The organism is Marivita sp. S6314, from assembly GCF_023015985.1.
Lineage (GTDB): Bacteria > Pseudomonadota > Alphaproteobacteria > Rhodobacterales > Rhodobacteraceae > Marivita.
In genome coordinates this window covers 114,793-172,463 of the sequence record NZ_JALKAO010000006.1, presented here as the reverse complement: position 1 = coordinate 172,463, position 57,671 = coordinate 114,793, and the positions used below count along the sequence as shown (strand labels likewise).

Annotated in this window: 52 protein-coding genes (2 of these 52 only partly in view); 26 read left to right on the top strand and 26 right to left on the bottom strand. The window is 59.2% G+C overall.

The genetic code is table 11. The features are described from left to right. The 9 genes from MWU54_RS16115 to MWU54_RS16075 form a co-directional block, all read left to right on the top strand. Positions 1–516, top strand: partial view of an MFS transporter gene (locus tag MWU54_RS16115; protein ID WP_247085744.1) — the end only. 822 nt of this gene lie to the left of the window's left edge; 516 of the gene's 1,338 nt are visible here — the last part of the coding sequence; its start codon lies beyond the left edge, outside the window; it ends in the stop codon at positions 514–516. Between the two features lie 36 nt (positions 517–552). Continuing rightward, complete coding sequence (locus tag MWU54_RS16110) at positions 553–2,019, top strand: NAD(P)/FAD-dependent oxidoreductase (RefSeq protein WP_247085742.1); 1,467 nt, start codon at positions 553–555, stop codon at positions 2,017–2,019. Beyond that, positions 2,016–2,495 carry a hypothetical protein gene (locus tag MWU54_RS16105; RefSeq protein WP_247085740.1) on the top strand — a complete coding sequence of 160 codons (480 nt, stop codon included), beginning with the start codon at positions 2,016–2,018 and terminating at the stop codon, positions 2,493–2,495. Before MWU54_RS16110 ends, MWU54_RS16105 begins: the two co-directional genes overlap by 4 nt. Continuing rightward, complete coding sequence (locus MWU54_RS16100) at positions 2,492–3,079, top strand: peroxidase-related enzyme (RefSeq protein WP_247085738.1); 588 nt, start codon at positions 2,492–2,494, stop codon at positions 3,077–3,079. Before MWU54_RS16105 ends, MWU54_RS16100 begins: the two co-directional genes overlap by 4 nt. Beyond that, a complete protein-coding gene (locus tag MWU54_RS16095; protein ID WP_247085736.1) occupies positions 3,076–4,158 on the top strand; it encodes an NAD/NADP-dependent octopine/nopaline dehydrogenase family protein in 1,083 nt (360 codons plus the stop codon). The genes MWU54_RS16100 and MWU54_RS16095 overlap by 4 nt, the downstream gene beginning before the upstream one ends. Positions 4,159–4,222: 64 nt before the next feature. Further along, positions 4,223–5,332, top strand: a complete 1,110-nt coding sequence (locus MWU54_RS16090) for an extracellular solute-binding protein (RefSeq protein ID WP_247085734.1) — start codon at positions 4,223–4,225, stop codon at positions 5,330–5,332. Positions 5,333–5,410: 78 nt separating this feature from the next. Then, a complete protein-coding gene (locus tag MWU54_RS16085) occupies positions 5,411–6,397 on the top strand; it encodes an ABC transporter permease (protein WP_247085732.1) in 987 nt (328 codons plus the stop codon). Beyond that, on the top strand, positions 6,394–7,203 hold the full coding sequence (locus MWU54_RS16080; RefSeq protein ID WP_247085730.1) for an ABC transporter permease: 810 nt from the start codon (positions 6,394–6,396) through the stop codon (positions 7,201–7,203). Before MWU54_RS16085 ends, MWU54_RS16080 begins: the two co-directional genes overlap by 4 nt. Then, on the top strand, positions 7,200–8,282 hold the full coding sequence (locus tag MWU54_RS16075; RefSeq protein ID WP_247085728.1) for an ABC transporter ATP-binding protein: 1,083 nt from the start codon (positions 7,200–7,202) through the stop codon (positions 8,280–8,282). The genes MWU54_RS16080 and MWU54_RS16075 overlap by 4 nt, the downstream gene beginning before the upstream one ends. A gap of 23 nt (positions 8,283–8,305) precedes the next feature. Here MWU54_RS16075 and MWU54_RS18770 read toward each other — a convergent pair whose 3' ends face one another. After that, positions 8,306–8,896 (bottom strand): TetR/AcrR family transcriptional regulator, encoded by a 591-nt coding sequence (locus MWU54_RS18770; protein WP_281496152.1) that lies wholly within the window; start codon positions 8,894–8,896, stop codon positions 8,306–8,308. Positions 8,897–8,964: 68 nt separating this feature from the next. Here MWU54_RS18770 and MWU54_RS16065 point away from each other — a divergent pair, with 68 nt between their 5' ends. After that, positions 8,965–9,390 (top strand): VOC family protein, encoded by a 426-nt coding sequence (locus MWU54_RS16065; protein WP_247085726.1) that lies wholly within the window; start codon positions 8,965–8,967, stop codon positions 9,388–9,390. Between the two features lie 152 nt (positions 9,391–9,542). On the opposite strand, the gene MWU54_RS16060 is transcribed toward MWU54_RS16065, so the two are convergent. The 7 genes from MWU54_RS16060 to MWU54_RS16030 form a co-directional block, all read right to left on the bottom strand. Then, complete coding sequence (locus MWU54_RS16060) at positions 9,543–10,688, bottom strand: iron-containing alcohol dehydrogenase (RefSeq protein WP_247085724.1); 1,146 nt, start codon at positions 10,686–10,688, stop codon at positions 9,543–9,545. Between the two features lie 4 nt (positions 10,689–10,692). Next, entirely contained in the window at positions 10,693–12,069 is a 1,377-nt protein-coding gene (locus MWU54_RS16055) for an aldehyde dehydrogenase family protein (protein ID WP_247085722.1), read from the bottom strand. Positions 12,070–12,072: 3 nt separating this feature from the next. After that, positions 12,073–13,425, bottom strand: coding sequence for a glutamine synthetase family protein (locus MWU54_RS16050; protein ID WP_247085720.1), 1,353 nt, complete (start codon positions 13,423–13,425; stop codon positions 12,073–12,075). A 101-nt stretch (positions 13,426–13,526) separates the two neighbouring features. After that, on the bottom strand, positions 13,527–14,561 hold the full coding sequence (locus MWU54_RS16045; RefSeq protein ID WP_247085718.1) for a TRAP transporter substrate-binding protein: 1,035 nt from the start codon (positions 14,559–14,561) through the stop codon (positions 13,527–13,529). A gap of 54 nt (positions 14,562–14,615) precedes the next feature. Further along, positions 14,616–15,941 (bottom strand): TRAP transporter large permease subunit, encoded by a 1,326-nt coding sequence (locus tag MWU54_RS16040; RefSeq protein WP_247085716.1) that lies wholly within the window; start codon positions 15,939–15,941, stop codon positions 14,616–14,618. After that, positions 15,941–16,522 (bottom strand): TRAP transporter small permease subunit, encoded by a 582-nt coding sequence (locus MWU54_RS16035; protein ID WP_247085714.1) that lies wholly within the window; start codon positions 16,520–16,522, stop codon positions 15,941–15,943. Before MWU54_RS16035 ends, MWU54_RS16040 begins: the two co-directional genes overlap by 1 nt. After that, positions 16,519–17,289: an N-formylglutamate amidohydrolase gene (locus MWU54_RS16030; protein ID WP_247085712.1), complete on the bottom strand. Its 771-nt coding sequence runs from the start codon at positions 17,287–17,289 to the stop codon at positions 16,519–16,521. The genes MWU54_RS16035 and MWU54_RS16030 overlap by 4 nt, the downstream gene beginning before the upstream one ends. A gap of 104 nt (positions 17,290–17,393) precedes the next feature. Here MWU54_RS16030 and MWU54_RS16025 point away from each other — a divergent pair, with 104 nt between their 5' ends. Beyond that, a complete protein-coding gene (locus MWU54_RS16025) occupies positions 17,394–18,263 on the top strand; it encodes a MurR/RpiR family transcriptional regulator (RefSeq protein WP_247085710.1) in 870 nt (289 codons plus the stop codon). Here MWU54_RS16025 and MWU54_RS16020 read toward each other — a convergent pair. The 8 genes from MWU54_RS16020 to MWU54_RS15985 are packed head-to-tail and all read right to left on the bottom strand — an operon-like array spanning position 18,255 to position 27,661. After that, the gene (locus MWU54_RS16020) at positions 18,255–19,925 is read right to left on the bottom strand and encodes a Na/Pi cotransporter family protein (protein ID WP_247085708.1); all 1,671 of its coding nucleotides are present in this window, start codon (positions 19,923–19,925) and stop codon (positions 18,255–18,257) included. The genes MWU54_RS16025 and MWU54_RS16020 overlap by 9 nt on opposite strands. 16 nt (positions 19,926–19,941) lie before the next feature. After that, on the bottom strand, positions 19,942–20,769 hold the full coding sequence (locus tag MWU54_RS16015) for a DMT family transporter (RefSeq protein ID WP_247085706.1): 828 nt from the start codon (positions 20,767–20,769) through the stop codon (positions 19,942–19,944). After that, positions 20,766–22,115, bottom strand: coding sequence for an aspartate aminotransferase family protein (locus MWU54_RS16010; RefSeq protein ID WP_247085704.1), 1,350 nt, complete (start codon positions 22,113–22,115; stop codon positions 20,766–20,768). Before MWU54_RS16010 ends, MWU54_RS16015 begins: the two co-directional genes overlap by 4 nt. Continuing rightward, entirely contained in the window at positions 22,108–22,668 is a 561-nt protein-coding gene (locus MWU54_RS16005; RefSeq protein ID WP_247085702.1) for an HD domain-containing protein, read from the bottom strand. The genes MWU54_RS16010 and MWU54_RS16005 overlap by 8 nt, the downstream gene beginning before the upstream one ends. After that, on the bottom strand, positions 22,665–23,783 hold the full coding sequence (locus MWU54_RS16000; RefSeq protein ID WP_348647665.1) for a TauD/TfdA family dioxygenase: 1,119 nt from the start codon (positions 23,781–23,783) through the stop codon (positions 22,665–22,667). Before MWU54_RS16000 ends, MWU54_RS16005 begins: the two co-directional genes overlap by 4 nt. Beyond that, entirely contained in the window at positions 23,774–25,213 is a 1,440-nt protein-coding gene (gene phnY / locus MWU54_RS15995; protein WP_247085700.1) for a phosphonoacetaldehyde dehydrogenase, read from the bottom strand. Before phnY ends, MWU54_RS16000 begins: the two co-directional genes overlap by 10 nt. Continuing rightward, positions 25,210–26,469: a phosphonoacetate hydrolase gene (gene phnA, locus MWU54_RS15990; protein WP_247085698.1), complete on the bottom strand. Its 1,260-nt coding sequence runs from the start codon at positions 26,467–26,469 to the stop codon at positions 25,210–25,212. The genes phnY and phnA overlap by 4 nt, the downstream gene beginning before the upstream one ends. A gap of 10 nt (positions 26,470–26,479) precedes the next feature. Next, a complete protein-coding gene (locus tag MWU54_RS15985) occupies positions 26,480–27,661 on the bottom strand; it encodes a 2-aminoethylphosphonate--pyruvate transaminase (RefSeq protein WP_247085696.1) in 1,182 nt (393 codons plus the stop codon). 125 nt (positions 27,662–27,786) lie between these two features. Between MWU54_RS15985 and MWU54_RS15980 the strand changes: the two genes are divergently transcribed. From MWU54_RS15980 to MWU54_RS15950, 7 genes are all read left to right on the top strand, one after another. Then, positions 27,787–28,650, top strand: coding sequence for a LysR substrate-binding domain-containing protein (locus MWU54_RS15980; RefSeq protein WP_247085694.1), 864 nt, complete (start codon positions 27,787–27,789; stop codon positions 28,648–28,650). Positions 28,651–28,721: 71 nt separating this feature from the next. After that, entirely contained in the window at positions 28,722–30,248 is a 1,527-nt protein-coding gene (locus MWU54_RS15975; protein ID WP_247085692.1) for a sulfatase-like hydrolase/transferase, read from the top strand. A 232-nt stretch (positions 30,249–30,480) separates the two neighbouring features. Beyond that, positions 30,481–32,520, top strand: coding sequence for an ABC transporter substrate-binding protein (locus tag MWU54_RS15970; RefSeq protein ID WP_247085690.1), 2,040 nt, complete (start codon positions 30,481–30,483; stop codon positions 32,518–32,520). Positions 32,521–32,638: 118 nt separating this feature from the next. Next, complete coding sequence (locus MWU54_RS15965) at positions 32,639–33,643, top strand: ABC transporter permease (RefSeq protein WP_247085688.1); 1,005 nt, start codon at positions 32,639–32,641, stop codon at positions 33,641–33,643. A gap of 4 nt (positions 33,644–33,647) precedes the next feature. Continuing rightward, positions 33,648–34,847 carry an ABC transporter permease gene (locus MWU54_RS15960; RefSeq protein ID WP_247085686.1) on the top strand — a complete coding sequence of 400 codons (1,200 nt, stop codon included), beginning with the start codon at positions 33,648–33,650 and terminating at the stop codon, positions 34,845–34,847. Next, positions 34,844–35,839 carry an ABC transporter ATP-binding protein gene (locus MWU54_RS15955; RefSeq protein ID WP_247085684.1) on the top strand — a complete coding sequence of 332 codons (996 nt, stop codon included), beginning with the start codon at positions 34,844–34,846 and terminating at the stop codon, positions 35,837–35,839. Before MWU54_RS15960 ends, MWU54_RS15955 begins: the two co-directional genes overlap by 4 nt. Then, on the top strand, positions 35,836–36,837 hold the full coding sequence (locus tag MWU54_RS15950; RefSeq protein WP_247085682.1) for an oligopeptide/dipeptide ABC transporter ATP-binding protein: 1,002 nt from the start codon (positions 35,836–35,838) through the stop codon (positions 36,835–36,837). The genes MWU54_RS15955 and MWU54_RS15950 overlap by 4 nt, the downstream gene beginning before the upstream one ends. A gap of 18 nt (positions 36,838–36,855) precedes the next feature. Here the strand turns inward: MWU54_RS15950 and MWU54_RS15945 are convergent, their stop codons facing one another. Together MWU54_RS15945 and MWU54_RS15940 are read right to left on the bottom strand one after the other, a co-directional pair. Then, positions 36,856–38,844: an SGNH hydrolase domain-containing protein gene (locus tag MWU54_RS15945; protein ID WP_247085680.1), complete on the bottom strand. Its 1,989-nt coding sequence runs from the start codon at positions 38,842–38,844 to the stop codon at positions 36,856–36,858. Positions 38,845–39,068: 224 nt separating this feature from the next. Then, the gene (locus tag MWU54_RS15940; protein ID WP_247085678.1) at positions 39,069–40,463 is read right to left on the bottom strand and encodes a hypothetical protein; all 1,395 of its coding nucleotides are present in this window, start codon (positions 40,461–40,463) and stop codon (positions 39,069–39,071) included. 274 nt (positions 40,464–40,737) lie between these two features. On the opposite strand from MWU54_RS15940, the gene xsc reads away from it, so the two are divergent. Both xsc and MWU54_RS15930 read left to right on the top strand, forming a co-directional pair. Continuing rightward, positions 40,738–42,516 carry a sulfoacetaldehyde acetyltransferase gene (gene xsc, locus MWU54_RS15935; RefSeq protein ID WP_247085676.1) on the top strand — a complete coding sequence of 593 codons (1,779 nt, stop codon included), beginning with the start codon at positions 40,738–40,740 and terminating at the stop codon, positions 42,514–42,516. A 2-nt stretch (positions 42,517–42,518) separates the two neighbouring features. Then, a complete protein-coding gene (locus tag MWU54_RS15930; protein ID WP_247085674.1) occupies positions 42,519–43,679 on the top strand; it encodes an acetate/propionate family kinase in 1,161 nt (386 codons plus the stop codon). A gap of 1 nt (position 43,680) precedes the next feature. Here the strand turns inward: MWU54_RS15930 and MWU54_RS15925 are convergent, their stop codons facing one another. Next, positions 43,681–44,544: a phosphate acyltransferase gene (locus MWU54_RS15925; RefSeq protein ID WP_247085672.1), complete on the bottom strand. Its 864-nt coding sequence runs from the start codon at positions 44,542–44,544 to the stop codon at positions 43,681–43,683. 36 nt (positions 44,545–44,580) lie between these two features. On the opposite strand from MWU54_RS15925, the gene MWU54_RS15920 reads away from it, so the two are divergent. The 6 genes from MWU54_RS15920 to MWU54_RS15895 all read left to right on the top strand — a co-directional run bounded on the left by MWU54_RS15920 (position 44,581) and on the right by MWU54_RS15895 (position 51,427). Continuing rightward, positions 44,581–45,714: a citrate/2-methylcitrate synthase gene (locus MWU54_RS15920; RefSeq protein ID WP_247085670.1), complete on the top strand. Its 1,134-nt coding sequence runs from the start codon at positions 44,581–44,583 to the stop codon at positions 45,712–45,714. Between the two features lie 109 nt (positions 45,715–45,823). Then, a complete protein-coding gene (locus tag MWU54_RS15915; RefSeq protein WP_247085668.1) occupies positions 45,824–48,652 on the top strand; it encodes a molybdopterin oxidoreductase family protein in 2,829 nt (942 codons plus the stop codon). Positions 48,653–48,660: 8 nt separating this feature from the next. Then, positions 48,661–48,810 carry a hypothetical protein gene (locus MWU54_RS15910; RefSeq protein WP_247085666.1) on the top strand — a complete coding sequence of 50 codons (150 nt, stop codon included), beginning with the start codon at positions 48,661–48,663 and terminating at the stop codon, positions 48,808–48,810. Then, complete coding sequence (locus MWU54_RS15905; RefSeq protein ID WP_247085664.1) at positions 48,807–49,568, top strand: 4Fe-4S dicluster domain-containing protein; 762 nt, start codon at positions 48,807–48,809, stop codon at positions 49,566–49,568. The genes MWU54_RS15910 and MWU54_RS15905 overlap by 4 nt, the downstream gene beginning before the upstream one ends. Continuing rightward, positions 49,568–50,440 (top strand): DmsC/YnfH family molybdoenzyme membrane anchor subunit, encoded by an 873-nt coding sequence (locus MWU54_RS15900; protein ID WP_247085662.1) that lies wholly within the window; start codon positions 49,568–49,570, stop codon positions 50,438–50,440. The genes MWU54_RS15905 and MWU54_RS15900 overlap by 1 nt, the downstream gene beginning before the upstream one ends. Positions 50,441–50,452: 12 nt before the next feature. Then, positions 50,453–51,427 carry an ester cyclase gene (locus MWU54_RS15895; protein WP_247085811.1) on the top strand — a complete coding sequence of 325 codons (975 nt, stop codon included), beginning with the start codon at positions 50,453–50,455 and terminating at the stop codon, positions 51,425–51,427. Positions 51,428–51,447: 20 nt separating this feature from the next. Here the strand turns inward: MWU54_RS15895 and MWU54_RS15890 are convergent, their stop codons facing one another. From MWU54_RS15890 to MWU54_RS15860, 7 genes are all read right to left on the bottom strand, one after another. Next, the gene (locus tag MWU54_RS15890; protein WP_247085660.1) at positions 51,448–52,446 is read right to left on the bottom strand and encodes a LacI family DNA-binding transcriptional regulator; all 999 of its coding nucleotides are present in this window, start codon (positions 52,444–52,446) and stop codon (positions 51,448–51,450) included. Further along, on the bottom strand, positions 52,443–52,967 hold the full coding sequence (locus MWU54_RS15885) for an ester cyclase (protein WP_247085658.1): 525 nt from the start codon (positions 52,965–52,967) through the stop codon (positions 52,443–52,445). Before MWU54_RS15885 ends, MWU54_RS15890 begins: the two co-directional genes overlap by 4 nt. A 61-nt stretch (positions 52,968–53,028) precedes the next feature. Beyond that, a complete protein-coding gene (locus MWU54_RS15880) occupies positions 53,029–53,673 on the bottom strand; it encodes a DUF1523 family protein (protein WP_247085656.1) in 645 nt (214 codons plus the stop codon). 12 nt (positions 53,674–53,685) lie between these two features. Next, on the bottom strand, positions 53,686–53,952 hold the full coding sequence (locus MWU54_RS15875; protein ID WP_247085654.1) for a hypothetical protein: 267 nt from the start codon (positions 53,950–53,952) through the stop codon (positions 53,686–53,688). Between the two features lie 2 nt (positions 53,953–53,954). Continuing rightward, a complete protein-coding gene (locus MWU54_RS15870; RefSeq protein WP_247085652.1) occupies positions 53,955–55,289 on the bottom strand; it encodes a DUF6638 family protein in 1,335 nt (444 codons plus the stop codon). A 154-nt stretch (positions 55,290–55,443) separates the two neighbouring features. Then, the gene (locus tag MWU54_RS15865) at positions 55,444–56,052 is read right to left on the bottom strand and encodes a hypothetical protein (protein ID WP_247085650.1); all 609 of its coding nucleotides are present in this window, start codon (positions 56,050–56,052) and stop codon (positions 55,444–55,446) included. After that, a protein-coding gene (locus tag MWU54_RS15860; protein WP_247085648.1) for an ATP-binding protein crosses the window boundary here: on the bottom strand, positions 56,053–57,671 show its 3' portion. It continues 316 nt past the right edge of the window; the window shows 1,619 of its 1,935 coding nt (coding positions 317–1,935); its start codon lies off the right edge, out of view; the stop codon is at positions 56,053–56,055.

The following is a 57,671-nucleotide window of genomic DNA, read 5'->3' as shown; positions in this document are numbered from 1 at the left end:
GTCCGGCGGCTGAGTGAGCGCAACGTGATGGGTCTGGGCACCTTCCTGTTTGCCTCGGTCGGGATGTGTTTCTCGCTGCTGCCGACTGCGCCGCTGGGCGGTCTTGCTGTGGTCTGGATCGGGTTCGGCGCTGCCTCGTCCTGGGTTTTGACACCCGGCGGTCTGGTGATCACCCGGTCTGCGCGCAAAACGGATCGTGCGGCGGTGTTTGCGGCACAATTCTCGCTTAGCCATGCGGGATGGCTTGTGGCCTATCCCCTGGCCGGGTGGATGGCGACCTGGGTGTCGCTTGAAATGGCGCTGTTGGTGTTGTGCCTGATGTGTATCGCGGTTTCGCTGCTGGCGCTGCAGGTCTGGCCGAAGGAAGACCCGGTCGCGCGTGCCCATTCGCATCCGGAGTTGCCAGCGGATCATCCGCATTTGCGTGATCCACAGGCGACAGGCGAAAATCATCGCCATGCGCATCCTTTCTATATTGATGATCTGCATCCGCGATGGTCCAACGGACCTGCGTGATGCCGAACCGAAACTCTAGATGACGGGATCGATCTGATGCCTTTGCATGAATTACCGCAATTTGACGGACTGGGTCTGTCCGGCCTTGAGGCCCGGTTGAAAGCTGACCTCGATTGCCTTTTGTATCCGGGCAAGGACTGGGTGCCTCAACGAGAGGACGTCACGGATGTTGTCATCATCGGGGGCGGGATGTGCGGGATGCTGGCCTGGTTCGCGCTGCGCACCGGCGGGATGCATAACGTGCGCGTGCTGGACCGTTCCCCGAAAGGGCGTGAGGGCCCGTGGCTGACCTATGCGCGGATGGAAACGCTGCGGTCCCCCAAAACCCTGACGGGTCCTGCTTTCGGCCACGGCGCGCTGACGTTTCAGGCATGGTATCGCGCACAGTTCGGGGCCGAGGCGTGGGACAAGCTGGACAAGATCCCGCGTCCGATGTGGATGAACTATCTGCAATGGTACCGGGATGCGCTGGATATCCCGGTGGAAAACGGTATCTCCGTGGATCACGTGGAACCCGAAGGCGATCTGTTGCGGTTGACAGTATCCGGTGCAGACGCTGGCACGATCCTGTGCCGCAAACTGGTTTTTGCGACCGGGCGCGATGGCACGGGCGGGCCGAACATTCCCGGTTTCGTCAAGGATCTGCCACGGGCGCTTTGGGCGCACAGCGCGGACGAGATTGATTTTACGACCCTCAAGAACAAACGCGTCGCGGTGATCGGTGTGGGCGCGTCAGCCGTCGACAATGCCGCCGAGGCGTTGGAGCATGGCGCGGCCGAGGTTCGGCATCTGGTGCGCCGTGCCGAGATGCCGACGATCAACAAGATGATGGGTATCGGCAGTTTTGGGTTCACAGCCGGGTTTGCGGCCTTGCCCGACGAATGGCGCTGGCGGTTCATGCAGTATTCCTTTGCAACCCAGACACCGCCGCCGCATGGTTCAACGCTTCGGGTCAGCCGCCATGACAACGCATATTTCCATTTCGGTAAGGAAACCGTGCGGATCGAACAGCGCGGCAGTGGGGCGGAGATTTTCTTTGCCGATGGCACGTCTTATTTCGCCGATTTCGTCATCCTGGGAACCGGGTTCGTGATTGATCCCATGGCGCGAACCGAATTCGGCGATACGGCAGGCAATATCTTGTTGTGGCAGGACGTCTACAGCCCGCCAAAAGGCGAGGAAAACGCGGATCTGGGGCGGTTCCCCTACCTCAATCCGGATTTCACCTTCCGCGAGAAAAACCCGGGGACCGCACCTTGGTTAAGTAGTGTCTATTGCTTCAACTACGGCGCGTCAGCCAGCCTTGGAAAGGTCAGCGGCGATATTCCGGGCATCAGTGAGGGTGCCACATGGCTTGCCCGTGAAGTGGCGGCGAAGCTTTATGCAGAAGACGTGGAAACGCATTGGCGGGAGATGCAGGACTACGACAAGCCCGAGCTTTTGGGGCATGAGTGGGAGCCCACAGAGCTGGAGCAGGACAGCCAAAAGGGCAAAGTTGCATGAGTGTTTTTGAAACCTCCACATTGCGCGCCGCAGGTGTGCACGCCGCTGGCGCGGTTGGTGAGGCCGTTGAGACCCGTGCCAACATCTTCGAGATGACGCAAGCCGCCGAAGACGCGGTTTTGCGGCCCAAAGACGCGGGTGGCGTGCCGCATGCCCTGCGCGCTGCCCTGGCATCGCGCATTGCGGCGCAAGCTGGTGAAACGGCGTTGGCCAAGCAGTACGCAGATGCGGCCGGTGACGCTGTCGCCCTGTCGGACCCGGCGCAGGATGGCGGGGCCGAGCACCGCGATCTGGTGGCTTTTGTCGACAAGGCCGCAACGGCAACCAAGGACATCGCGGCAGAAGATATCGCCCGTTTGCAAGCGTCAGGGGTTGCGGATGCAGACATCGTGCGCTTGTGCGAACTGGTGGCCTTTGTCGCCTACCAAGTGCGCGTGGCTGCCGGATTGCGACTGATGCAAGGAGCGCAATCATGAGCCGCGTTGTGCACAAGTTTACCCGGCGTGTGCCGGAATGGCAGCCTCGGGTAACGCCTGTCAAACTGGACGAGGCCACGCCGGAACAACTGGACGCGCTGAAGGTCACGCCATCGAATACCAAGGTGTCGGCCTATGTCCTGACCCTGGCGCATGATGTGGAAAGCCTTGCGGTTCGGTCGCCCCTGTTCAACGCGATCATGTATGACGAAGGCGGGATGTCGCGGGCCGAGCGCGAACTGGGCGCGATTGCGGCGTCGATGGTCAATCGGTGCATCTATTGCGCTGCCGTGCATGCCGACCGTCATGCCAAACTGGAAGGCAGTACCGACGTCACGGACAAGCTTTTTGCGGATGGGGCGAATGCAGATCTGTCTGCGCGCGATGCCGCGATTTTCGCCTTTGCGCGCAAACTGTCCGAAGCGCCGCCTTCGGCGGGGGCCGATGACGTCACCGCGCTGCGGGAGGCTGGATTGGAGGACGCGGAGATCCTCGATCTGATCTTGTCGACATCGCTGTTCGGCTGGGCCAACCGTTTGATGCACGTCCTGGGAGATCCCGTCCGCCGCGAGGGTTCGGCATGAGCGCTATTGGGCGTGTCGGGATTGCCGGTGCGGGGTCCATCGCCCTGGGAACAGCGGCGCTGTTGACGGAAAACGGGCATGACCCGATGCTCTGGTCGCCATCCGGCAAAGGCACCAAGGGGCTTGAGGGCGGGATTTCGGCAGAAGGCGCGCTGGACAGGGGTTTTACCGCGCGTATCGCTGAGACCGCGCAGATGCTTGTCGCCGAAAATGACGTTATCGTGCTGGCGTTGCCCGGATATGGACATAAGGCGGTTCTAGACGCGCTTGCGCCCCATATCCGCGACGGGCAGCACGTGATCATGTCCTCGCACGCGTCGATGGGTGCGGTGTACCTGATGCAGATGTTGAACGCGCGCGGGGTCTCCGCGCCGATCACCGCCTGGGGCACCACCGTTGTCACCGGACGACGTCAGGAGGGTGCCGTGGTGCGTGTCAACACGATCCGCAGCCGGGTCGATCTTTGCACCGTGCCGGAAACTGCATCGGACGACGCGCTTGCTCTTTGCCAAACGCTGTTCGGCGACCGGTTTCAGCCGCGCGACGGATTGCTGGCGATTTCTTTGTCGAACCTGAACCCGCAGAACCACCTTGGCATCGCCTTGGGCAACATCACGCGGATGGAACGGGGCGAGGTCTGGAGCCAGGGGCAGAACGTGACACCGAAGGTCGGGCGGCTGCTGGAAAAGCTTGATCTGGAACGGTTGGCCATCGCAGAGGCGCTGGACCTGAAGGTCAAGACGATTTTCGAACACTTCCACCTGAGCTTTCATGTGCCTGTCGCGTCTATCTCAGAAATGAACCAGCAGATGCATGCGCAAGGGAATGGCGGCACCGGTCCGGCCACGGCCGACAGCCGCTACGTGACCGAGGATGTGCCTTACGGCTTGCAGCTGACGGCTGTGCTGGGCCGGTTGGTGGATCGTCCCGCCGTGCTGCATGAAGCCGGGATCGAGATATTCTCGGCGATGTATGATCGCGATTTTGCAAATGAAAACGAGTTGTTGTCCGCATTGGAATTGGACCGCTACAGCCTTGACGACTTGCAACAAGCCGCCCGTACCGGCCTGTTGCGCTAGACACTTGACCTAGCGTCGTGAACACTGAGGTACGGGGACAAAAAACCAACAAGGAGATGATACCATGACCAAGCTTTTGATGAACCGCCGCCGTTTTATCGGCACGACGGCGCTTGCCGGTGCTGCTGTTGCCAGCCCGGCCTACCTGCGCCGTGCCGCAGCGCAGGGCAGCGGTGAGGTGAACATCTGGACCTACAATGATTTTGTGCCAGAAGCTTTCAAGGAACAGTTCGAGGCCGAAACGGGTATCAAGGTGAACGTGCGTCTGGTCGATGACCAGGGCAAACAGTTCAACCTGCTTGCCGCCGAGCAGCCGAACCCGACCGTGGACATCATGACAGTGGCCGGCCACCGGTTCCTGCAATTCATCGACAGCGAACTGCTGGCCCCGCTTGATACGAGCCGTTTGTCCAACTGGGGCAATATCAACCCAACCTTCTCGGAAAGCGATTGGGCGACAATCAACGGTGAGAAATGGGGCGCGCCTATCCTGTCCGGGATGGAGGTTCTGTCCTACAACACGGAATTGGTGTCCGAAGAAGAAGCGCTGACATGGGACACGCTGTTCTCTGAGAAATACAAGGGCCAGACCGCGTATATCATTCAGGACATGATGTCGATTGTCATGCTCAAGCTTGGGTATGACGGCAACATGGTGGCCTATATGGACGATCCGGAAAAGGCGGCCGCCATCGTGGAAGAGGCCAAGCAATTCCTGATCGATCACAAGCCGCTGGTGCGCAAGTATTACGAGAGCGGTGCAGAATTCCAGCAGATGATGGTCAACCAGGACATCGCGCTGGGCCATAGCTGGAACGGACCGGCGGCGGCGCTGATCAATGACGGCTTCCCGCTTGCCATGACCATTCCGCGCGAAGGGTCTTACGGGTTCGTCTACACGTATAACATCGCCAACAACGCGCCGAACGTGGACAACGCCTACACGTTCCTTGATGCGATCCTTGCATCCCCAGAAATCGGTGCGTCGATGACCAAGGCGTCGGGCTTTATCTCGACCTACAAGGATGCGTCGAACTACCTGACGGATCTTGAAAAGAAATCGACGTCTTTCCCGGAAGAGCAGCTGGCGAACCTCCAGTTCTTCCGCGCCGAGGCGAACGAGATGAAGTACAGTCTGGTTGATCCAGCGGTCGAGGCTGTCAAGGCGGCCTAACCCCTGTGACCTGCGTGACCCGCCGTGACGTATGGCGGGTCGCCACACTTCCTTTTCGGCGAGAAAGGTACCCGTGAGATGACGTATGACGCATCCGTGCGCAAAGACAGCGATGGCCATGCGGTGGCCTCTGGCCCGCGCCCGTTCTGGGGGCGTGTGGCAAATTGGGGACCGTACCGCGCATTTGCTGTCTTCCTGACAGCGTCACCGCGCCGCCAGTTTTTCATTCTCGCCGCGTTTCCGATCCTGTGGCTGCTGACGCAACATCTGGGTCCGATGCTTCAGATGCTGCGTGTGTCGTTGATTGACGCGTATCCGGTCGCGCCCGGCACGCCGCAAGAATTCACGCTGGACAACTACATGCGGTTTTTCGGCGACAGCATTTTCTGGATGCCGTTTTTCCGCACCCTGACATTCGCTGCCGTGTTCACGTTCTGCACGCTGATCATCACCTATCCGGTGGCGTATTTTCTCGCGCGCCATGTCAGCCGCAAAAACCAGATGCTGTTTTTGTTGCTTCTTTTGATCCCGTTCTGGGTTGGCGAAATCGTGCGGACCTATGCGATCATGATCCTGTTGGGCAATACCGGGGCGGTGAACCTTGTGCTCAAATGGTTTGGGCTGATCGACCGGCCCATTCCCTTTATGTACACGAGCTTTTCCATGGGGGTCGGCATCGTCTACCTGACGGCGCTGTATATGCTGTTGCCGCTTTATTCCGCACTGGAAAAGCTGCCACAAAGCATGAACGAAGCCGCCGCCGATCTGGGGGCCGGGGCCTGGACCCGGTTCCGCCGCATCTCGCTGCCACTGACCATCGAAGGCATTTCGTCGGGCTGTACGCTGGTGTTCCTGATATCCACGGGTTTTTACGCGACACCCGTTCTTCTGGGGGGTCCATCGACCACGGTGTTTGCCGAAACCATTGCCGGGTTCTTCCATGTCGCCGGTGACGAATGGCCCACGGGTGCGGCCTTTGCCGTGATCATGTTTGCCGCCGCGCTGGTCATCACGGGCGTCTTTCAGAAGCTGATGTACATGCTCCGCAAGGGAGACACGAGATGAACAACCGGGTCGAGCTTAACCGGGGGAACCGGATCTTTCTGGCCTGTATCTACTGGGCTTTCGTTCTCTATGTCTTTGTGCCGCTGATCCTGATGATCATCATGGGGTTCAAGGACAGCAAGTTCATCGGATTTCCCATCCGGTCGTGGACTTTGGACTGGTACAAGGGTGTCTTTTCCGATGCAGAGGTGCTGTATACCTTTGGCTATTCGGTTGCGATTGCCATCCTGTCGACGCTGATTTCGGTCATCGTTGGCACATGGATTGCCGTGCTTCTGGAAGGGCGCAAGTTCTGGGGTCGGGCGGTTACTTTTGCGCTTATGGTTCTGCCCGCGCTTGTGCCGGGGATCATTTCAGCCATCGCATTCCGCATCTACGCCCGGTGGCTGGGCATCGAGCCCGGTATGGGCGCGATTGTCTGGGCGCATGCCGTGCACAATGTGCCGTTCGTGTGCCTTGTTGTCATGGCGCGTTTGTCGACCCTGCCCAAGAGCCAGATCGAAGCGGCGCGTGATCTCGGGGCCGACCCGCTGATTGCGTTTATGCGCATCACCCTGCCGTATCTGGTTCCGGCGATCCTTGGCTCCAGCATCTTTTGCCTGCTGCTGAGCTTTGACGATTTCGTACGGTCCTTCTTCCTGGGTGGCTATGAGCCAACACTGCCTGTGCTGATCTTCGCGATGCTGCGCTCTGGCATGTCGCCCGAGATCAACGCCATCGCCACCGTTGCCCTGGTCCTGACCGCCGCCGTTGGTATCTGGGCCGAACGATTTACCCGACGCACCAACAAGGAGAGTCAAGCATGACGTCCGCGCCACTTGTCCATATCGACGGCATTTCCAAACGTTTTGGCGATGCGGTTGCGCTGGAGAACCTGTCTCTTGATATCGCGCAGGGTGAGTTCGTGACCTTCCTTGGCCCATCGGGCTGTGGCAAATCCACGACCCTCAGAATCCTGGGTGGGTTCGAACGTCCGGACACCGGCCGCGTCATTCTGGATGGCGAGGACGTGACCAACCAACCACCCGAGAAGCGCCATGTGAACATGGTGTTCCAGGATTACGCCTTGTTCCCGCATATGACGGTGCAGCAGAACATTGCGTTTGCACTGGAGCTCAAAGGCATGGACAAGGCCGCGATCAAGCGGCGGCTCGACGAGATCATGTCGTTCCTCGAACTCGACGGGTTTGGTGACCGCTATCCCGGTCAATTGTCGGGTGGACAACGTCAGCGTGTTGCCCTCGCGAGGGCGCTTGCCCCGGACCCGGCGCTGTTGCTTTTGGACGAACCGCTTGGCGCCCTGGATGCCAAGCTGCGGGGACAGGTGCAGCGCGAACTGAAATCCATTCAGCAGCAAACTCACAAGACGTTCTTTTTCGTCACCCACGATCAGGAAGAAGCGTTGACCATGTCAGACCGCATCGTGGTGATGAACAAGGGACGCGTGGAACAGGATGGCACGCCCGAGGATCTTTATTTCCACCCCCAAAGCCGCTTTGTCGCTGAGTTTATCGGAGAGACCAATCTGCTTTCTGGCAAGATGCGCGGTGTCGACGGGGATGCCGTTGTCATGGATTGGTACGGTCGGACCCTCAAAGGTCATGCGCCGTCCGGGATCCCAACCGAAGGCGCGCCCATCACGGCATCGGTCCGATTGGAAAAGCTGGGCTTCCACACCGCGCGCCCGGACCTGCCGAACGCCGTGCAGGGCCGCGTGATCAGCAAGACATTCCTGGGCAGTCGGATGGCTGTCGATATGGTGGTCGAACAGTCCGAAGGTGCAAAGCTGCGGGCGTTTGTCGACGCGGATACCGGCCATGCCATTGGCGATGATTTGATCTGGGCGGCATGGGACAGCGACAGCATGGCGGTGCTGCGCGACTGATCAAGATCGGGGCGTCCGCCGCGTTACGTCAGCGACTCAAAAATGGCGTCGAGGACATCAAGATGATCTTGCGGGTCATCCCCCTCGGCCACGGCAAGCGCGGCCCGGTCGAACAGGGCGGATAGCTGCACCGTCAACGCGTCGAGCGGCAGGGTCTTGATCTGGCCCGCCTGCATGGCCCCGTGCAACCCTTGGCGCAGCGTGTCTCCGGATGTGTCCTGGTCGATCTGAGCCAACTCCAGTTGCCCAAGCACGGCGGGGCCATCCAACAGCATGATGCGGACGCGCCCCTTGTCTTGCATGGCTTTAAGATAGCCGCGACCGCCCTGCTTTAACGCGTCGATTGCCGTGCCGGGATGTGCCTTGGACGTGGCCGTGATTTCATTGGCGACGGCGATATATTCCTCGGTCACCACGGCGCGGAACAGCGCGATCTTGTCTTCGAAGTGATGATACAGCGCGCCGCGCGTGACACCGGCGGCCTTGACGATCTCGGGTGTTGAGGTTTCCGCGTAGCCTTTTTCCGAAAACAGCATTCGCGCGGCATTGATCAGCGCAAGACGCGTGGCTGCCGTGCGCGCTTTATTCGAGCGGGTTTGATTTTCCTGTTGCATACATACAGCCTGTATGTTTATAGATGAGTTACATACAGACTGTATGTTTGTTTGAAAGGAGACTCAATATGAAATGCACTCAGTATTACCCCGTGATCCAAACCAACGATGTCGCCGCAACCAAAGCGTTCTATGTTGATCATTTCCGATTCAACGTCAGTTTTGATGCCGATTGGTACTGCCATCTGCAATCCAGCGAAGACCCCAGCGTCAACATTGCCATTCTGCAGTGTGACCACGACACCATCCCGGAACAGGCCCGAGGTCGTGTTGGTGGCTTGATCCTGAATTTCGAGGTCGAGGATGTGGATGCAGAGTTCGAACGCGCGCAGGCGACGGGATTGCCAATTCTCAAACCATTGACAGACGAGGCTTTCGGCCAGCGGCACTACATCACCCGCGACCCAAACGGAGTTTTGATTGACGTGATCAAACCCATTCCGCCGGTGGGCGCATATGTGGATCAATACGCGGCCGAGGCGCTTCCGGCGTAGTTCAGGCCGACGTTTGCATCAGGCGCGTCGGTTGTAGTCGATCCTGCCCGTGGGCATTATCAGACGCATTACCAGTAACGCGATGCCCCGGACCAGTGATCCGGGGCCTCTCTTTTTCATCAGGCCTGCGATTGCCGCCCTACACGTCCGGGTCAGAGCACCGCTTCAAAAAGCTTGCGCGTGTTGGACGCGTTCATTTCCACCGGGTTGCCGCTAGTGCTTGGGTCTTTCAAAGCGTCGCGGACCAGTACATCAAGATCGGGGTCTTTGACGCCCAGGTCGGTGAGGGTTTTCGGGATCCCAAAGCTCTCATTGAACCCATCGACAAACTTTCGGAAGCCGTCGAAGCCTCCGTCGATGCCAAGATACCCCGCCGCAAGATCAAACCGATCGTGGATGGCATGCGCGTTGAACTTGAGGACCACGGGCATGCACACGGCGTTGGTGGTGCCATGGTGCGTATGGTGATGCGCGCCGATGGGGTGGGACATGGCGTGGATCGCGCCGAGGCCCTTTTGGAAGGCGGTTGCGCCCATGGCCGCTGCGCTCATCATATTGGCGCGGGCGTCGATGTTGGTGGGATCGTTGTAAGCGGTTGGCAGGTTGTCGATGACCAGCTTCATACCCTCCAAGGCGATGCCCTGGCTCATGGGGTGATAATGCGGGCTGCTGAACGCCTCGACACAATGGGCGAAGGCATCAAGGCCGGTGCCTGCGGTGATGAACTTGGGCATTCCTACCGTCAGCTCTGGGTCGCAGATGACAACGGCGGGGAGCATCTTGGGGTGGAAAATGATCTTCTTCTCATGCGTCTCGGAATTGGTGATCACGCTGGCGCGGCCCACTTCGGACCCGGTGCCAGCAGTGGTGGGCACGGCAACGATGGGGTGGATGCCGTCGGGGTCAGCGCGGGTCCACCAGTCGCCGATGTCTTCGAAATCCCAGAGCGGGCGGGATTGACCCGCCATGAAGGCGAGTGTCTTGGCCAGATCGAGTCCTGAGCCGCCGCCGAAGGCAATGACGCCATCGAACCCGCCTTCGCGGTAGACCTTCAAACCGTCTTCGACGTTCTTTTCATTCGGGTTCGGATCCACATCCGCAAAGATCGCGCGACCGAGGCCCGCCTGTTCAATCAGGTCGAGCGTTTTGGTGGTGATATCCATGTTGGCCAACCCGCGATCCGTGACCAGCAGAGGTTTGGTGATGTTCGCGGCAATGCAGGCCTCGGCGATTTCCGACATGCGCCCAGCGCCGAAGCGGATGGCAGTGGGGTAGGACCAGTTTGCGGTGAGGCTCATGGTATTATGCTTTCTTGAGGTGGTAGGATTTGGGCCGTGTCAGAGCCTGATATGCGAGTTTTGACAGGCCTTGCCCGCGTCCGGTGTCTTTGCAGCCGGTCCAGCACAGGGCGGGGTCAAGGTAGTCACAACGGTTCAGGAACACGGTGCCGGTTTCGATCTGGTCGGCGATCTCTTCGGCTTTTGTGGCGTCTTTAGACCAGATAGAGGCGGTCAGGCCGAATTGGCTGTCATTCATGAGTTGGATCGCCTCGGTATCGTCCTTGACCGGCATGATGCCGACGACGGGGCCAAAGCTTTCGTCGCGCATGACGCGCATGTCGTGAGTGACATTGGTGAGGATTTGTGGGGTGAGGTATGCGCCGCCATCGTCGGCTGGCATAGTGTCGATATGGGCTTTTGCGCCTTGCGCAACGGCCTCGTCGATCTGCGCGCGCACCTCTGCAGCGAAGCGTTTGTGGGCCATGGGGCCCATCGTTGTGTCGGGGTCGAGCGGGTTGCCGAGGGTTTGGGCGTTGACCCAAGCAACGGCTTTTTCGACGAATTGGTCGTAGAGGTTTTCGTGCACGTAAATGCGTTCGATCCCGCAGCAGCATTGGCCCGCGTTGAACATCGCACCGTCGAGCAGGGTATCGACGGCTGCGTCGAGATCGGCGTCGGCGCGGACATAGCCGGGGTCTTTGCCGCCCAGTTCGGTTGAGACGGGCATGAAGGTGCCAGCGGCGGCGCGTTCGATGGCCTGGCCGCCGCCAACGGAGCCGGTGAAATTAACGAAATCGACAGCTTTGCTGGATAGCAAGGCAGACGTTGTGTCATGGTCGAGGACAAGATTTTGAAACACGTCTTTTGGAATGCCCGCGTCGTGGAACGCCTCTGCCAGGTGTTCGCCTACCTTCAGCGTTTGGCCCGCGTGTTTCAGGATCACCGTGTTGCCCGCGATAAGCGCGGGGGCCACCGTGTTGATCGCAGTCATATAGGGGTAGTTCCACGGCGCGATGACCATGACGGTGCCCCATGGCACGCGCTTGATCAGGCGGCGGAATTGGTCGCTGTCTTCGATTTCCATCGGCGCGAGCGCGTCTTCGGCGACGTCCGCCATATAGGTCAGACGTTCGTTGAACCCGCCAAATTCGCCTCCATAGCGGATGGGTCGGCCCATCTGATGCGCGATTTCGGTTGTCATGCGGTCTTGTTGTGTGCCGATGATCTCGGCCGCTTTGCGCACCATCGCGATGCGGTCAGACACCGGGCGCGCGACCCATGCGGCTTGGGCCTCTTTCGCGCGCTGGGCGGCGGCAAGGGCGGCGTCCTGGGTCAGCACGTCGCGGGTGAGGTAGACTGACCCGTCGATGGGCGAGATGAGGTCAACTGTTTTGGTCATAGGTCAGGCTCTTTCAAATCCGCGCTGGATTTCCCAGTCGGTGACGGCGGCGTCAAACATCTCCTGTTCGACTTCGGCACAGCGCGTGTAGTGGTCAATCACGTCGTCGCCCATGGCTTCGCGCAACATGGTTGAGGTGCGCAGGGCTTCGGTTGCCGCGCGCAGGGTGTTGGGAATCTCGGGCACGCCTGTCATGTTGTAGACGTCACCAGACACAGGGTCTTCGAGCGACAGCTTTTCCTCCATCCCTTTAATGCCCGCAGCGAGTTGCGCGGCGCAGGCGAGGTAGGGGTTGATGTCCGAGCCGGGGATGCGGCATTCGATGCGCACGCCTTTGGTACCGTCGCCAACTAGACGATAGCCTGCGGTGCGGTTGTCGACGGACCATGCGATTTTGGTTGGCGCAAAGGTGCCCGCGAGGAAGCGTTTGTAGCTGTTGACGTAAGGCGCAAGGAACACTGTCATGTCAGGGGCGTATTTGATGAGGCCCGCGACGTAGGATTTCATCGTGTCCGACATGGTGAGCGGCGCGTTTGCGTCGTGGAAAATGTTGGTGTCGCCCTTGAACAGGGACTGATGCACATGCGCGGCGCTGCCCACTTTGTCGGCGCGCCATTTGGGCATGAAGGTCACGGCGTGGCCCTGCATATGGGCGATTTCCTTGACCGCGTGTTTCGCGATGGTGTGGTTGTCCGCGCAGGCGACAGCATCGGCGTAGCGGATGTTGAGCTCTTCCTGACCTGTTTCCGCCTCACCCTTGGAGTTCTCGACAGGCACACCGGCGGCAAAGAGATGATTGCGGATCGGGCGCATCACATGTTCTTCGCGGGTGGTCTGGAGGATGTTGTAATCTTCGTTATAGCCGCTGATCGGGGCAAGATCGCGGAAGCCGCCTTTGCGGATGGTATCGAAAGAGCTTTCGAACAGGAAGAATTCAAGTTCGGTCGCCATCATGGGCGTCAGGCCCATCTCGGTCAGGCGGTCCACCTGTTTCTTCAGCATCTGGCGGGGGGAATGCGGGACGGGTTCGTGCGTGTGGTGATCGATAATGTCGCACAACACCATCGCGGTGCCGTCGAGCCATGGCATGGGGCGCAGTGTGTCCATGTCGGGCTTCATCACGTAGTCGCCGTAGCCTGCTTCCCAACTCGTGGATTTGTAGCCGTCGGGGGTGGCCATTTCGAGGTCAGTGGCGAGGAGGTAATTGCAGCAGTGGGTTTCTTTCCACGCGGACTCTAGGAAGTTCGACACGTGGAACCGTTTGCCCATCAGGCGGCCCTGCATGTCAACCATGCAGACAAGGACGGTGTCGATCTCACCCGTCTCGGCGAGGGCTTGCAGGTCATCAAGGGTCATAGGGCCTCCTTGGGTGGTCAGTGGAGAACCCGTTGACGGGTTCTCGGTTTTGCGTTGACGCAAAATGGCCCCTTGAACAAGCCAAGGGACCAGATTTGCCGTTAGGTGTAGCGATACGGACGGCCCGCCTTTTCCATATCGGAATTGTACTGCTTGAAGATATCGACCACCTTCGCTTTTGTCGGGCTTTCGGCGGCGATCTCGTCCCAGAAAACGCGCGCGGCGGCCTCGACCGTGGCCCATTCGTCATCGGGGATCGATGTCAGTTCAAGCTTGGTGCCGTTGACGCGCAGGTTGGCTTCGCCACCCCAGTACCACCACTGGCGGTAGTAGTGCGACTGGTCACAACAGACACGGAACAGGGTTTGCAGGTCTTCCGGCAGCTCGTTCCAGCGCTCCATATTGGCAAAGAACGACCCGGCCCATGCGCCCGAGATGTTGTTGGTCAGGAAGTAGTTGGTCACGTCCGCCCAGCCGACGGTGTAGTCTTCGGTAATGCCGGACCACGCGATGCCGTCGAGTTCGCCGGTCTGCATTGCCACTTCGATATCTTCCCACGGCAGGGTCACCGGGATGACACCAAACTGGCTCATGAAGCGGCCAGCGGTTGGGAAGGTAAAGACGCGCTTGCCTTGCAGGTCTGCAAGGGAGCGGATCGGGTCTTTGGTGGCGAAATGGCACGGGTCCCATGCGCCCGCGCTGATGTGTTTGACGCCGACCTTGGAATATTCCTCGTCCCAGATCTCGTTCAGGCCGTACTGGTTGAAGAGCACCGGCACGTCGAGCGAGTAGCGGGAGCCGAACGGGAAGTAGCCGCCAAAGACGGTGACTTCGGTGGGAGACGCCATGGAGTCATCGTCCGACTGCACCGCGTCGATGGTGCCGCGCTGCATCGCCTGGAACAACTCGCCTGTCGGGACAAGCTGGTCGGCGTAGAACAACTCGATCTGCATGCGGTCGCCTGCGATCTTGTTGAACATCTCGATCGCGGGGTCGATCACGTGCTCGGCCAGTGCCGCGCCAGCATAGGTCTGCATGCGCCATGTGATGGTGGATTGGGCAATCGCGGGCGCGGCCAATGGGGCAGCGGCGGCTGCGACGCCGGCGGTTTTCAGGAACTTACGTCTTGTGGTCATTTTCAAATCCTCTCAGTTGGGTTGAAATGCCCCGTTTGACCGGGGTCTTCTGGGTTAATTTCCGTAGACGAGCCCGGGCAACCAAAGGGCGATTTCCGGGAAGATCATGACGATGGCAAGGGCGCAGACCATCACCAGCACGAACGGGATGATCGAGGTGTAGATGTCGCGCAGGCCGATCTCGGGTGGGGCCATGGCGCGCATCAGGAAGAGGTTATAGCCGAAGGGCGGGGTCATGTAGGCGATCTGGGTCGTGATCGTGTAGAGGATGCCGTACCAGATCAGGTTGAAGCCAAGTTCTCCGACGAGGGGCACGTATAGCGGTGCGACGATCACCAGCATGGCTGTGTCATCGAGGAATGTGCCCATGATGATGAAGCTGAGTTGCATCAGGATCAGGATCACCCACGGGTTCAGGCCAAGCTGTTCGGTGAACAGGCTTTCGATGGCCTTCACCGCGCCGAGGCCGTCGAAGACTGCGCCGAACGCGAGGGCGGCGAGGATGATCCACATAAACATGCAGGAGATGCCCAGCGTTTGTCGGACAGAGTTCTCGAACACCTCGCGTGTCATGCGGCCTTTGAGGATCGCGGCGAGCATGGCGGCCAACGCGCCGATAGCAGAGCTTTCGACGAGGGAGGTCCAGCCGTTCACGAAGGGCACCATCATCACGAAAAAGATGGCCAGCGGCAGGAGGCCTGCTGCGAGGAGACGGTATTTTTCGGCCTTGGGGATGTCCCGTTCCTCTTTGGGCAGGATCGGGCCGAGGGATGGGTTCAGTTTGCAGCGGATCGTGATGTAGATAATGAACATCGCGGCCATCATCAGGCCGGGGATTACGCCTGCAAGCCAGAGTTGGCCAACGGGTTGGCGGGCGATCATGGCGTAGAGGACCAGCACGACCGATGGCGGGACCAAGATGCCGAGGGAGGACCCGGCTTGTATGACCCCGGTGACCATCCGTTTGTCATATCCTCGCCGGAGCAGTTCGGGCAGGGCGATGGTGGCGCCAATGGCCATGCCTGCGACGGACAATCCGTTCATGGCAGAGATCAGAACCATGAGGCCGATGGTGCCCACGGCAAGGCCCCCGGAGAGGCCGCCCATCCAGACGTGGAACATTTTATACAAATCGTCCGCGATGCGGCTTTCGCTGAGGATGTAACCCATGAAAATGAACATCGGCAGGGTGAGCAGCGGATACCATTTCATCAGCTTCATCGCGGCGGAAAAGCCAAGGTCGTACCCACCCCGGTCGCCCCAGAGCAGGAACGCCGCGACCACGGCGACAAAACCAATCGCGCCAAACACACGCTGCCCGGTGAGCAGCATCAGCATCATGGTCGAGAACATGAGGATGGCGATCAGCTCGTACGGCATCAGACCTTGGCCCCCATGTCGTGCCCCTGCAGGCGCAGGATGTCTTTTGCCAGTTCGCAGAGGACTTGCAGCAGCATCAGGAAGATGCCGAGGACCATGATGGTCTTGATGGGCCAAAGATAGGGACGCCACGCGGTTGGGCTGCGTTCGAGGAAACCCATTTCGGCCTCCCCGGTGATAAGCCCGGCGAAAAAGCCGATGGGTTCAGACCCGAAATACCCCAGTGAATAGGCGGTCGAGGCAACACCGCCGTAAAAAAGGAACCCGAGATAGACCAACAGGAACACCACGGTCACAGCGTCGATCATCGCTTTGCGGCGGTCCGAAACCTCGCCGTAGATCAGGTCCATCCGTACGTTTGACCCCATCTGGATCGCATACGGCCCACCAAGGATATAGTAAGCCACCATTGCGAACTGCGCCATTTCAAGCGTCCAAAGTGACGGCAGAAAGAAGGTCTTGGAAATCGAAGACCACAGCAGAATGCCCATCATCACGAAAATGCCGTACATCACGATGCGTCCGATCACGCGGTTCAGCGGATCGATCAGTGCGACATAGCGTTTCAGAAGCCCAGTCATGTGGCCCTCTGCATTGCAAGCGCATGTGTCAGCATATCGGTCAGGATCTCGGCAAAGCGGGCGACGCCGTTTGGGTCGGAAATCAGATCGTTGCGCACTTCGATCATCACGTTTTGCAAACCTCGGGTGATCGCGTGTTCGCGCAGCGTATGTGTGACCCCGTCGGTGACGGAATAGGGTGCGTTCAGCTGCGTGTTAACGCCATTCGGGGCGGCGTCCAGCATGGCTTTGGCCAAACGATCATCGCTGTCATGCAGCAGGCCAAGCTGCACATCGCGTTTCTGACCGTGCCAGACCGGCGTGAAGGAGTGGATCGTGACCAAAGTTGGCGGCGATACGAACCCGTCAAGCGTGGTGTGCAGCGTCTGCCGGAACGGGTGGTAGACTTCGGCAATGCGCGCAACCCGGTCCGCTTCGCCAAGATGTGCGTTGCCCGGCACGTTGATCACTTCGGATTTCGCCGGAATGGCGTCTGGCGCGCTGGGCGGGCGATTGCAGTCATAGACCAATCGCGACACGCGGGAGGCGACCAAAGGGGCATCCAGCGCGTGTGACAATGCCATCGCCAGATCCCGGCCGCCAATATCCCACGCGGCATGGCTGAAGCGCTGGTCCGGAGACACGCCCAGATCCTTCAAGGAGGCCGGGATAAACGCGCTGGCATGTTCGCACACAAGGCACACAGGTGCCGCGCCGTCGGGATTGATAACCTCGGCGGCGGGGCCTTCGTCGATGCTCAGAATCGTATGAAGATCAGCGGTGCTCACGCTGGCATTAGGCGAGGTGGTCAAAGACCTGTCAAGCTATTTTGGTTGAAATATTTACTGCAATTTGGCAATCTGTAGAAATTGCTACAAACATGGGCAGACCGATGCCAAAGCCCCTTTCCGTCAAAGACCGTCTTCAGGATCAGGCCGCCGCGCTGACCCCGGCAGAGCGACAATTGACCGGCGTTTTGATGCGCGATTACCCGGTTGGGGGGCTGCAATCGATCACCAAGATTGCAGAGGCCGCAGGGGTGTCTACGCCAACCGTCATCCGCCTGGCACGCAAGCTTGGATTCGACGGATTCCCTGAACTGCAGGCCGCCATGCGAGAGGAAGCATCGGCCCAGTTCAAGACGCCCATCCGCAAACGTGACGGGTGGGATGACACCAAACCCGGATCAGCGGCCTTCAAAGCCTTTGCCGAAGCCGTCTTTGACAACCTGAGCCGGACCATCGACCGGCTTGAACCGGGCCGGCTTGATGCGTTGGCCGGTGTTCTGGCGGATACCGAACGGCGGGTCTATCTGACGGGTGGACGGATCACGCGGTCCAACGCGGATTACCTGTACAACCATCTTCAGATCATCCGGCCCGGTGTGACCCTGCTTGGGGCTTCACCGAATGTGTGGCCGCAGTATATTCTGGACATGGACCAACAGTCGGTCCTGATCGTTTTCGACATCCGACGGTATGAACGGGATCTGAAACGACTGTCCGAATTGGCCAAAGAGCGAGGGGCTGAACTTGTTCTGTTCACCGACCAATGGGGATCACCGATATCGCACCTTGCGGATCACGTGGTGAACGCGCTGATCGAGGTGCCATCAAGCTGGGATTCGACCCTTGCGATCAATCTGGTGATCGAGGCTTTGATCGCCGAAGTGCAGACCCGCGTTGCGGACAGCGCGCAGGACCGGATGGAAGCCTTGGAAGACATGTTCCAATCCACGCGGATCTTTCGCAAATCAACCTGACTTTGGATCGGTCGCAGTTTCGGCAAGACGGCTGTCCAGAAGCTGGCCCTCGCGGCGCAGAATCGGGTGGGCCACGGTCACAATCCACGAGTGTATTTCTTTCAGCGTGTAGGCTGTTTCGATATGCACATCACTGGACTCAAAGCTGTCCTCGTTCCCGGCGTTGAGGCGTTTCAGATGCGACTTGCGTGTCTTGCGTTCCAATCGGGCAATGTCGGTCTTCTGTTCCAGCAACAGCCGGGCACCGGACAGGTCATTGCTGACAAGAACGCTGGACGCGGTTGCAAGGTTCTGACTGACGCGGGCGTGCATGTCTGAAAGCTCCAGAAACCCGTCGCTGGAAAACTGAAGCCCGTTTTCCGATTTTTCCCGTGCAAGAGGCAGCAGGCGTTTGACCAGCAAATCGCCACACGCTTCCAGTGCAATCGCGTAATCGACAAGCGCGCGCAGTTCGCGTTTTTCTTCCTTTTGCATCGCGTGATGTGGAAGGTCGGCCGCAAAGACGCGGATTTCATTAAGCGCGGTGTTGAGGACCTTGTCTTCTTGGGTGATCGCCTGCGCGCGTGTGTCGTCGAAGGATTGGTAGAGTTCCATCGTCGGGGCAAACATCTCGGACAGCACATCGGCCATGCGGATCACTTCGCGGCGCAGGCAGGCCAGCGCGCGAACGGGGACATCGGTGGTGCCGGGATCAAGATGCGACTTATGAAGCGGTTTGATGTCGCGCGCCGTCGTCAGATCGGGAAGCAGCTTCAACAGCAGCGCCTCGACCGGCAAGGCGCAGAATATCAAACCAAGCACCAGTGTATTGAACGCGATATGGACGACAACAAGCGTGGCACCGTTGCCAAGCGAGTCAAACTGCGGTGGCACGCCGAACGCGTCGATTGCAATGGCCGCTGCGATGGCCGCACAGCCGCGCAGCATCAGGTTGGCCAAGGGAATGCGCCGGGTCGCCGGATCGGTATTGCGCGTCAGCCAGACAGGGATCACCGCAGAGCCAAGATTTGCGCCCAACACAATGGACACCCCAGCGGCAAGCGGCAGCGCGCCCATGCCCACCACAGCCACTGTCATCAGGATCGTGGCGACCGAGCTGTGCATGACAAAGGCCAAGGCCGCACCGGTGATAAACGCGGTCACAAAGTCGCGTTCGAAATAGGCGGCAAGCGCAGGCAGGACCGCACTGTCCCGAATTGGTTCAACCGCTTCGCGCAGGTATCTGAGCGCGATCAGGATCAATGCGATCCCCAGAATGATGCGTCCGGCCTGTTTCCAACTGCGGGTCTGGGATTTCAGAAACAGCAATCCGCCCAGAGTCAACAAAAGTGGCACAAGCGTTTCGACACGCAGGGACAACAGCATGATCAGCAAGGCTGACCCCAGGTCGCCACCCAGAACCATGGCCAATCCCGGCACAAAGCCCACACCACCTGTTCCGGCAAAACCCGCCACCAACAACGTGACCGCCGCAGAGCTTTGCAGGATCATCGCCATCACCAGCCCAGAGGCCATCATCGTCAGCGGTGATCTTGGCCGACTGACCGTGCGGTGCAGGCGTGGCCCCAAGGCCCGCTCAATGCCTGTGCGGACCATGCGGACGGCAAACAGGAGAAGCAGGACAGCACCGGCTAGATGAAGGAGGAAGATGAGAATTTGCATATAAACGGATCGGTTTTCAGTAGAGCGCGAGGATCATCACGCCCGTTGCGACAATAGCAGCGGCCAGAAGACGGCGGTGTGCGGGGCCTTCGCCCATGTAGATGACGCCGATCAGCGCGGCAAAGATCACCGACGTTTCGCGGACCGCCGAAACAATGCCAATCGGGGCAAGTGTCTTGGCAAAGAGTGCAAGACCATACGCCAAACCTGAAATTACACCACCCGTCAAACCAAGCATCTGGGTTTTTAGGGCCATCGCGCGGTAACGTTCAACCCGCGACGCCATAACAAAGACCGCGACGCAGATTTCGGCGGCAAAGAGCCAGACAACATATCCCACCGGTGTGCCAGACGCGCGAATGCCGATCCCATCGACGATCGAATAGGCGGCAATGATTGCCGATGTCAGGAGTGCTGCCCCGATGCCGCGTTTGTCTGCATTCCGCACCGTGGCCAACACCATGATACCTGCCGAGATGGCAAGGATGCCAGACCAGGCGATCCAGCCCAGTGTCTCGTCGGCCCAGATCATGGCACCCAACGCCACCATCACGGGCGCGGCACCGCGCGCAATCGGATAGACAAGCGACAGGTCGCCGAACCGGTAAGAGATATTCAGGAAATAGTAATAGGCCCAATGGATGACCGTTGACGCGGCGATGTACCAAAAGGCGACACCGTTCGGGATTGGCACGAAGGGCAGCAACAGGATCGCGGGCAGGCAATGGCCTAGCGCGATGAGACCAAGCGTGACTGTCCTGTCACCAGAGGCTTTGACCAGCGCGTTCCAAAGCGCGTGTAACAGCGCGGCCAACAGAACAATGCCGAGAACGGCAGGGCTCACGAATGGGCCTTGATGGCGTCAATGACGATAGAGAGGGCGGTGTTGAGATCTGTCTTGTCGATCGTCATCGGCGGCGACAGCGTCAGCACATTGCTTGCGCTGATCTTGAAGCTAAGCCCCTGTTCAAGGCAGGAATAATAGATACGCTCAGCGCGGTCGGGATCGGGGGTGCGGCTGTCCCGGTCGGTCACGATCTCGATCCCGAACATCAGGCCACGCCCGCGGATGTCTCCGACATGGGGGTGGGTGTGCAGGTCGCTTTGCAGACGGTCTTGTGCATGTGCGCCAAGATGTGCGGCCCGGTCGACCAACCCTTCCTCTTCGATGATATCCAGCGTGGTCAGCGCCGCTCGGGCTGTGATCGGGTTTTTTTCGTGCGTGTAATGCCCGATGGCGTAGTCACCGACGACATCCAGATCGTGCCGCGCAATGACCGCCGCAAGGGGCAGCATGCCGCCGCCAAGGGCTTTGCCCAACACCACGATGTCGGGCTGAATGGCATCATGATCATAGGCGAACATCTTGCCCGTCTTGCCAAGGCCCGTCGGGATTTCATCCATGATCAGCAGCGCGCCATGTTTGTGACAGGCCGCTTGCACGGCCTGCCAGTAGCCGGGCGGGGGCACGACCGGGACGGCCCGCATTGGTTCCGCAATCACCGCAGCCACATCGCCTTCGCGTTGCAAGGCAAACTCGACCATCTTGGCGCAGGCCAGACCGCAACTGTCGGGCCCCGGATGCCCGTAGGCGCAATGGTAGCAGTGAAAGGGCGCGACATGCTCTGCCCCGGGCAAAAGTGGCCCGGCGATGTGGCTGCGGAATGTGGCTTCGCCACCCACACTGGACGCACCAAAGCCGGCGCCGTGGAAGGCATCCCAGAAGCTGATGGTTTTGAATCTGCCGGTTGCGGCACGGGCAAGACGCAGGGCGACTTCGACCGCGTCGGAGCCGCCGGTTGTGAAAAGCACCTTGCTCAGGTCGCCGGGGGCCAGCGCGCCAAGCCGTTCGGCCAGCGTGACAGAGACGTCATTGGTGAACCGGCGGGGCGAGAAGGGCAGCGCGTCGATCTGGTCCTTGACCGCCTGAACAAGGCGTGGATGGCCGTAGCCGATGTGGTGGACGGAGTTGCCGTGGAAATCCATGAACCGACGGCCTGATGTGTCTTCGATCCAGATGCCTTCGGCCTTGGCGATGGTGCTCAGGCAGGGAGAGGACAGCGACTGGTGCAGAAACGCGTTTGCGTCCCGGGCAAGAAGATCACGCGTTTCGTTGTGCGTTTCGCGGGCTGACCATTCCGCCCGCGCGGCGCTGGTGTTGGCTTCGCCTTCTGTGTGGCGCTCAAGCATGGGCCACACGTTCCAGCAGCGGAATATAGTGACTGAAGGGTGGGGTTGTCATGTCGGGGTCTTTGCCGCCTTCGTCCCAAAGGCGCACGCGGACCGCTTCGCGAAAATGCGGCACTGCCTCGAATGCGGCGACTTCCTGATAATTCATCGGGCCGCCTTGAAGCTCAAGCGTGTGCACTGAAGCTTCGGACAGCTTGTCAAAGTAGCCGGGGTCGGTGGCGCAAAGATACCGTTTCGCGGCAACATGCAGGCGCACACAATCCACGATCACGGGCGGGAAGAAATGCTTCAGCACGTCTGCCCCGGCTTCATCATGGTGATTGTCCTCGGTATCGTCCGGCGAATAGGGGCCGAATTCCGAGGTGTAATGGCCGATGTCGTGGAGCAAGGCCGCCGCGATCAGTTCGTCGGGCGCGCCCGCGTCTTCGGCCAGTTTCGCGCCTTGCAGCATGTGCTGGGCCATTGTCACGGGTTCGCCCAAATAGCTTTCGGCCCCGCGCCGTTCAAAGATGTCGGCGATGAAGGCAACGATGTTTTCGCGGGTTGGCGTCATGACGCCTCCAATGTCGAAAGGGTGGACAACAGCCCGTCCTTGTCGGCGTAGCACCCTTGCAACCACCGCATTCCGCCCGACGAAAAGGCATTGCGGGCATGCAGGACGCGGGTGTTGTCGACGATGAAGGCCTCTCCGGGATCAAGGCGAAATGTGATCTGGCTGTCAGGCGCGTCTATGATCTCGCCAAGGCGGCGCAGCGCGGCGTACCAGACACCCATGTCGTCAAACGGGATGTCGGTGACGGCCGCCATGGAGCGGTTGTTGAAGCGGATCGCAATGACTTCGCCGTCAGGATTGCGTTCGATGACGGGGCGTTTTGAGGTCAGACGCACGCCCGAGGACCCGGCATATTCGAACCGGGCCGGATAGCGGGCAAGGGCTTCAAAGCCGTCGGGGTTTTCCTGACGCAGAGTTTCGGCGGCGGCGAAGCCATCAACCACACCGCTCTCGCCGCCTTCGACGGTATTTTCCAGACACGCCAGGATCTGCAAACCCGGCACCGGATCGCGGTACGGGTTGTCGGTGTGCGCTTGCAGGCCAAGATTGGTGTAAGCGAGGTTCGTCGGGTTGATCTCGGACCGGACCTCGAACCAGCGGCCATAGTTGGTTTCGCGGATATAGCCGAAGAGGTTGACCACCTTTTCAAGACTGCCAGAGGTGGTTGGCAGACCGTGAACCTTGGCCACCCCGTCGCGGCGCACGGCGGCGAGCCATTGGCGCAGAGCGTCCGGATTTGACTGCAAGTCGCCCAACCCGGCGCAACGGATTGTGTGATCACCGCGCCAAAGCGTGATGGCGTCGGACCATGGGGTTGCCACGTGAGCGCGATCATAGGCGTGGGTGCGCAGCCAGTCTTCCGGAAAGCGGGTCACATGGCCGTTGGAGAACGTGACGTTCAGCACATCACCATGCGACTTTGCGCCTGTCACGCGAATGCCGCTGGGTATCTCGGACAGTGCGATGAGGCGCTGGCCATTTCCGGCGTCACGCGTGGCCTCGTCTTGGGCGTTGTCCCGCAGCCAGATCGCGTGGAAGCGGGCCGACATGCCATCGGCCCACTTTGCGCGGATGGCGTCACCATCCGCGATGATATCGGCCGATTTTAAGGCCACGGCAGGGAATAGGTTTTGACGTTGGTGAAGAACTTCATCGCTTCGATCACGCCTTCCTTCACGCCGTTGCCGCTGTCCTTGATGCCGCCGAAGGGGGACATTTCGATGCGGTAGCCCGGCTGTTCCCAGATATTGCAGGTGCCGACGTTGAGACCGTTGATATAGGCAATCGCGCGGTTCAGGTCGTTGGTGCAGACGCCTGAGGAGAGGCCGAAATCGGTGCTGTTGGAGATGCGCATGACCTCGGTGTCGTCGTCCGGCACGCGCACGATGGGGATGATGGGGCCGAAGGTTTCTTCCATCACCAACTCTGAGTCGTGCGGGACATGATCCACCACGATGGGCGGAAGGAGTGCGCCTTGGCGTTCTGGATGGTAGAGGATGTTGGCACCTAGATCGGCGGCCATCAGAACGCGCTTTTCGAAGAGTTCGGCGGCTTGGGCGTGGATCACGCAGCCGAGTTCTGTGGCAGGGTCTTGTGGGTCGCCGAATTTGATCTTTTTGGCTTTCTCGACCACCAGTGGCACAAACTTGTCCGCGACGCTTTCCTGCACCAAGATACGCTTGATTGCCGTGCAGCGTTGGCCGGAATTGCCGGTGGCCCCGGCAACGGCGATGGTCGCGGCTTGGTCGAGGTCTGCATCGCTCAGGTCGTTGCAGATGATCAGGGGATCGTTACCGCCAAGTTCGAGCGCGGTGCGTTTGTAGCCTGCCTTGGACGCGATGAGTTTGCCCACAGGCACACCGCCGGTGAAGGTGATGATGTCGATGTTGTCGTTCGTCACCATTTCGTCGCCGATATCGGCGGGCATTCCGGTGACGACCTGGAACATCTCGGGTGGCAGGCCCGCCTCGTAAAGGATATCTGCCAACGTCAGCGCGGTGAGCGGCGTCAGTTCCGTCGGTTTGCACACCATGCAGTTGTTCGTCGCAATCGACGGGGCGATCTTGTGGCTGACCATGTTGAGCGGGTGGTTGAACGGGGTGATGGCGCTGATCGCCCGCACGGGTTCGCGCATGGTGAAGATCTTGCGCGCCTTGCCGTTGTGGGTGAGGTCACAGGAGAAAATCTCGCCATCGTCCTTGAGCGCCTCTGCGGCGGCGAATTGGTAAACGTCCTGCGCGCGCTTGGTCTCGTAGAGGCTGTGCTGGTGGCAGATGCCCAGTTCCAGCGTCAGCCATTTGGCAAGGTAGTCGCGGCGTTCGCCGATAATTTCCCCGGTGCGTTGCAGGATCTGGCTGCGTTCGTAGCGGGTGAGTTTGGATTGGTAGTTCGCCGCAATCTCGAAGGCTTTGCGCGCATGTTCGGCGGTGCCCATGGGGACGGTGCCAATCACCTCGTTCGTGTAGGGGTAGCGGACTTCGAGGCGGTCTTTGGTATCCACCTTTTCACCGCCGATGCGCATCTGGTCGTGACGGATTTCGGTCATGCGTCCACCTCTTCCAGGGCTGCTGCGGCGGTGGCGTAGAAGAACGCGTCGAAATTGCGGAGCGTGGGGGCGTTGGGCAGGTCGATCTTGCGGTTCACGATGAACGGGACCTCCTGTTCGGTCAGCCCGCCATGGCTGCGCAGGGGTTCCTTGAGGGCGGCAAGGTCGTGGCGGTGGGCGGAGGTGCCGATGGTCATGTTCTCGGTCGAAATCATCACGATGTCGCCGATGCGGTCCGGGGGCAGGTCGTATTTCTGGACGGCGGTGGCCTTGCGCACAACTTCGAGCATTTCCGGCAAAGCAGACAGGCGCGCGATGATGTCGGCGTGGTCTGCGCCGTCGGGCAGGTAGGCTGTCGCAAATGCACCCAATGCCCCGTGGTGCACGACGTACGGGTCGGTGATCGGCAGGATCACCCGCGCGGCAGCTTCGCCAAGCCAGTCGTCCAGCACGTCCTGCACATAGATCACGGCTGGGTCGCCATTGGCGTCGTGCTTGGGCTTCATACCGTGGTCGGCGGTGACGACGATGGCTGCGCCCATTGCGTCGAGTTCGGCGAGGTATGTGTCGAACATCGCGTAGAAGTCTTTTGCGCCCGCCTCATTGGGGGCGAATTTGTGCTGGATGTAGTCTGTTGTGGACAGGTACATCACGTCCGGCTTCCATTCCTTGAGCAGCTTCACGCCGGCGGCGAAGACGAATTCGCTGAGTTCCGAGGAATAGACCTCTGGCACCGGCAGGCCCATCCAGGCGCTGGCGTTGTCGATGCCGTGTTCGGCCTTGGTGGTGGTGTCGGATTTTTCGGTCGAGAACGCGATGGCGCGGTCCTCATTGAATTTGAGACCTGCCCCCAAGAGAGCACGCAGTTTGTCCTTGGCGGTCACAACGGCAACGCGCGCGCCTGCTTCGTAGTATTTGGAGAAGATCGTTGGCGCGCGCAGGAAGCGGACGTCGTTCATCATCACCTCCTCACCCGTTTCGGGATCATACAGGAAGTTGCCGCAGATGCCGTGGACGCTTGGCGGGCGGCCTGTGGCGATGCTCATGTTGTTGGGGTTGGTGAAACTTGGGATCACCGAATGGGCGAGACGGTCTGTCCCGGTTTCGCGGATGCGTTTGAGCGTGGGCATCAGGCCTTCAGCAATCGCAACCTCAAGGTATTCGGGTTCACAGCCATCCAGACAGATCGCAATCGCGCAGGTTTTCGGGATGGCGTAGGTGCGGTCGTTGGCGACCACGGGGTTTGTAATGGGCATGTCTGGTCCTTCAGGCAGCGAGTTTCTTGCGTTCTTCCAAAGCAGCGACCGGCGGGGCGGCGCTGCTTACATTCATGTCGGTCAATGCCTCGCGCGCGGCGTCCACCACGCGGCGCATGACATGTTCATCCATTTGGCCGATCACGCCAATTCGGAAACTGTCTACCACGGTGAGTTTGCCCGGATAGATGATAAAGCCGCGCGCTTTCATGGCGTCGTAGAAGCCTTGGAACGTGAAGTTCGGATCGGCGGGGCAGAAAAAGGTGACGATGATCGGGCTGAGCCAGCGGTCGGCGAGCAAGGTTTCGAAGCCCAGATCGCGCATGCCGCCAACCATCACGTCGCGGTTTTTGGTGTATCGCGCGCCTCGTGCGGCAACGCCGCCTTCCTGTGCGTGCAAATCGAGCGCTTTCATAAACGCCGCCACCGTATGCGTCGGTGGGGTAAAGCGCCACTGGCCGGTTTTTTCCATCGTCGCCCATTGCGCGTGCACGTCAAGCGACAGGGAATGGGAATTGCCCTTGGAGGCTTCAATCTCGTCCTTGCGTGCGATGACGAAACCGAACCCCGGCACGCCTTCGATGCATTTATTGGCAGAGGAGACAAACGCGGCACAATGGAGCGCGCCGGGATCAAGCGGAAGCGCGCCAAAGGCGGACATGCTGTCGATCAGAAGTTTCCGGCCTGCCGCGCGGGTCGCGTCGGCGATTTCTTCGACCGGGTTGAGAATGCCGCTGGAGGTTTCACAGTGAATGGCCAACACATGGGTGATCGCGGTGTCGTTCGCCAGAATTTCGGCAACTTCATCTCCACGCGGCGGAAGGTAATCGCCCTTGTCGAGCAATTGATATGCCCGCCCCAGGTAATCAAGCGTTTGTGCCGCGCGCAGACCGTATGCACCATTAGCAAGAACCAGAACTTTGCCGTCTCTTGGGACGAAACTGCCCAGCATCGCTTCGACCGCATAGCTGCCGGAGCCTTGTATCGGGACGCAATCATAGTCCGCTGCGCTGTCGCCGATCATCGCCAGAAGCTGTGACCGCAGATTGCGCGTCATCGCGCGGAAATCATCGTCCCAGCTGCCCCAGTCTTTGAGCATTGCCTGCTTGACCGAGTAAGCGGTTGTAAGGGGTCCCGGCGTGAGCAGATAGGGCTCACCAAGTTCGGGGGCGGGCAGAGGCGTGTTGGACATGGCAGATTTCCAATGCTGTTCTGACATCGGATATGAGGCCCATCCGGGCATATGTAAAATCTTTGTTTTCTATTGATTGATAGGTTACGGCTATATTGCATCCGTGTTCTGACCGAGGTTTTCGAATGCGCTACAGTCAACTTCGTGCGTTTCACCACGTGGCCCTGCACGGCGGGTTTTCCCGCGCGGCGCGCGCTTTGAACATCTCTCAGCCCTCTGTGTCGGACCAGGTGCGCCAGCTTGAACAGGCGCATGACGTGCTCTTGTTTTACCGCGATGCGCGGCAGGTGCGGATGACTGAAGCGGGGGAAGCCCTGTTCCGGCTGACCAGCGAGATGTTTGAGGTGGAAGAGCGGATCAGCGCGCTGTTCGATGAAAGCCGCGCCGCGCTGACCGGTACGTTGCGGATCATGGCGGATTCCGCGATGCACATTACCGATGCGGTGCGGCGGTTTCGCGAATCCAATCCTGCGGTCTTTGTGACGATCCGGACAGGCAACACCGAAGATCTGTTGCGCCGTTTAAGGAATTACGAGGCCGAGATCGGCGTTGTTGGCAACGCGATTTCAGCCCCTGACCTAGACAGCGTTGATCTGGGGCGCACACCGATCCTTGCTTTGGTGGCCAAGGATTTCCTGCCGGATGCGGTGACATCCCTGCGGTTTGCGGATCTTGGGAACCACCCCTTGATCTATCGCGAAGAAGGGTCGCGCACCCGTGCGCAAGTTGTCGAGGAGGCGGCACGCCTGAAGCTGTCGCTTGCACCGTCGATCGAGGTTGAGGGCCGCGAGGCCATGCGTGAACTGGTGGCGTCTGGCGCAGGTATCGGATTTATCAGTGAAGCCGAATTTGGCCATGACAGACGGTTGCGGGCCATTCCGTTTGAAGATGTCGATCTTGGCATGTCAGAATCCCTGGTCACCTTGTCGGCGCGGCGGGATGTTCCGATGATCCGGGGGTTTCTCAAAGCGGTGCAGAGCATCCTTTAGGGTTGCTGCCTATAGGTTTTGGTTATGGAATTATAATAACGCTGCATCTTTACATATGACCGGGACTTGTCATGATCCCCGTACGCTTGGGAAAGACTGTGACAGATACAAAGCTCAATACGCTCTTCATTGTGATCGACCAATTGCGGGCCGATTGTGTGTCTGGCGCACTTGCGCAGCATCTTGATCTGCCGAACATGCGCGCCTTTGCCAAGGATGCGGTGTCGTTTCAGAACCATTATTCGGTGACCGCGCCCTGTGGCCCGTCGCGCGTGTCGATCCTGACCGGGCAATACGCGTCGAACCACGGCGCAACCCGGAACGGGACGCCGCTCAAACATGACACACCCACGATAGCCACCGCCGCGCGGGATCATGGGTATGATCCAATGCTGTTCGGGTACACCGATACCTCGCACGACCCGCGATATCTGGAACCGGACGATCCGCGTCTGTTTTCCTACGAAGAGGTCGCCGCAGGCTTTCGCGAGGTTGTGCGGATGCGACTGGAGGGCGACTATTCAGAGTGGGAAACCTATCTGAAGGACAACGGATATGCGCCCGGCCCTTACCCGGATTTGTACCGCCCGACCGGTGACACACCCGATTCCCCGGCGCTTTATGCCGCCGAGCATAGCGATACCGCGTTCCTGACCAATCGGACGCTGGAAGAGCTGGCGCAGCACCCGCCGGGATGGTTTGCGCATCTGACATATATCCGTCCGCACCCGCCTTTCGTTGCGCCCGCGCCCTATAACGCGATGTATGCGGCGGATGCGATGCCCGCACCGAAAACTGCTGAGGATCCCGAATGGCACGGGTTCATGGGGCCCGCGCGCAGCGGTTCCTCTGTGTCGCGCGTGGTCGAAGGGTTCCCGGACCTGCCGGACACCGAAGATGCGGTCAAAATGATCCGGGCGCTGTATTTCGGGCTGGCGACCGAGGTGGATCACCACATCGGCCGGATTTTCGGCTGGCTCAAGGACAGCGGTCAGTACGATAACACGTTGATTGTCCTCACGTCGGATCACGGCGAACTTTTGGGCGACTACGGGATTTGGGGCAAGCGGACGTTCCACGATGCCGCGTTCCATGTGCCGCTGATTGTTCGTGATCCACGGGCCTCCGCACGTGGAGAGGTCGTTACCGCGCCAACGGAATCCATTGATATCTCTCCGACAATTCTGGACTGCCTTGGCGTACCTGTGCCGCATTCGATGGACGGGCAAAGCTTGCGCCCCTTCCTGAACGGGACATCGCCTGCGAACTGGCGACGCTATTCTGTGTCCGAGCTTGATTTTGCAGATCCGGTCCAGCCAACCCCTTGGCAAACCGCGCTGAACCTGTCGCTGGATGGTGCGAATCTGGCGGTGCTGCGCAAAGGGAACCTGCGCTATGTGCAGTTCGCCGAAGGGCTTGAGCCGATCCTTTTGGATGTTTCAAACGGCGAAGAGTCCCGAAATCTGGCGAAAAATTCGGATCAGACGCAGACAAGACTTGATTTGATGCAAGATATGCTTTGCCATCGGATGGTTAACACCGATGGCACATTTTCCCGGACCTTGATTACCGAGGCTGGTGTAAAGGTGGTTTCATGACCGGTGGCAGTGTCACAGACATGTCATGCGTGCCAGCGATACAAAACGCAGCGACCCCAGGACGGGTCGACAAGCAGAAGGAGACCTCTTGCGATTTCCGTTCGCAGCGCGCCGCACACTGCCTGTAGGCTGCGCCTTTGACGGACACGGAATTGACCGGCCCGAACACGGGATCGGGACATAAAAAGGGGGAACAACCCCCGTTTAACACTTGGAACCAATAGGAGAGACAATGAAACGTATCCTTCTTTCAGGCGTAGCCTTTATCGGCTTGCCGGCAGCGGCTTTTGCCAACTGCCCACCCGTGACGGTGGCAGATATGCAAGGCGTGGCCGCGGGTGAATTTCCGCAGCAATTCGAGCTTGCGGAATTTCAGGAAGCCGCCGGCTGCACGATGGAGTTTTCCGCAAACCCCGAAATTGAAGCGCTGAACGCGCAGATCAAAGGCAATGGCGACCTGCCGCCTTTGACGGATCGCATTCCGTCAGAGCCTCTGGTCGTTGTTCCATATGACGCTGTTGGCAAATACGGTGGTGAACTGAACGTTCTGTCGAACGCGACAGAGGCCGGGACATCCGACTTCCTGTCCGTGCGTCATGTCAGTTTTGTACGGTATTCCGACGATCTTCAGACCATCGTGCCAAACGTTGCGAAATCCTGGTCGTGGAATGATGATTTCACCCAGCTGACGCTCAAGCTGCGTGAAGGCCACAAGTGGTCCGATGGTGCGCCGTTCACATCTGCGGATGTGGCGTTCTATCACGACAACCTGATGCTCGACACGAACATCTTTGAGACGCCAAAGGACTACATCACCGTTGGCGGCGAAACGATGACGGTGGAAACGCCCGACGATACCACGGTCATCTTCAACCTGCCTGGACCGAAGCCGGGTCTGATCGCGCACTTTGCGACGCACTACTCGCAGCCATTCCAGCCCAAGCATTTCCTTGGCCAGTTCCACCCGGATATCGACCCAAATGCGGATGCCAATGCGCAGGCGCTGGGCTTTGAAAACGGCTATGATGCGATCAAGGCGTATTACGGAAACTCGGATTGGACGGACACGCCGACTCCGATGCTGTCCAAGCCAGACCTTGTCGATGGTCTGCCGAAGGCAACCTATCCAACGCTGGAAAGCCACATCTATATCAGCGACACCACGGAAGGTCGTCGTCTGGTGGCCAACCCGTACTTCTTCCAGGTTGACCCGACAGGTCAGCAGTTGCCGTATATTTCGACCCAGGACGAAGTGTATATCAACGACAACGAAGTGCGTCTGCTCAAGATCGTGAACGGCGAAGTAGACTACAAGTCCCAGTCGCTGCAGCTCGCCTCGGCACCGATCCTTCTCGAAGCACAGGAAAAGGGGGACTACACGGTCCACCTGAAGCCGGAAATCACCATCGGTGCATTCGGGTTCAACGTCACACATGAAGACGAAGCCAAGCGTGCTGTCTTTGGTGACCTGAGCTTCCGTGAAGCGATGTCTGTTGCGATCAACCGGGAAGAACTGAACGAGATTGCGTTCTTCGGTCAGGGCAACCCGCAGCAATATGTTGGCTTCTCGCCGCTGCCGGATTTCGTTGATCCGTCGCTGCACGACCATATGGCGCAATACGATCCGGATATGGCCAAGGCCAAGCTGGATGCGCTGGGGCTGGCCGACACGGATGGCGATGGCATGCGTGAACTGCCAAACGGCGAAAAGCTGGTTCTGAACCTGAACTTCTCGACCCAAGGCATCGCCGGTCAGACGGTTGAACTGGTGTCGCAATACTGGCGCGACGTCGGTATTGATTCCGTCGTGAAAGAAGTGACGCCGGACGAATACCGGTCCGCGCAATCTTCCAACAAGCTCGACGTGTCCATGTGGCGCAAGAGCCAGCCGTTGGCGATTGTTCTTGGCAACAACGAACTGTGGGTGCCGCCGTATGAAAACTACTTTGGCAACCGCAACGCGATGTTGTGGGCCGAGTGGGTCGATTCCGGTGGGTCCGCAGGTGTAGAGCCGCCAGCATGGGCGAAGGAAATGATGGAAGACATCAACACCCTTCAATCTGCCGCAGCCGGGTCTGACGTGTTTGTTGAAACAGGTGCCAAGATGGCGGAAGCGATGACGAAGAACCTTCTCTTCATCGGGACCGTGAACGCGCCGGCGCCGATGATCCATCGGAACAACCTGATCAACTTCACAGAGATGCAGACGCATTCCTATGAATACTACCGGACCTACCCGTACCGCGCCACGCAGTGGTGGCTGGACGAATAAGTCTGTCTGAACTGGAGGTGGGCATGTCTGACTTGCCCACCTCCCAAAAAAGAAAGACCGTTGTCTGGAAATAACCCGAACAAATCGGGCGCGCAGACAACCTTCAGGGGCAAAATCCATGCTGAACTTCGCACGTTTTGTGCTGACGCGTGCCGTACTGGCGATGATCACGTTGATCATTGTCTCCTTGGTTGTCTTCTCGCTGATGGAGCTTGTGCCGGGCGACTGTGCCGAGCGTTATCTCGCATTCAAGAACACCCAGGGGTCGGGCATCTCGGTTGCAGACATCGAAAACGAACGCATCCGCCTAGGGCTAGACCGGCCATTTCTTGAAAGATGGGGCAAATGGATTGTCGGTGCCTTTCAGGGCGAATTTGGCGACAGCTGTATTCTACGCGTGAACATTGCCCAGCTTCTTGGCGATAAGTTCTGGATTTCGCTGGGGCTATGCCTTGCGTCGCTCACACTGGCTTATGCCATTGCGCTGCCTGTTGGCATCATCGCTGCGGCGTCTGACAATGCCATCCTGAACAACACATTGCGGATCTTCAGCTACCTTGGGCTGGCGATGCCGAACTTCCTTTTGGCCCTGATGATCATGTTATTCTCGACGGTGTATTTCGGGGATACGATGACGGGTCTGTTCTCGGCCGAATATCGGGATGCGCCATGGAGTTTTGACAGGTTTCTTGACCTGATGAGCAATGCCTGGTTGCCCATCTTTATCCTGGGCTGGTCGGCAACCGCGTTCGCCCTGCAGACAGTGCGGGCCTTGATGTCGGATGAGATCGGCAAGCTTTATGTCACAGCGGCGGCCGCACGAGGTGTGCATGGGCGTAAGCTCTTGTGGAACTATCCGGCGCGGCATGCGCTGGGCCCGATTGTGAACAGTCTGGGGTTTGACCTGAACCGGATTTTCAACGAATTGCCGATTGTCGCGCTGATCCTTGTTCTGACCGACGCCGGCGCGTTGTTGATCGAGGCGCTTGCCCGGTCAAACGACCAGCAGCTGGCAGGCGCGATCATCTTCCTTCTCACGGCGTCTATCGTGACGCTCAATTTCCTGACGGACGTGTTGCTTGCGGTGCTTGATCCGCGTGTCCGCAAGAGCATTGTGAGGTAAGGCCATGAACAGCACTCCTGATCCGCTCAAGCCGAACCTGGCCGAAACCACCGGTCCGAACGTGGCCATTGTCGAAACCGAAAGCGCGGTCGAACGCCGGTCGAAAGAGGCGTATTTCACCGCGTCGCAAGGTCAGCTGATCTGGGCACGCTTCAAGAAACAGCGCGCCGCGATGGTGGCGGCTTGTATTCTGGCGGTCCTGATCCTCTCCGGGATTTTCGCGCCGTTCCTGTCGCCCTATGATCCGACGATTGCGGGCAAGAACGATGAGTATCTGAACGGCGCGCCGCAGATCCCGATGTTCTGCGATGTAAACGGCTGTTCGATGCGCCCGTTTGTGCACGCCGTGGAACGCGAACGGTCTTTGGCCACCAATTTCCGGTGGGTCACAACCGTGAACGAGGACCAACGGAACTACGTCTACTTTTTTGTCGAAGGTTGGGATTACAAACTGTTCGGGTTTATCCCGATGGACACCCATCTGTTCGGCACACAAGAGGGCTTTGTCCACGTCTTCGGCACCGATGCCAGTGGCAAGGATATCTTTTCGCGTACCTTCCATGCGATCTGGACCTCTTTGAAAGTCGGGACCATCGGCGTGTTCATCGCCTTTGTTCTGGCGCTCGTGATCGGGGGGATATCCGGGTATTACGGGGGGTGGATCGACAGTTTCTTACAGATGATCACAGATGCCGTCCGAACAGTGCCCGCCATCCCGCTGTTCATGGCGGTCGCGGCCTTTATGCCGCCCGAGATGACGGCGGAACAACGGTTCTTCTACATATCCCTGATACTGGGACTGATCGGCTGGCCCACCTTGGCACGACGGGTGCGCACGCACCTTCTCACGGAACGCAATCAGGAATACGTGCTGGCTGCACAACTCTGCGGAGCGTCCTCCGGCCACACAATCCGACGGCATCTGCTGCCCAGTTTCACCAGCTACATCATCGTCGATCTGGTGATTTCCTTCCCGTACATGGTGCTGTCTGAAACGGCGCTGTCTTTCATCGGCCTTGGTCTGAAAGACCCGGTGAACAGCCTTGGCGTGATGCTTCAGAATGTGACAAGCGCGGACGTGCTTTTGAACTACCAATGGTACTTCATCCCGGTGATCTTTTTCATCGCGCTGGTGATGGCCTTTGTATTTGTCGGCGACGGCTTGCGCGACGCTGCGGACCCTTACTCGGATAACAACAAATGACAGCGCTGATTGAAGTAGAAAACCTGACGCTCAAATTCCGCACGGACGAAGGGCTGATCACCGCTGTCGACAATGTCAGCTTTTCGCTCAACAAAGGCGAAGTGATGGGATTGGTCGGGGAATCCGGGTCAGGCAAATCCGTCACGGCAAAAGCGCTGATGCATCTTAACGCCAAGAACGCGGTCTATACGCCGGAAAGCAAGATCACCTTGCACACGGACACTGGATCGGTCGATGTTCTGTCGCTGAAGACTCCGAAAGACCTGAACATCGTCCGCGGTGGCGCAGTTTCTATGATCTTTCAGGAGCCGATGGCCAGTTTCGCGCCTGCGATCACCATTGGTAAGCAAATGGTGGAGCAGCTTCAGCTGCACGGCGACTATTCCAAGCAGCAGGCCAAGAACATTTCGGTCGAGATGTTGGACCGGGTGGGTATCTCGGATGCGGCCAAGCGGTTTGACCAGTATGCCTTTGAATTGTCCGGTGGCATGCGGCAGCGCGCGATGATTGCGATGGCGCTGTCGACGCAACCCCAATTGCTGATCGCGGATGAACCGACCACGGCATTGGATGTGACCATTCAGGCGCAGGTGATCGACCTGATGAAAGATCTTGTCGACGAATTTCACATGGGGATCGTGTTCATCACCCATGACCTGGGCGTTGTGGCCCAGACGGCGGATAAGGTGAATGTGATGTATCTGGGCCGGTTGATCGAGGAAGGCCCGGTGCGCGAGGTGATCCGGAACCCGAAACACCCCTACACGCAGGGCTTGCTTGCCGCCTTGCCCAAGCTGGACGATATCGACGCGCCCTTGACGCCTGTGCCGGGGGATATCCCGTCGCCGCTTGAGCGTCCCTCGGGCTGTGTCTTCCACACGCGCTGTGCGCAGGTTGTCGGGGATGTCTGCAAACGCGCGATCCCCGTCAATCACGCCATTGATGATTCTCACAGCGTGGCTTGCCACATCTACGACGAGGTGCCCGCATGAGCGACGTCCTGATCCGCGCCAAGAATCTGTCTGTCGGGTTCCAAATCGGCGGAGGTTTGTTCAATAAGCAGGTGTTGAAAGCCGTCGACAACGTGTCACTCGACATCGAAAAGGGATCGTTCTTCGGGCTGGTCGGGGAAAGCGGGTCCGGAAAGACCACGCTGGGCCGCGCGCTTCTCAAGGCCGCACCGATCACGGCGGGTGGCGCGCATTACAGTGATGGAGAGGTCGATTACGATCTTGAGAACATCACCAAGGAACAGCTCAAGGACTACCGCAAACGGGCGCAGCTGATCTTTCAGGACCCTTATGCAGCGCTGAGCCCGCGCATGACCGTGCGGGACATCATTGCCGAACCGTTGGAAGTGATGAAGCTGACCAAGTCACGCGAAGAAACCGACGCGCGTGTGCGTGAGATTGCGGCCAAGTGCCGGTTGAACCTCGAACACCTGCGCCGTTTCCCACACGCGTTTTCCGGTGGGCAACGGCAAAGGATCTCGATTGCGCGCGCTCTTGTGTCTGCGCCCAAGTTTATTGTGGCGGATGAAAGCGTAGCGGCTTTGGATGTGTCGATCCAGGCCGATGTCCTGAACCTGCTCAAACAGATTCAGGCAGAGATGGGTCTGACCTTTTTGTTCATTAGCCATGACCTGTCCGTTGTGGCCCATACTTGTGACCACGTTGCGGTGATGTATCTGGGCCGACTGGTGGAAACCGCGCCGACCCGCAAACTGTTTGAAGCGCCACGGCATCCTTACACCAAGGCCCTGTTTTCTGCGATTCCGTCACTTGATCCGGATGATCGCGGGTCCGCGCAAAAGCTCACCGGGGAAATTCCGTCACCGACCAATCAGCCGTCGGGATGCAAGTTCCATACACGCTGTCCGTTTGCGATTGATCACTGCAAACGGGTGGAGCCCACGTTGGAAACCGTTGGGTCCGGGCATGACGTGTCCTGCCATCGCTGGAAAGAGTTGATGGAAACCGAAGCCGCCTGACCGGGCGCTTGCCGTTTGTTAGCTTCCGTATCCGCGCCGCAGCGCGGTGTGGGTTCGCGCGCGCTTGAGGTCATCTTCGAGAATGCGGCTCATCGACAGTGCACCGGATGTCGTGAGCAATGTGGATGTCACATAATCACTGGACAGTCCGCCGCGCGCGGTGCAGCGCTGCGATGTGCAGAACGTAGACCATGTGTCGACATAGGTCAGCGCCCCGGTGGTCGACAGCCGACGGAACATGTCGTCGGCTTTTGCATGGCGCTTGATCGCGCGACCCTTGGACACGACATCGGCAAGCTGTGGCATGCCTTGGTACAACCAGTGCCCCGGGGTATTGGCGCGCGCGGCTGTTTCCGCATCGAACTGCGGGAAGGCCGGCACCTGCCGCAGCACGGACACGCGCACCTGGTTGTCGATCAAAGCCTTGACCGTTTGCTCTAACGCCGTCGCAACATAGTCGGGCTGATGCGCGGTGTTGAGCGGTGTTCCGTCAACGGGGCCAAGCCGGACCACGGGTTTCGGTCTGAATTCGGCGTTCCTGTCCCCAAGATAGTAAAGCCAATCCGCAACCAGCGTGACATGTCGGATGCTGTTCAGATGGGGAAGGGCTTGCAGGACTTGCGCGGATTGCTGATCACAGCTTCTGCCACTCAAGGTATCTGCCGACGCAAACCGCGTTTGCAGGCCGTCCAAAGGCACGCAATTGGGCTGCGCGACCAGTATCGTTGAAACCTTTGCGCGCCGCGCCGCTTCTGCAAAACCGGCTTTCATTGCCACCAATTGGTGATCCCCCCAAACCAGCGCTTTGGGTGGTCCCTTGGGGCCAAGTTCACATACATGCAGGCCAGCCAGGGGTCCGCTTGTCTGGATCGGACACCGGGTCGACAGGTCATTTGCGCCCAGCGCGTGGATATAGGCCGAGCTTTGCTCCGCGAAGCGCAGCTGCATACCTTGAGCACTGAAGCTGATGACCCCGTTCGCCAAGAGAATACCGGCTATCACGGCCGTCGGTGTAACGCGGCTGAGTTGCAGTTTGCCCTCAATCCGTTGCCACAGTGACCACGACATCAGGGCGAGCAGCAGACACGGCATCATCAAGGCCGTGAAATTCGGTTTGCTTGGGTCCATGACGTCAAGCGCGGCGGTCAATTGGGCCAGAGGAATGGCCCACAGGAACATGTGCAACGCCATCCCGAACCATCTGCGGCGGCGCTCGGTTTCACCCTTGCGCGATGCGAAAGGGCGGCTGCCGAGATACAGAAACGCGATTCCGACTGCAAAGAAGGCCCTTGCGAACAACGTGTCGCCCATGGCCGTGACGGCCAGAATACCGGTCAACAGGTTCACGATCCCAAGGATCAATGCGTATCTGAGAACGGGATACCTGTTTGACGCAAAGAACGGGATCGCGCCGAACAGAAAGGCCCAAAGGCCGCCGATGGGCAAGAGTTGAACGATTGGAGAATCCGAACTCGATACGGACAATGAGCCTGTGGCTAAGAGGCCTAAGATAAGCAGCAATCTGAACGTGTTCTTTCGACACATCCAGAACACCGCCGCAAGGATTGCGCAGCATTGCGCGATCAGGGCCGGGACCCAAAGGTGATCCAGCAATCCATCAAACCGCAGTTGAACGGCATGTGGCAGAAGGGCCAGTTCGAAATTCGTGCTAAAGGTCGCAGCAAACATAAGCGACTGCCCGAGGTGTAGGTATTCACTGGGCAGAAAAACCAGCCAGCCCGCCACGAAAAGCACGACAGAGCAACATAGCAACCCGACAAAGTAGGCTTGCAGAACGCAGATGACCTGCTCTTTGAAAACGTCGAAGCCACGGATCAGTTGATTGGCGCACCAGCCGCCGCACAGCACAAGCACGATGTCCGCCGCAAAGGCCATCGGCCCGCCGTCGCGTGTCCCAAGCGTGGACAACACAAAGGCCAGCCCTGCAAGAGCCAGCAGGAATTGCCGGACTTCAGCGCGCGAGGACGCCGTGTCTGGGATATGCAAAATCGCCCGGGAATCTGGGTTGGTCTGGGTTGTCACTAAAACACTGATCTACGTTACGGCCCCACACCGATGCCCCTAAGTACATAGAATTTGAACGATCACACAACAGGCAATGTGGAAACAGTGTGTTACGTAAGGTCAGGTGCAGAATATGCGTGAGGTCCGCCAATGTCTGAATCGCGGACAATCGGCGGCAAGAACGCAGACAGAGTCACACGCTTTTCCTAAAGAACCGGCTTCCATTCAAGCCGTTCTGCTGTTGGGTAAGAATGGCGCGTTTTCTTCAGCGTTTCTGCATATCCGGTCAGCGCACCCGCCATCAGCCATGTCAGGGGGGTCAGTGTCGCATTGGGCAACATGTCGAACACGTTGATGGCGAGCATCAGCGACATTGGAACGATCAGAAGGGAATAACTCTCGGGTGTGCGGTACCGCGTTTCGCGCCAGAGCATGAACACGGGCAACACCAAAAGACCGAACTCCGCAAGAAACCCAAGCCAGCCAAATTGCCCGATCAGGATCACCCACCGGCCATCCGTGACGGTTTCAATATCCCCGGTGGCCGGGTCCATGATTTGATTGCGGTCGTAATTGCCCCAGCCGAACAGGGGTTTTTCGCTTGCCCGCTCCAGCAACAGATTTTCGTTACCAAACCGGAACCCCAGCGATTGGGCGCGGGCCGGATCAATGCCTTCGGCATATTCCAGAAGTCGATCCTGCGGAACAAGGTCAAGACCTTTCAGCGCCGGGTAGGCAATCGCAAACGCCGCGATAAAGATTGCCAGCCGCATCTGCCAACGCGACCCAAAGAACACGACAACCGGAATCAGCACCGCTGCAAAAATCCACGCGCCCAGTGACTTGGCCAGCACCAGAATCCCCGTCAGAAAAAGCGCAGCGATGAGTAATTTCCACGGTTTTCCGGTCTTTTCTGTTCGCCACAGCGCGTAGGCGGCCAGTATTGCCATCAGCATAAAGAACGCGGCCCAGATGCCGTGATACAAGAAGACCATCGGGCGGAAGCCGCCAAACCGCATGGTTTGGATAAAGTCGTGCTGGTAGTATCCGTAAATCCAGAAATTCAACTGCGGTGAGAGCCGGATCTCGATCAGCATCGGGATCGCATACAGCAATCCGCCGATCACAAACGCATACATCAAATCGCGCTGATCATCGGCGGTCGACAGGAACCGCCGGGCCAGCAGGAACGGGATAATCAGCAGCACTTGCTGGATCACGATGGCCAACGCATCGCGAACACTCATCCCCTGGATTTGAAACTGCCCCCATTCCACCGGTTCCGTGTTCAAGACGGTTGTCGCGATCGGGCTGAAGACAAAGAGCAGAAACAGCACGTTCACCACCGGAGATCGCGGCAGGAAATTCTTGTCATGGCCGTACATCCAGATCCACATGACAAGCGCACTGAGCGCGGGAATCGTGTGTTTGGTCAACGGCGGAACAAGCGGGAAATCAAAGCCGGCCGGTGGTTCGGGCAGGAACAAATACCCAATCACCAGGGTCGCGATAACAGCGCGCCCCGGCGGAAGCTTTAAAAAGAGGACCACCGTCACGACCGGCCAGATTGCCAGCGCAAGGGTAGCCAGTGCATTGGGCATCGTTTTGCCTGCCTCTGGCCTCACGAAACGTATCGAATGGGGTATGCCCCATCATCGCCAGTATAGTGTAGCGTGAATTCGGCCCAAATAGCACCGGAATGCAGCAAAACCGTGGTTCTGCACCGGAATGCGTGGCCGTGTTCAGTGACTTAGCTCGCAGTTTTGGACTTAACTTGGGGGTCGAATTGGACCTACTGGCAATTTCGACTCATCGCTACTGTCCGCCTCAATCGCGCCGACCGCTTGGTCGGTGCTCTTGTTTGGGAGAGCCACCATGAAAATGACCACCGAAGAAGCGTTCGTCAAAGTCCTCCAGATGCATGGCATTGAACATGCGTTTGGCATCATCGGGTCGGCCTTTATGCCGATTTCCGACATCTTCCCCAAAGCGGGCATCACGTTCTGGGACTGCGCGCACGAAGGCTCTGGTGGGATGATGGCCGACGGCTACACCCGGGCGTCTGGCAAGATGTCGATGATGATCGCGCAGAACGGGCCGGGGATCACCAACTTCGTGACGGCTGTGAAAACCGCCTATTGGAACCACACGCCTTTGCTGCTGGTCACACCGCAGGCCGCAAACAAGACCATCGGCATGGGTGGCTTTCAGGAAGTTGAACAGATGAAGCTGTTCGAAGACATGGTCGCCTATCAGGAAGAAGTCCGCGACCCGACCCGTGTGGCCGAGGTTCTGAACCGCGTGATCCTGAACGCCAAGCGCGCGTCGGCCCCGGCGCAGATCAATATGCCGCGGGATTTCTGGACTCAGGTGATCGACATTGATCTGCCAGAAGTTGTCGAATTCGAACGTCCCTCGGGTGGCGAAAGCTCGATCCAGCAAGCGGCAGATCTTCTGTCATCTGCAAAGAACCCGGTCATTCTGAACGGTGCTGGCGTGGTTCTGGCTGACGCGATACCGGCCTCGATGGAACTGGCCGAACGTCTGACCGCGCCGGTTTGTGTGGGCTATCAGCACAACGACGCGTTCCCCGGTTCGCATCCTCTATTTGCAGGCCCGCTGGGTTACAACGGCTCCAAGGCCGGTATGGAGTTGATCAGCCAAGCAGATGTGGTGCTGTGCCTTGGCACACGCCTCAACCCGTTCTCGACTCTGCCGGGCTACGGGATCGACTACTGGCCCAAAGATGCGAAGATCATTCAGGTCGACATCAACCCCGACCGCATCGGCCTGACCAAGAAGGTCAGCGTTGGCATCGTGGGTGACGCCAAGAAGGTCGCCGAAGGTATCCTTGCGCGTCTGTCTGACACCGCTGGCGACGAAGGCCGCGAAGAGCGGAAAGCGACCATCGCCAAAACCAAATCCACTTGGGCGCAGCAACTGTCGTCGATGGACCACGAAGACGACGATCCGGGCACCACGTGGAACGAGCGCGCGCGCGCGTCCAAGCCCGACTGGATGAGCCCTCGCATGGCATGGCGCGCAATCCAGAGCGCGTTGCCGAAAGAGGCGATCATTTCGTCGGACATCGGCAACAACTGTGCCATCGGCAACGCCTATCCGTCGTTCGAAGAAGGCCGCAAATACCTTGCGCCGGGTCTGTTTGGGCCATGTGGATATGGTTTGCCATCTGTCGTTGGGGCCAAGATCGGGTGCCCGGACGTGCCGGTTGTCGGCTTTGCCGGTGATGGAGCGTTTGGCATAGCGGTCAACGAACTGACGGCCATTGGTCGCCCGGAATGGCCTGCGATCACCCAGATCGTGTTCCGCAACTACCAGTGGGGTGCGGAAAAGCGGAATTCGACCCTGTGGTACGAAGACAATTTTGTCGGCACAGAACTGGACGAGGGCGTCAGCTATGCGGCCATCGCGTCGGCCTGTGGGCTCAAGGGTGTCGTTGCGCGCACCATGGACGAACTGACCGACGCGCTGAACCAGGCGATCAAGGACCAGATGGAGAACGGCAAGACCACTCTGATCGAAGCGATGATCAATCAGGAACTGGGCGAACCGTTCCGCCGTGATGCGATGAAAAAGCCGGTGGAAGTGGCAGGCATCGACCCGGCAGATATGCGCCCGCAGAAGGTCGCTTAATCATGGGGGACCCCGCACAGGCAACCTCTGTTCTGGTGCTGAATGCGGGGTCGTCCTCGATCAAGTTTGCCGTATTTGACGAGACCGTGTCCGAAACGCTTTCGGGCATGGCAGAGGCCATCGGTGGCGCGTCCAAGTTGCGGGTTGGGGAGGATGAGCGGGACGTTCCGTTGATCGATCACCGTGCGGCGCTGGAGGCGATCTTGAAGGCTCTGGCTGATCGCGGAATCACACCTGACACATTGCGCGCAGTTGGTCACCGCGTCGTGCATGGCGGGCGCAAGCTGACAGCGCCAATGCGGATCACGGATGAGGTCCGCGCCGAGATTGCCAACTGCACGCCGCTTGCGCCTCTCCACAATCCACACAACCTTGCCCCGATGGAGGCGCTGGCGCGGCTTGCGCCGGACCTGCCTCAATTCGCAAGCTTTGACACGTCGTTCCACGCCACGAACCCGAGTGTTGCGACGCGCTATGCGATCCCCAAGATGATGGAGACAAAGGGTATTCGCCGTTACGGGTTTCATGGTCTCAGTTATGCGTCGTTGGTGCGCCGCTTGCCGGAAGTGTCTGGCGAAGCGCTACCCTCGCGGTTGCTGGCCTTCCACCTTGGAAACGGGGCGTCGCTCTGTGCCATCCATAATGGTCAATCGGTTGCGACGACAATGGGCTATTCGCCACTGGACGGCCTTACCATGGGAACCCGCTCTGGCGGGATCGACGCCAACGCGGTGCTGCGGCTTGTCGAAGAAAACGGGCTTGAGCGCACCAAGGCCATTCTCAACCATGAGAGCGGCTTGCTTGGGCTGTCTGGTGGCAAGTCGGACATGCGCAAGCTGATGCTCGACGCGTCTGCTGACAGTGCCTTTGCTGTGGAACACTTCTGCTATTGGACGCTGCGCCATGCCGGATCGCTGATTGCGGCGATGGAAGGTCTGGACGCCGTCGCCTTTACCGGTGGGATTGGCGAAAATGCAGTGGGCGTCCGCGCGCGTATCCTGCGGGGTCTGGAATGGGCGGGCGTGCGGATCAATCCGGACTTCAACCACCGCTCGGGCCCCCGATTGCACGCGGACAGTTCCAAAGTTGCGATCTGGGTCATCCCGGCGGAAGAAGAGCGGATGATTGCGCTCGACGCGCTTGCGCTTTTGGAGGCTGCGTGACTTACGTGCCTTTTGCCAAAGCAATGGTCACCAGCGTCGAGGCGACGATGTCGTCGACCGTTGCGCCGCGGCTCAGATCGCAGACGGGTTTGGCAAACCCTTGCAGGAACGGACCGACTGCCTGCGCCTTGCCCAATTCCTGGCACAGCTTGTACGCGATGTTGCCGGCGTCCAGCGACGGGAAGATCAGCACGTTGGCATCCCCCGCGCCCAAACCCTTCTTCTCGGCAATCGCCGCGTTCAATGCGGCGTCCGCCTGGATTGGTCCCAAGTACCCCGTCGCGTCTGCCACGTCGCGGACGATATCAACGCTGTTCCCCGCGCCGCTGGTCCCGGTTGAGAACGACAAGAGCGCGACACGGGCATCCTCCAGCAATTTGCGCCCTGTATCCGCCGATGCGCGCGCGATGGCTTCAAGCGCTGTCGCATCCGGCGCCACGTTCACTGCGCAATCGGCGAAGATGAATTCGCGCCCGTCCGGGAACACCATCAGGAAATACGACGATGGGACTGCAACGCCGTCTGCCAAGCCAATCGCGATGCTCGCTGCTTCAATGACTCGTCGGGTCGGGCTGTCCGCCCCTGCGACCATCGCATCCGCCTCACCTGCGGCAACCATTGCCGCCGCGCGGAACAGCGGCTTTTGCAACATCCGACGCGCCAGCGCTTCCTTTGTACCGCGCGTCGCAACAAGGGCCGCCACTTGCGCCTCAGTTACGACCTCACTCACCGGAACAGGTTGGCACAATCCATCAGACGCCAAACGCTCTGCCGCGCCCGCCACGCGGGGATCGTCCAGTTCCGGAAACACCACCCGGGCGTTTGCTGTGCGTGCGACGTCGCGCGCGGTGTCGAGAACGCTCATACATCCCTCCAAATCGTCGTCACACAGGAGCCCGCAATGACCGATGCCGTCAAGATCAACCGTGGCCTGAAAGGCATTTACTTTGAACGCTCAGGTGTCAGCGATATCGATGGATCAGCGGGAACGCTGCACTACCGCGGCTATTCCATTCACGATCTGGCAGCGCACGCCACGTTTGAAGAGGTGTGCCACCTTTTGATGCGGGGCGAATTGCCAAACGCTTCCGAGCTGGAGGCGTTCGACGCGGAAATGCGCAGCTATCGCGCGGTGCCGGATGCGGTGCTTGAGATCATTCGCACGTGCAAAGACGGACACCCGATGGATGTCCTGCGCACCTGTGTGTCAGCCTTGGCCGCGCTTGATTTAGACAGCCAGCAAGTCGGCGAAGAGGCGTTTCAGCGCAACGGGCTAAAGCTCACCGCACAGGTGCCGACGCTGATTGCCGCGCATGAGGCGATCCGCAACGGGCGTGATCCCATCGCGCCCGATGAAAGCCTCAGCCACGCGGCGAACTGGCTGTGGATGCTCAAGGGCGAAAAGCCGTCCGAGGCTGCTGCGCGCCTTGCCGATGTCGACTTTGTCTTGCACGCCGAACATGGCGCAAATGCCTCCAGCTTTGCAGCGCGGGTGACTGTCGGGACCGAAGCGAACCTGCATGGCGCGATTGTCACCGCGCTTAGCACGCTCGCTGGCCCTGCACATGGCGGTGCGGCCGAAGACGTCATGAAGATGGTCAAGGAAATCGGCACACCTGACAAAGCCGCAGAGTATGTCAAAACCAAGCGCAAAAACCGCGAGGCTGTGACCGGGTTTGGCCACCGGGTTTACCGCGCTGAAGACCCACGCGCGCGGCACATGCGGGAAGGCGTTCGCAAGCTGGGCGAAGAGATGGGCGCGCCGGAATGGTACGAAATTCTGCAAGCGGTTGTTGAGGCGATGAAACCCTACAGCCGCCACGGTCTGAACGTGAACGTCGATTTCTACTCGGGCGTTATCTACCAATTGCACGGTATCCCGATGGATCTGTACGTTCCGATCTTTGCGATTGGCCGGATGCCGGGCTGGGTGATCCAGTGTCTGGAACAGCAGCGCGGGAATATCCTGATCCGTCCATTGACACTTTATAACGGGCCGGAACCGCGCAATTGGCTGCCGATTGAAGAACGATAGAGATGGAATGTAAGCGCTTGCATTTTGCTGCTTTACCATTGCGGCAGAAACGTAAACACTGTCGCCAAATCTGACCAAGCGCGGCCTTGGCAGGATAGGGAGAAAACACATGGGTCACGTCCAGCCAGAGCTTAATCTGTCACCGAAAGTGTCAGACGAGGTGCGCAAGACGACCTGCTACATGTGCGCCTGCCGCTGCGGGATCAACGTGCATATGAAGGGCGGCAAGGTGGCCTATATCGAAGGCAACCGTGACCATCCTGTGAACCAGGGCGTCCTCTGCGCCAAGGGCAGCGCCGGGATCATGCAGCACAACGCGCCGTCGCGTCTGCGTGCGCCGTTGAAGCGGGTCGGGCCGCGTGGCTCGGGCGAGTTCGAGGAGATTTCGTGGGAAGAAGCGCTGGGCATCGCCAAAGGCTGGTTGGAGCCGTTGCGCGCAGAGGCCCCCGAAAAGCTGGCGTTCTTCACAGGGCGCGACCAGTCGCAATCCTTTACGTCTTTCTGGGCGCAGAATTTCGGGACACCGAACTATGCCGCACATGGGGGGTTCTGTTCGGTGAACATGGCCGCCGCTGGCATCTACACGATGGGCGGTGCGTTCTGGGAATTTGGTCAGCCGGACTGGGACCATACCAAGCTCTTCATGCTGTTTGGTGTGGCCGAAGACCATGACAGCAACCCGATCAAGATGGGCCTTGGCAAGATCAAGGCGCGCGGGGCCAAGGTGATTGGCGTCAACCCGATCCGCACCGGGTACAACGCGATTGCGGATGATTGGGTTGGGATCACACCCGGCACTGACGGTTTGTTCATTCTGGCGTTGGTGCATGAGTTGCTGAAAGCGGGGAAGATCGACCTTGATTACCTTGCGCGGTTCACCAACGCGCCAGTGCTGGTGAATGGCGATCCGAAGTCGCCGGAACATGGGCTGTTCCTGAAAGACGACGATGGCAAGCCACTGGTCATGGACCGGGTCACAGGCAAGCTGACCGCGTTCGACAAGCCGGGGGTCAAGCCTGATCTTGCCGCCAGCTACCGCCATGCCGGGATCACCCACAAGCCGGTGATGCACCTGTTGGCCGAGCGTTACCTTGACCCGCAATACGCGCCCGAAAACGTGGCCGACACATGCGGTGTGTCGGCAGAGCGTATCAAGCGCATCGCGGCCGAGATCGCGCGGGTGGCGTTTGAGGAAGCGATTGAAATTGATCAAGAATGGACCGATTTCCGGGGGGAGAAACACGCAAAAATGGTGGGGCGTCCTGTGTCCTTCCACGCAATGCGGGGCATCTCTGCGCATTCCAACGGCTTCCAGACTTGTCGCGCGTTGCATGTGCTGCAAATCCTGCTGGGCAGTGTCGAAACCCCCGGCGGGTTCCGGTTCAAGCCGCCGTATCCCAAACCCGCGACGGCGCATCCCAAACCGCATTGCAAGGTGACTCCGGGCAAGCCGCTGGACGGTCCGCATCTTGGGTTCGTGCACGGGCCTGATGATCTGTGCCTCAAGGACGACGGCACGCCTGCGCGCATCGACAAGGCGTTCACCTGGGAAAACCCGATGAGCGCGCATGGGCTGATGCATATGGTCATCTCGAACGCCTATGCGGGTGATCCTTACAAGATCGACACGCTGTTCATGTATATGGCCAACATGTCGTGGAATTCGTCGATGAACACGACGGGCGTTATGAAGATGCTCACCGATACGGATGAGAACGGTGACTACGTGATCCCGCGCATCATCTATTCCGATGCGTATTCCTCGGAAATGGTCGCCTACGCAGACCTGATCCTGCCCGATACGACTTATCTGGAACGTCACGATTGTATCTCATTGCTCGACCGCCCGATCTGCGAGGCGGATGCGGCGGCGGACGCGATCCGCTGGCCTGTTGTGGAGCCTGACCGCGATGTGCGCGGCTTCCAGTCGGTGTTGTGTGAGCTTGGTGCCAAGCTGAACCTGCCGGGGTTTGTGAACGAAGACGGCAGCCAGAAATATGCGGATTACGCTGACTACATTACCCACCACCAGCGCCGCCCCGGTATTGGCCCCTTGGCGGGCTTCCGTATGGGGGAAACCGGGCTGACCGAAGGGCGCGGTGACGTGAACGAAGGCCAGCTTGACAGCTATATCGCCAATGGCGGGTTCTGGTCATCGCATGTGCCGGACCAAGGGTTGTACTACAAACCGTGGAACAAGGCGTATCAGGATTGGGCGGTGGAAATCGGCCTCTACGATGCGCCCGCGCCGTATATCTTCCAGCTTTACGTCGAACCGATGCGCAAGTTCCAATTGGCTGCCGAAGGGCATGGCGACCGTCAGCCGCCGGATCACCTGCGCGACCGGATCAAGCACACGCTGGACCCGCTGCCGATCTGGTACGCTCCGTTCGAGGACGGGCGCGTTGATACCGAAGAATTCAACATCCACGCACTGACGCAGCGACCTATGGCGATGTATCATTCGTGGGGTACGCAGAACGCATGGTTGCGGCAAATCCACGGGCACAACCCGATGTATCTGCCAACCAAGCTGTGGGAACAGCATGGGTTCAAGACTGGCGAATGGGCCAAGGTCACATCTGCACATGGAGAGATCACCGTGCCAGTCGCCCATATGGCGGCGCTGAACGAAAACACGATCTGGACATGGAACGCGATTGGCAAGCGCAAGGGCGCGTGGGCGCTCGACAAAGACGCGCCCGAGGCGACCAAGGGCTTTCTGCTCAACCACCTGATCCACGAATTGCTGCCGCCCAAGGGCGACGGGTTACGCTGGGCCAATTCCGATCCGATCACCGGGCAGGCGGCGTGGTTCGATCTGCGGGTGAAGATCGAAAAGGTCGACGCCGTGGCAGAGGCACACCCTGTGCAACCGCCGATCAAATCCCCCGTGGGCCAAGGCCCGGATGAACTGCGCTGGAAGGTCGAGACATGAACGGGCCAATGAAAGCAACGCTCGGCCTGATCGTCGTGATCTTGCTGGGCATGGTGGGAAGCTTCATCTGGTTTGTGAAAACCTGGGACAAGGACGCCGAACCGGCCCTGAGCCATGTCCCGGCAATTGAGGTCTTGGAAGAGGAGCACCGCGCATGACGATGCTACCCGAGAAAACCGAACGCAAAATGGGCTTGGTCATCGACCTTGATACCTGCGTCGGGTGCCATGCCTGCGTGATTTCCTGCAAAGGCTGGAACACCGAGAATTACGGCGCGCCGTTGTCGGATCAGGACCCGTATGGCGCGAACCCGTCGGGTACATTCCTCAACCGCATCCATTCCTATGAGGTGCAGCCCGAAAGCGGCCCGGCGCAACTGATCCATTTCCCCAAATCCTGCCTGCATTGCGAAGACGCGCCCTGCGTCACGGTCTGTCCAACTGGCGCAAGCTACAAGCGGGTTGAGGACGGGATTGTTCTGGTCAATGAAAAAGACTGCATCGGCTGTGGTCTGTGTGCATGGGCCTGCCCTTACGGCGCGCGCGAGTTGGATCAGGCGGAAGGGGTGATGAAGAAATGCACCCTTTGTGTGGATCGCATCTACAACGACAACCTGCCCGAGGAAGACCGCGTGCCCGCCTGCGTGCGGACATGCCCATCGAACGCGCGGCATTTCGGCGATCTAGGGGATCCTGACAGTGAGGTCAGCCAGTTGGTGGCCGAACGCGGCGGGATGGATTTGATGCCGGAACAGGGCACCAAGCCGGTGAACAAATACCTGCCACCACGGCCCAAGGACAGACTCAACGAAAGCCCGCGCGAAGAGATTGATATCCTCGCGCCCCTGCTTGCCCCCGTCGCGGAAGAACCAAAAGGCTTCCTTGGCTGGCTCGACAAAACGCTGGAGAAGATCTGATGCACCCGGCCCCGTCTATCATTGCGTTCAGCACGTTTTCCGGCCTTGGTTTGGGCCTGCTCTTTTGGCTGGGCGTGGACACAACCGCGCCGACCGGATGGGTGGCGTTTGCATTCTTTGCCATTGGCTACATCTTCGCGGTTGGCGGACTGATTTCATCGACCTTCCACCTTGGCCGCCCCGAACGGGCGATTAAAGCGTTCACGCAGTGGCAGACAAGCTGGCTCAGCCGAGAGGCGTGGTGCGCGGTTGCGGCACTTGTCTCGATGGGAATTTACGCGTTCCTGTTGGTGTTCTTCGACACGCAAATCCACGTCCTTGGCTGGATCGGTGCGTTCTTTTGCCTGATGACGGTGTACACGACGTCGATGATCTATGCGCAGCTCAAAACTGTGCCGCGGTGGAACACGGTTCTTACTTCGGTTCTGTTCATCGCCCTGTCTATCGCAGGCGGCGCGCTTTTGTCGGGTCGCGTGACCATCGCGCTTGTGCTGCTGGTGATTGCAGGCGGGCTGCAGTTCGTCTGGTGGAAAACCGGTGATACGCGGTTCAAGGAAAGCGGGACGGACATGAACACCGCGACGGGCCTTGGCAATATCGGAGAGGTCCGCGCGTTCGAGCCGCCGCATACCGGGACGAATTATCTGCTGAATGAAATGGTCTATACCATTGGCCGCCGCCATGCAGAAAAACTGCGCCTGATCGCGCTGGCGTTGATGTTGGTGGTGCCGGTCTTGTTGTTGATGCTGCCGTTTCCACACGTCTTCGGAGTGCTCGCGTTGCTCAGCCATGTGGCGGGTGTGCTTGTTTCGCGGTGGCTTTTCTTTGCCGAGGCAGAGCATGTCGTCGGCCTCTATTACGGGATGCGCTGAATCATGTCATTCATGCCGGGGTTCGATCCGCGTTGGGCCAATGTGCCGGATTACATTCTGGGGATTACCAAGGATATCTGGGAAGATCGCGGGATCCACACGCTGCACGACTACTACGGACCTGACCTCGTCGTTCGCTCACCTGCATCCGTGATCAAGGGCAATGCGGGGATTATCGCGGCAACGCAGGCAACGCTGGCTGAATTTCCAAACCGCGAATTGCTTGGGGAAGACGTGATATGGTGTCCGACGGGCGAAGACAGCTTCCTGTCATCCCACCGGCTCTATTGCACGGCGACCCATGAAGGCGCAGGCATGTACGGTGCGCCCACCGGGCACAAACTTGCGTATCGCATTCTTGCTGATTGCTGGTGCCGCGAAAACGGTGTTCAGGACGAATGGCTGGTCCGCGACCAGGGCGCGATTGTGCGCCAGATGGGGCAGGATGTCGTAACCTGGACGCGCGACCTGATTGCGCGTGAAGGTGGTCCTGACGCCTGCGTCAAACCGATGACACCTGCCACCGATCTTCCGGGGCCCTATTCCGGCAAAGGCAATGACAGCGAATGGGGCGAAAAGCTTGCTGATATCCTGACGCGGATGGCGTCTGCAGAGATGTCGATTGTCCCTACCGAATATGATCGCGCGGCGGAATTGGCCTATCCGGGTAACGTTGACGGCGTCGGGCACCAGGATGCGGACCGGTTCTGGATGTCGCTACATGCGGCGTTTCCCAATGCCGCGTTCTCGATTGACCACGCGGTTGGCATGGACGACCCACTGTCGCCACCGCGTGCAGCGGTGCGCTGGTCCTTACACGGCGCGCATGCCGGCTGGGGCATGTTCGGCACGCCGACCCAGGCAGAGGTTTACATCATGGGAATCACCCATGCTGAATTCGGCCCTTATGGTGTACGCAGGGAATGGACACTGATCGACGAGACCGCGATCTGGAAACAGATATTGCTGGGCACCGGCGATCTGTAAGACGCGTCGCGTTTGCCGGTTCACGTCGTGCCGCGTTTGACCAGTTCAACAGCAAGCGGGTCCGGCGCATCCACGCGCTCCCCGCTGATTTCCGTGATGAGTGCCGCCACCGTCGCATCCACCATCGCCGCCGCGTTCTGCCGAACCGTCGTCAGATCATAGGCAGGCCAACCCGCGCTGGGCACATCGTCAAAGCCCACCACGGCAACGTCTTGCGGCACACGTAATCCGAGTTCCGCCCGCAAAACATCCATCACGCCAAACGCCATGTAGTCGTTGGCCACAAAAACGGCATCCGGCCGCGCATCGGTGTCAAACATGCGCCGCGCCGCATCCTTTGCGCGATTGAGCCGAAAATCCCCCACCTCGCGCGCATAAAGGCCCAGACCCGCGGCGCGCAGCCCTTCCATAAAGCCCGCCTCGCGATCACGCTGCGTGCTTGCGCCTTCCCAACCCGCAATATGGCCAATCCGCGTGCGCCCAAGGTCAATCAAATGCTGTGCCACGATCTGTCCGCCCGTTCGGTTGTCCGACACAACCGCAAGCTCGCCTTCGATCTCGACCTTCCGGTTGAACAACACAACCGGAACCCCCGATGCACGGCACCGATCCGCAAGATCAGAGCTAAGCGCAACTGACGCCAGCACCAGCCCGTCAACCTGATAGTCCAGGATCTGGCTCACCACATCTTCGATATCGCTGGCGGTGTGCGAGGCCATGAAAACCAGCACGTGATACCCTTCGCGCTCCAGCGCCTCGGACAAAAGCTCAAGGATCTTCGGGTAGAAATGGTTGTCGAGATAGGCAACCACCAGCCCGATGATCTTGCTCTTGCCGGTCAGCATGGCACGGGCCAGAACGTTCGGGCGATATCCAAGCGCATCCGCCGCGTCGCGGACTTTTTGCGCGGTGCGTTCACTGACCGACGCGCCCGGTGTAAACACCCGGCTGACCGCAGAGCGGCTGACGCCCGCGCGTTTGGCAACGTCCAGAGACGTCACCTTCCCGGTCGGGCTCATGGTTCGGGTGGGGCCTTTTCGCCCCTGTCAAAGGCTTCCCAGCCTTCGCCGTTGAACACGTCAACGCCCAGTTGGGCCAGCACGTGGGGGAAATCGACCATCACGTAATTGTCGACGATTTTTCCATCCACGACCTTCCAGAAATCCATGTAGCGGATGGTGACCTTCTTGCCGGTCGGCTCTACCCCCATGAACATTCCGGAATGCACGGCCTCTTGCCGACCAAAGGCCGCCGCCCATTCGCCCATGTAAAGGCGCGCTTCGTCGATACAGACCTTGTCGGAAAACGCGGCCTGGAACGGCTTTTGCCAATTTTCCTGAAAGTCCCGCAAGCCCTCTTTGGTTCCGCACCCTGTGTTGCCCATCCAGCGGAAGCCTTCCGCGAAAAACTCGCCGATATCGGCGATGCGATGATCGTTCAGACCATCAACCATCCCTTCGATCACGCGTCGCGTGTCGTCTGTTTTGGACAAATCCGTGTCGCGGGTCAGAACCGCCTGTTCCGGTCGTGCGCCAGCCATGTTACCTCGCTGCATGCGTTTGCAAGACAGTGACCGCAACCGCACAGGTTTGGCAAGGGCGTTACTTTGACTTCCAGCTGTCCAGCCACCTGCGGATGCCGCTTCGCTTTTCGGCAATGCTGTCACCCGCGGCCTCAAGACCTTCGTTCATGTCTTCCAGAACCGGATCGATCCGGGCCTGACGGAAGCGTCTCCACCGGACCCAAATCGCCCAGAAGATCGCGGCAAGCGTGGTCAGGATGATGATATTGATCCAGGGGATGATCCGCTGATCCGGACTGTCCACCGCGCGAATCGAGATCGCGTTTGGAAAGATGGTCAGGAATTCGTTCCGCCACCCGTAATGCCGGATCACGACCCATTGCGGATCGGCCGACGTGCTGCGCAGGTCTGCCGCTTCGGCCTGCAGGTTGGAGGTGTCGAACTTGAAATACGGCGGCCAGCCCCAGCTGGTGTCCTCGTTTCGGTACACCATGACCTTGCCATTGGTCAGAACGGCCGAGATGAAGAACACGTCCCGATTGCCTAGGGTCGCATCGCTGCCCGCATCCGCCGATGCCCAGAACCAGCGGTTTTCACCGGGGTCGATGCGGCGCACTTCAGTGTCGGTGATCCGTGCCACGTCATGTTGCGGCAGCGTGTAATGCAGGAACGCCGCGAAAAGGGACCAGAACGTCAGGATGATAGCCCACTTGATATAACCCACGGCGGTGTCCCCCTAGTGGAAATTCGTGAAATAGATGATCGCAGACATAAGCGTCAGGGGCACAATATACACCCCCAGAATAAGCTTGCGGCGCAGAGATCCGTCATACTCGCGCAAACCGGCCTCGACAAAGGTCTCTCGGTCGCCCTGCTGGATGTCTTCGTCCCATTCCTTTTCCAGTTTATCGCGCCGCACCGCGCGGGAATAGAGCGACACGCAGATATAGACGACACTCAGGACAAGAAACCCGATCACCAACAACCGACCAAGTGCAAACATAGTTACCTCCGTACAGCGCCCCAGGGGCCAACGCGCGCCACGATATCGTCGCGGATTGGTGCCGGTTCTTCAAGCGGCGCGTCATGGCCGAAGAGCGCCTCGCGCGCACCGGCCTTGTCGGCCACGTATTCACGGGTCAGGAAATCGACGACATAGGCCTTCTTGGTGTCGCTCCAGCCGCGATAGCGGCGGTAGAACTCTTCCTTGTGGCAGATATAAAGCTGCCGGATATCCTTGGGCGACAGTTCTGACAGCAACATGTTCACAAGGTCCGCATCCGGCACATCCGCCGCGCGCAGCGTGTAGAAATAGGCCGGATGGTCGCTGCTGATCCGCGGCCAGCTTGCGTCGCCTTCCGCCCATTGCACAAGCTTCTGAAGCGCGTGCCATTCCGGCGGCAACCGATCCGAGATGCGCCGCGCCAGACCGCGAATGTCGCGCCTTGTGGCCCCGGTCAGATCGACCTGCGCATCACCGGCTGCATCGACCACGATGAAATCCATCTTCTGCCGCAGGATCGCCGCCGCATCAATGCCACGCGCCTTGACGATGGGTTCCACCAGATCGTTGTATTCCAGAAATTTCGCGATTTGGTTGCGATGCTTGAAGCCGAAACTGTACTTGATGGGCACGTCCTCCACCGCCTCACCCGACGAAATCACCGCCGGGTGATCCATCCCCTGAAAGACATAGAGCCCGCCGAAATGGCTGGTGTGGAAATTCTCCTGGCTGAAGCTCATCTCCTTGAGCCGCACCGGATTGCGCACCACGTCACCCGTGCGTTTCGCGAGGCCGATCATCTCTGCAATCAGCACGTCATCGTGCCAACCGTCGTCTTCCGTCTTGAACCGGTCCACGAGAGAGGCCAGCCTGTCCGCATCGCGCAGCGTGCCTTGGGTCGTATCCGCCTCGATCGTGATTGTGCCGATATCAAACAGGCGCGCGGGGCTGGTGACGTCAAACACCGAATTCACCAGCTCCCCCGCCACCGCATCCTTGGCGGTGAGCGCGAACAACTGGCTTTCGTTCGCTTCAATGAACTGCCGCAAAATCCCCCGCGAGGTCGAGAACTTCGCCTCGAGCAGCGGCGCCGTCTTCTGTTGCGTCGTCAGCAGAATGAACTGCCGGTTCACCCCGTTGTGGTTGAGGTAGAGCGGATCGTTCAATTCGTCCCCGATCTCGGGTGAGAAGCCAGAGATGTCGATGTGGAAATCGGTTTGTTCGGTGGTCTTGCCCGTCAGATGTTTGAGCGCCCGGTTGTACCGCTCCACCAGCGCAGGTGAGGTCACATGGATCAGGTTGCCGAACATCAGGCCGGATTGGATGAGGCGGTTCATGCTTTACACCTAACACATAGCACAAAGCGATGCGCCCGACCCGAGGGTGGGTGCGGAACGCGCCCGCCCTGGGGGGCGGGTCGGGCGCGTCGCGGCTTTGCCGCGCAGGCTGAAGCCCTCACAAGAAGTCTGTTTGGTGAAAGATTAATTCGCCTCATTTTCGATCCATTCGCCGAACTAATATTTGCCGAACGTCGCCAATTACTTTTTCATATTCCTCGTGCGTCGGATCTTCAGCGGAACTAAAGGCTACTCTCGCGACTTCCGGGAGGCTTCTTCGAGCATCCGGTGTGCTTCTATCTTTGTTGAGTTGATAATACTCTTGCTGAGCCAAAAGCACTCTTTGCTCTATGCGTAACAGCTCTGCTTCGAGCGTTTCGATCTCAACGCCCCAAAGAGCTGCACTTTCAATTATATCACCGTATTGCTCGTCGCGAATGCGCTCCAAGCGCTGCCAACGAATGATTGTCGCACCTTCTGTCGTATCATCATATTCTGTACCAACATCTTCCAATTCTCGTTTGGCTTTTGCCAGTTCTCCAGCAAAGAAGAATGCGCCTCGCACACCTTTGAAAGCATCATAACGCTTCCGAAATCCTACAAAAAGGCGGCGGGCTAGTTCATCTTCTTGCTCCCATTTTCGTTGTTTTTTCCATCGGTCCAAACCGAAACCAGCAATTGTAGCGCCTGCCAAAGCTGCCACACCCGTGATGAGCGAGCCAAATGCAGAAAGAATATCTGGTGTGTGCGGTAACTCGTACACTTACCCCTTCCCCTCCAAATACCGCCGCTTCGCCTCTTCCTGACGCCCAAAGTCCCGCACCATCGCGTCAATCGCCACCTCATCCGACTTGTCAGCGTACCTGAACTCGGAATCCGCGTAGCGGTTGATCTCCTGGATCACCATCTCGACCGTGATCGGCCGCCGCAACTCCTCGATCATCGCGGCCTTCTCGTCATACGGTTTGAACAGGAACAGCTCCGGCTGCTCCATCCATTCATCCGGCAATTCAAAATCCATCGCGCGGACCTTCACCGCATCGGTGATGTTCTTGATCGCCCGGCCCGTAAAGCGCGGGTCGGCCTCCTGAATGGCCTTGAGGTAGGTGCCCATCTTGGCAATCGTGTCGAGCGCACCAATGTCCGACGACACACGGTCATAGACCTCCAGCAGCCCAATCTCTTTAGGCCGGTTGTGCGATTCAAACGACGCCGCGACCGCTTTCTTGATCTGTTGCGCGGCATAGAGTTCATGGTCGCCCAAGGGAATGTCGTGCTTCTTGCCCATGAGCAGCGCAAGGATGTCGATGTAATCCTCCCGCGTCTGTGGCCCGTCCACGAGGAACCGCGCCCCCGCCCGCTGGCGTAGTGCGTCGTCCACGTTCTCGGGGTAGTTCGAAAACATCCCGAACGTGCAGTTCCCTCGAACGACCGTGTTGGCCCCGGCAAACGCCTCCATGAACACCGCCGTGACCTCTTGCTGGCCCGCGCTGGACTGCCGGTCTCCCCGCTTGCCCGCGATCTGGTCGATGTCGTCAATGGTGCCGAACCCGATCACCGACGGGTCCAGCACGTTGTTGATAAACGCCTTAGCGTTCTGGCCGGATTTGCCTTGGTAGCTGTCGATATTGTCGATGCCGAAGTTCTGGTAGCGGAACGGATAGCCCGCCACCTGACAATACTCGTTCACCATTCCCGCCATCATCTGAATGAGCGTGGTTTTCCCGGTTCCCGGCGCGCCATCGCCCATGAAGGTGAAGATGAAGCCCCCCAGTTCCGCAAAAGGGTTCAACCGGCGTTCAAAATCATAAGCCATCAGCATCTTGGCCAGCCGCATCGCCTGATACTTGGCGATATGGTTGCCCACCACTTCGTTCGGCTTTTTGAACTGCATGGTGAGCGTGGTGCCCTTGGCCTTGGACGCAGGCGTGAAGCCCCGGATTGTCAGGTCATCTGCCTCCACCCGCCAGTTGGCAGACGCAAACGCCCCCAACCGCCCCGCATTCTGTGCGCGCAGGGACACCCGTTCCATGAACTGTTCGGCAAACGCCAGCACCGTCGCGATCAGCCGCGCGTCATCGCTGGCATGCAGCGTCAGCTTCTGGTCCAACTCCCAAAGCGCGCCATGCAGGGCAAGCTGCGCATTGTCGGTGAGAACCTCCTGCACTTCGCCGATTTCAACCGAAACCTCACTCGCCTGCGAAGCCAGCAGATAGGCGCAGGCATTAGCAAAAACATGCCCCAGCGCCAACGCTTCGGCCTCCAAAAGCGCGGTGAACTCCGCCTTGCGATCTGCACCCAAAGATCCCTGCAAATTCGCGCGCTTCAGATCGGCCAATCCCGTCGCCTCTGAAAACGCCTCGCCCATCGCCAAGGCAATCG

What these genes read in the sequence shown, in the direction of transcription:
- MWU54_RS16110 (WP_247085742.1), top strand. Translation starts at nt 553, where the DNA reads ATGCCTTTGCATGAATTACCGCAATTTGACGGACTGGGTCTGTCCGGC.
- MWU54_RS16105 (WP_247085740.1), top strand. Translation starts at nt 2,016, where the DNA reads ATGAGTGTTTTTGAAACCTCCACATTGCGCGCCGCAGGTGTGCACGCC.
- MWU54_RS16100 (WP_247085738.1), top strand. Translation starts at nt 2,492, where the DNA reads ATGAGCCGCGTTGTGCACAAGTTTACCCGGCGTGTGCCGGAATGGCAG.
- MWU54_RS16095 (WP_247085736.1), top strand. Translation starts at nt 3,076, where the DNA reads ATGAGCGCTATTGGGCGTGTCGGGATTGCCGGTGCGGGGTCCATCGCC.
- MWU54_RS16090 (WP_247085734.1), top strand. Translation starts at nt 4,223, where the DNA reads ATGACCAAGCTTTTGATGAACCGCCGCCGTTTTATCGGCACGACGGCG.
- MWU54_RS16085 (WP_247085732.1), top strand. Translation starts at nt 5,411, where the DNA reads ATGACGTATGACGCATCCGTGCGCAAAGACAGCGATGGCCATGCGGTG.
- MWU54_RS16080 (WP_247085730.1), top strand. Translation starts at nt 6,394, where the DNA reads ATGAACAACCGGGTCGAGCTTAACCGGGGGAACCGGATCTTTCTGGCC.
- MWU54_RS16075 (WP_247085728.1), top strand. Translation starts at nt 7,200, where the DNA reads ATGACGTCCGCGCCACTTGTCCATATCGACGGCATTTCCAAACGTTTT.
- MWU54_RS18770 (WP_281496152.1), bottom strand. Translation starts at nt 8,896, where the DNA reads ATGCAACAGGAAAATCAAACCCGCTCGAATAAAGCGCGCACGGCAGCC.
- MWU54_RS16065 (WP_247085726.1), top strand. Translation starts at nt 8,965, where the DNA reads ATGAAATGCACTCAGTATTACCCCGTGATCCAAACCAACGATGTCGCC.
- MWU54_RS16060 (WP_247085724.1), bottom strand. Translation starts at nt 10,688, where the DNA reads ATGAGCCTCACCGCAAACTGGTCCTACCCCACTGCCATCCGCTTCGGC.
- MWU54_RS16055 (WP_247085722.1), bottom strand. Translation starts at nt 12,069, where the DNA reads ATGACCAAAACAGTTGACCTCATCTCGCCCATCGACGGGTCAGTCTAC.
- MWU54_RS16050 (WP_247085720.1), bottom strand. Translation starts at nt 13,425, where the DNA reads ATGACCCTTGATGACCTGCAAGCCCTCGCCGAGACGGGTGAGATCGAC.
- MWU54_RS16045 (WP_247085718.1), bottom strand. Translation starts at nt 14,561, where the DNA reads ATGACCACAAGACGTAAGTTCCTGAAAACCGCCGGCGTCGCAGCCGCC.
- MWU54_RS16040 (WP_247085716.1), bottom strand. Translation starts at nt 15,941, where the DNA reads ATGCCGTACGAGCTGATCGCCATCCTCATGTTCTCGACCATGATGCTG.
- MWU54_RS16035 (WP_247085714.1), bottom strand. Translation starts at nt 16,522, where the DNA reads ATGACTGGGCTTCTGAAACGCTATGTCGCACTGATCGATCCGCTGAAC.
- MWU54_RS16025 (WP_247085710.1), top strand. Translation starts at nt 17,394, where the DNA reads ATGCCAAAGCCCCTTTCCGTCAAAGACCGTCTTCAGGATCAGGCCGCC.
- MWU54_RS16020 (WP_247085708.1), bottom strand. Translation starts at nt 19,925, where the DNA reads ATGCAAATTCTCATCTTCCTCCTTCATCTAGCCGGTGCTGTCCTGCTT.
- MWU54_RS16010 (WP_247085704.1), bottom strand. Translation starts at nt 22,115, where the DNA reads ATGCTTGAGCGCCACACAGAAGGCGAAGCCAACACCAGCGCCGCGCGG.
- MWU54_RS16005 (WP_247085702.1), bottom strand. Translation starts at nt 22,668, where the DNA reads ATGACGCCAACCCGCGAAAACATCGTTGCCTTCATCGCCGACATCTTT.
- phnY (WP_247085700.1), bottom strand. Translation starts at nt 25,213, where the DNA reads ATGACCGAAATCCGTCACGACCAGATGCGCATCGGCGGTGAAAAGGTG.
- phnA (WP_247085698.1), bottom strand. Translation starts at nt 26,469, where the DNA reads ATGCCCATTACAAACCCCGTGGTCGCCAACGACCGCACCTACGCCATC.
- MWU54_RS15985 (WP_247085696.1), bottom strand. Translation starts at nt 27,661, where the DNA reads ATGTCCAACACGCCTCTGCCCGCCCCCGAACTTGGTGAGCCCTATCTG.
- MWU54_RS15980 (WP_247085694.1), top strand. Translation starts at nt 27,787, where the DNA reads ATGCGCTACAGTCAACTTCGTGCGTTTCACCACGTGGCCCTGCACGGC.
- MWU54_RS15975 (WP_247085692.1), top strand. Translation starts at nt 28,722, where the DNA reads ATGATCCCCGTACGCTTGGGAAAGACTGTGACAGATACAAAGCTCAAT.
- MWU54_RS15970 (WP_247085690.1), top strand. Translation starts at nt 30,481, where the DNA reads ATGAAACGTATCCTTCTTTCAGGCGTAGCCTTTATCGGCTTGCCGGCA.
- MWU54_RS15965 (WP_247085688.1), top strand. Translation starts at nt 32,639, where the DNA reads ATGCTGAACTTCGCACGTTTTGTGCTGACGCGTGCCGTACTGGCGATG.
- MWU54_RS15960 (WP_247085686.1), top strand. Translation starts at nt 33,648, where the DNA reads ATGAACAGCACTCCTGATCCGCTCAAGCCGAACCTGGCCGAAACCACC.
- MWU54_RS15955 (WP_247085684.1), top strand. Translation starts at nt 34,844, where the DNA reads ATGACAGCGCTGATTGAAGTAGAAAACCTGACGCTCAAATTCCGCACG.
- MWU54_RS15950 (WP_247085682.1), top strand. Translation starts at nt 35,836, where the DNA reads ATGAGCGACGTCCTGATCCGCGCCAAGAATCTGTCTGTCGGGTTCCAA.
- MWU54_RS15940 (WP_247085678.1), bottom strand. Translation starts at nt 40,463, where the DNA reads ATGCCCAATGCACTGGCTACCCTTGCGCTGGCAATCTGGCCGGTCGTG.
- xsc (WP_247085676.1), top strand. Translation starts at nt 40,738, where the DNA reads ATGAAAATGACCACCGAAGAAGCGTTCGTCAAAGTCCTCCAGATGCAT.
- MWU54_RS15930 (WP_247085674.1), top strand. Translation starts at nt 42,519, where the DNA reads ATGGGGGACCCCGCACAGGCAACCTCTGTTCTGGTGCTGAATGCGGGG.
- MWU54_RS15925 (WP_247085672.1), bottom strand. Translation starts at nt 44,544, where the DNA reads ATGAGCGTTCTCGACACCGCGCGCGACGTCGCACGCACAGCAAACGCC.
- MWU54_RS15920 (WP_247085670.1), top strand. Translation starts at nt 44,581, where the DNA reads ATGACCGATGCCGTCAAGATCAACCGTGGCCTGAAAGGCATTTACTTT.
- MWU54_RS15915 (WP_247085668.1), top strand. Translation starts at nt 45,824, where the DNA reads ATGGGTCACGTCCAGCCAGAGCTTAATCTGTCACCGAAAGTGTCAGAC.
- MWU54_RS15910 (WP_247085666.1), top strand. Translation starts at nt 48,661, where the DNA reads ATGAAAGCAACGCTCGGCCTGATCGTCGTGATCTTGCTGGGCATGGTG.
- MWU54_RS15905 (WP_247085664.1), top strand. Translation starts at nt 48,807, where the DNA reads ATGACGATGCTACCCGAGAAAACCGAACGCAAAATGGGCTTGGTCATC.
- MWU54_RS15900 (WP_247085662.1), top strand. Translation starts at nt 49,568, where the DNA reads ATGCACCCGGCCCCGTCTATCATTGCGTTCAGCACGTTTTCCGGCCTT.
- MWU54_RS15895 (WP_247085811.1), top strand. Translation starts at nt 50,453, where the DNA reads ATGCCGGGGTTCGATCCGCGTTGGGCCAATGTGCCGGATTACATTCTG.
- MWU54_RS15890 (WP_247085660.1), bottom strand. Translation starts at nt 52,446, where the DNA reads ATGAGCCCGACCGGGAAGGTGACGTCTCTGGACGTTGCCAAACGCGCG.
- MWU54_RS15885 (WP_247085658.1), bottom strand. Translation starts at nt 52,967, where the DNA reads ATGGCTGGCGCACGACCGGAACAGGCGGTTCTGACCCGCGACACGGAT.
- MWU54_RS15875 (WP_247085654.1), bottom strand. Translation starts at nt 53,952, where the DNA reads ATGTTTGCACTTGGTCGGTTGTTGGTGATCGGGTTTCTTGTCCTGAGT.
- MWU54_RS15870 (WP_247085652.1), bottom strand. Translation starts at nt 55,289, where the DNA reads ATGAACCGCCTCATCCAATCCGGCCTGATGTTCGGCAACCTGATCCAT.